Below are 54,847 nucleotides of genomic sequence, written 5' to 3'. Positions count from 1 at the left end.
AAGCGTCCAGGTCACCGGCTTGGATCCGCTGGGTCCAGATCGCACCCGCGTGCCCGCCCTCAGGCGGCACCCCGCGGAAGGTCTTGTAGACCACGGGGGCGTTGTCGACTGCGAAAGACTTGGCCTCGGCAGGCTCGTTGGTGATCAGTGTCGCCGGGACGGCGAAGCCGAGCTCAGCGGCGACCTGAAGCCGGGCAGGTTTGTACAAGGTGCGCCAGCAGCCCCGACAGGCCGGCCGGGCCTCGCGGATCGCGAATTCCCGCACCCGCGGCTCCAAAGAGTCGAACCGCCACGGTCCCGGCCGCCGGTGGTACACCGACCCGACCCTGCCGAGCCCCAGCGCCCGAGAGGTGGTGCGCAGGACACCGTCCCAGGCAGTAACGCCGCCGCCGATCCGGGCGGCGAACCCGAGCCCGGCCCCGATGTCGGCGGGGTCGGCACGCACGACCGGAACGCCGCGGCCGTCGAGCGCGGCGATGACCAGATCCGCGGTCACATCCTCAAGGCTGGTCACCACCAGGACGGTGTCGCGCCGGCGGTCGGTGGACACCAGGTCAGTCGGACTCGTAGTCGGTGGTGTTGTCGTCCTGAGTCTGCTCCGAGGGCGAACTCCCGTCACCTCCACCGGACAGGGACGCGGTGCCTCGAGTCTTGCTGGTCCCGTGCCGGCCCATCTCAATGACCTGCCCCGCACCGTCGTAGTACCGCGCGCACTGCGTCACCGGGTCCAGCTCCACCCTCACATACGACGGCGAGCCGAGGGGGAGTCGGTCGGTCATCCTGCCCCATCCCCAGGGCGTTCCTGTACTGGTGCTGGCTTGGTCCATGCCGGGCCCTCCCGCCGCCACACGCGCGTGTCGAGGCGAAGTCGTGAACGAGCGATCTGATCATCTGTGGCGCAGCGGGCGTCCGCCAGTGCCCAACGCGATAGACCAGTGAAGCCGACAGTGACCAGCACCAGACGCCGAGTGAGGAAAGGCGTAGGGCGGACCCCCGACTTAGCTTCCTGGGTGGGGGCTACTCGCGCTCAGGGGCAGCCCGTACGGACAGCCTCCCTGAGCCCGCCGGGCGACAGCCGGAGCCGGCGCCAGCCGTGGACCATGGGGGTCTTCTTTGCTGGTGCGGACTCCAACCACAGTCTCGGAGAGACGCGCGACCTCCACACGGTCGCCGTCGGCCGGGGCGTGACACCGGACGGGTCAGGTCCTGGCGCATCAGACGGACTTCTGTTCGGTTTGCCGTGCAAGCGAGCAGGCGCCACGTGCTCAAGAGGCCTAAACGTGGGGGAGTCGACGAGGGGACCGCGCCCGGCTGCGAATGCCGGTCATCTTGATCAAGCCGGGGAGCCGTGGCGCAGTGTGAGGGGAAGCCCAGACGAGGCGGCTCAGGCATTGCTGCGCCGCCGAGGACCCGCCTCACGTTTGTGCGCAGCGATGAAGCGCGGGTGCCGACTGCATGCCCCGGCTTGCTTCACGGTCGCGAATCTTCCTGAGGGCGCCTCCCACGAGCGCGGACGGAGCGGGCTCAAGGGAGGCGTCGAGATCTGGGGGTTGGGGAGGGTGTGGGGAGGGGCTCATCCGGCTTACTTGACATAATGTGCATTATCGACCAGGCGGACACAAGCGGATCAAGGTGTACATATGCACCCGGGCGCGTCCTGCGGTGAAGCTCTGCCGCCCGACGCGGCTCCGGGCAAGAGGCGAACGCGATCTTTCCGCGGACGTGGCCGCGCGGGGCGCCGCCTGCGGCTGGTGGACGTCAGCGGACGACGCGGAGCAGCATGCTCGTCCCGGCGTCCGTCGTCACCGTCCGTAGCGGCTCGAGCTGGACCGTCCGACCACCCGGATGCGAGAACAGCCTGACGCCGTCGCCGAGCAGCACCGGAACGACGCTCACGAAGATCTCGTCCAGCAGACCCGCCTCGAGGCACTGCGCGGCGACCTGCGCGCCCAGCACGCCCACGTTCTTCGGGCCGGCGGCCTCCGCCGCGGCCGCGGCGGCGCGCCGCAGGTCGTCCATGAACGTCACACCGGGAAACGTCCTGTCGGGGGCCTTGTGGGTCAGGACGAACTGAGGCCCGTCCCATCCTCCCCCGTACGGCTCGCCCTCGTTCTCGGTGCCCTTGTACGGATCGTCCCCGCCGAACGTCCGGCGCCCGACCAACAGGGCGCCGGTCTCGTTCATCAGCTCGTCCGTGGTCGGGTCGGGCGTCAGGTACTCCACCATCCAACCCATGTCACCCCCGGGCCCGGCGATGAACCCGTCCAGCGACATCGCGCACTGGTACTGCACGGCCATGACGTCCTCCTCGAGTCTGCTCCGAGCAGGATGACCACGCCGCGCGCCGATACTCATCGCCGGCCGCCGAACTCGCCCACCCAACTCCCCTGAAGTCACGCAAAACGGCACAAAGATTGCCTAACCGGACAGAAGGGGGATTCTGTCCGGTTAGAGGTTCTTTGTCCTGCTCGTCCCGGTTCGCATCAGGATTGCGCAGCGCCAAGACCTGGGCCTGGTTGGCGTAGGTCTGGATGGTCTCTCCCAGGGCGCGGACGGTGTCGGCGTGCCCGCGGCGCAGCTCCTTGACCTCCTGGCGCAGGGCGGCGATCCGCTCGCGCGCCCAGGGGAGTTCGGGTCGTTGCGCTCACCAGGCTGCACCCGGCAGTCCCCCGGTCTCAGCGGGGCGACCATCGTTGTGCGAACAGCTGCGCCCGGATCAGGGCAGCGATGGAACGCGACTGTTCGGCATCGGCGGCGCTGCCGGGATCCTCGAGGCTGTCGGACACGGCCGCCCAGCGGTCCAGCGTGAGCACAACGATGTCCCATTGGGCTCGGTTCAAGGTCATCGTTGAGGTCTGGCCAGGCGCTGGCCAGTGCTCGAACCCCTCCACCTCGTTCGGCCAGCCGGGGATCTGGTTCCAGCCGGCCTGACGAATGCTGGAGCCAAGGTCGACCACGTTCCTGGAGTCCCCGCTCCGGGCCTCCACGCTGACCTCATTGTCCAGCGTGGCATCGATGACCAGCCACTGGCGGGTCTCCATCCGCACTCGATATCTGATCTCTTCGAAGGGGTGGCTCATGCCGTCCGATCGTCGCGGTCCCCATGAAGGTCCGTCAACACTGCGGCAGGACGATCTGAAGGGCCTCGCGTTTTCCGGACAGCTGCTTGATGGGTGATCTATGCGGCCTGCTGTCGGTCCAGGTACGTGGACCCACCTCACCGGCGCCTACGACGGCATCGCCCACACCACCAAGCCCTACGTCAACGGCACCCTTCAAGCCACCGCCTGCCGTACAAAGCGGGCACCTTCACCAGCAGGTCACGGGAGTGGGAGGTGATCCGGAGCTTGTCGAGCTTGGCGGGCCGGGTCTTGCCTGATGAGGTCGGCTGGACATCGCCGATCCGGATGCGGCCCAGCTCACGGAATCGTTTCTGCAGGTCGATGATGGGCATCAGGCAGCAGCCGCCTTCCGCGGAAGGTGGGGAGGAGTGAGTGCCGTGCCGACGACGGCCTTGGACGCGCCGGTCTGGAACTCGGCGACGCGCTGAACGTGGGTGAACACCTCGAACTCGGCGTCGCCGCATCGGACGGGGTACAACCTGTACCCCTCGGGCCGCAGGTGCAGGACGACGCCGACGTCATGGGTGAGCAGCCGGGCCACCCGAGCGCCGGCGTAGCCCGCCTCGTCGTTGGCGACCACCATCTCCGAAGCGGTGAAGGTGATCTGCCAGTCGTCGACGAACGCGTGGAAGTGCTCGATGTAGGGCGCGAACTCCTCGTTGTTCAGCAGCTCTTCGGGGACGGGCTGGCCGAGGATGTGGGCCTCGATCAGGGCGTGGACCGCCGACCCGAGCTTGACGCGCTCGTTCTTCTTGCGGTCCGGTGCCCCGCTCAGCCACCGCTGGGCGCGCTTGCGGGGCTCGGGGTCGCGGGAGGCCCGCACCAGGGCGGTGAGCCTGATCCGCCGAACACATCGGCGGTCGGACAGGTGCCTGTGCAGGTCTCCGTTGGCTTCGCGGACAGCAACCGCCATCTCTGAGGTTCCCCCGGCACCCCGGACGGGCCCGAACGACTCACCCCGCGGGCAGTGGCTGGCGCGGCAGCCCCGGTGACGGCGTGGCGGCTGCCGGACCTGACCGGGGGCCGACATCCCGGACGCGGCACGGCCCTGGCCAGCCGAGGCGGCTCCGCACTGGCACCTGCGGGCCGAAGTGCTCAGCCACACCAGTGGCTCCGACTTGCCTTGTCCGAATTCCAGTCCGTACTGAGCCGGTGCCGGTGCTTTTCTCGGCGTTGCGTGGTGGAATCGTGCGCGATGCGAGTGACGTCAGCCTGCCGTGACAGCGTCGGCATGCTCGCTGGTTCGGGTGGCGCTGCGAGTGGTTCGGTGAGGAGATCGAGACCCATGACCCGCGGTAACCGGCCAAGGCCGAACCCCGATCACTCCGCCCGGTGGTTGCCCGGCCGCCAGATCACTCCCCCGCCAGGTGCTCTGGCCGCCCTGCTCATATGCGGTGTCGTCCTCGCCGCCCTCGGCTGGGTGCTGCTGGCCGCGCCCTTCGGCCCCGACATCCGCGCCCAGGAGCCGCTGCACACCGCTGTTCGGATGTGGGCCCTGACCGCCGGGTCTCTGTGGACGCTGGCCATGGTGGGCGTGGTGTCCCGCGCAGTGGTGACGACCCCGCGGAACATGCGGGCGGCGCAGGAACAAGCCGAACAGGATCCGCCCGGCGCGCCCTTGCCCGGGGAGCCCTCTGCCGGGGAGCAGAGGAGACAACCTGCCGGCTTCGCCAGAGACCTGGCCCTCCGCGCCACGGCGCTGGCAGCGGCGGCGCTACCCATGGCACTCTGCGGCTGGCTGCTACCCAGCGTCATCCTGAACCCCCGCCACCCGGCCCCACACTTCGCGGCACCGATGCTCACCCTGACCTTCGCCCTCGCAGCGTTCACCCACGCGACACTCTCGGTCGCCGTCCTGCTCCCCGCCGTCCGGCCAAGACGCGACGCGGACGCCGACCCTGCGGAGCGCACGATGGTCGCCCCGAGCAAGCGGGAAGAGTCATGAGTGCCGGAGCCGAGTGCGCCCTCTACTCCGGCTCCAGCCATTGAAAGACAACCCCAGAGTTCCCTGAGCACTCCCCCGCCTCGGCAGCCCCTGGACCGGGGTTTCCTCGGCGGTAGGGGATCTCGTTATGAGGACTTTCCCTGGGGGTAGGGGGCGATGCCGAACCGAGCCATGAAGTCCTGGTGGACCAGCATGCCGAGCCGGCCGCCCTTGATCCGTTTGGCGAACCCAAGTCGGCGCCCCGGCCCACGTCGCCGCAGCCGGGTCGGCGCTGCCGGCCAGCGCGGCGGCGTACCGCTCGGCCCAGCCGCGAACCTGCGCGCGGGCGGCGGCGCCGGGGCCGTCGTCGAGGGTGTCGATGAGCAGCCGCGTGATCGTCTCGTCCCGGGTCTCGCCGGGCAGCACCCGCCGGTTGAGCAATGTGGGCTGTCCCGAGCCCGTTTGGAGTGGTGATCGTGGCCCGAGCAACCTGCGTCGCCATGTCGTGCTCGGCGTGGGTTCACCGACGACGCCCAGACGCCCACGGGCGCCGCCCCCGTTGCGCTCGACTGATCGGAAGCCGAGGTGCTCGCCATACTTCGACGTGTCGCCTGGTTGGACGGCACGGTGCTGTGCGTTCGCGGTCTCTGGGGGACGCGGCGTTGTGACCTGGCCTGGGCGTCGGGCTTCGAGTGCGTGGCCCCGACTGGCGCCCCATGGCGGCCCGTCTCATCGTGAGCGCGGGCGACACACGCCCCCTCCGGGTCCCCCTGGTCGACCCCGCCGCCCACCGGCCCCTGTCACGGCTGCTGATCGCGTCCCTGACGGCCGCCATCGCGGGCGGCAAGCCTCTGCACGAACTGAACCCCGCCTTCCGTGCCACCGTCACAGCACTTCACGACCTCTACGTGACGGTCTGAGCCCTCCCCCGTAGCTCAGAACTGGTGGGGAGCCGCGGAGCCGGGCCTGGGAACCTGTTCGTGCAGGCCGGCCCTGCTCCCCTTACGGACCTCCGCGTGGCCGTCTGTGCACGAGGGTGCGCGGCTGGCGGCCAGGTGGTGCGGTCCCGCCGCATGCGCGGTTCCGTTCGTTTGTGCACGGGGCGCATGATCCTGAGGTGGCCCTGTGCGCGGCAGCCGTGCCAGCGCGTCTGTGCGAGGCGGCCCGGAGCGCGTGCACGGCCGCGCCTATAGTGAGGCCCATGACGGCCCCACACTTCGAGTCGCCCGCCGGGCCGGGCCGGCCCTACGGCAACGACGCGGCCCGGCGCCTCCACGACAGGCTCCCTGCCGACGACCGTGCCTTGTTCGAGGCCGAGTTCCGCGCGGCTCTGGAGGCGGCCAAGGAGACTTTCGACTTGACCGGTGTTCAGCGGGTCCTGGAGCGGTGGCGTCGTTATCTGGTCGTTCACGCGGACGCGCGCGCGGGCGAGGGCCTGGAGGCGGCCACGCGGGCTGCAGCAGGAGAGAGCGTTCCCGTGGTCCCGGTCGACTGGACGCTGTTCGCGTGAGCAGCCTGGGAGAGCCGTTCGAGGTCGTGTTCGCGGCGGTCGCGGCGGATTTGCCCGGTGTGCTGCCAGTGGAGGGCCGCAAGGCCTTGGGTGAGGCGCTCCGGCAGGTCGCGGCGGACCCTTGGGCGGTCACCGAGCGGTACCACCCGAGGATGCCCGCAGAGATGCGCACCGGGGTGTTCGGCGAGGATGGGGTGCTGGTCGTGGTGGTGTCGGGCCGGCATCACCGGGTGATCGTCACGCATGTGACGTGGATGGGCTGATCCCTCTGGGCCAGGGCCGGGCCCCGGCGATATCGCCAGGGCCCCGCCTTCCACCCGAAGCCAGGTGGCACCCGTGCGGGTGGACGGATCCGCGACCGCGGGAAGGACCACGCCGGCGTCCTGGACGTTGTGTCGTCACCGTTCGTGCGGGCCGCGAGGCCAGGGCCCTCGATGCGCCCGGCCGGTTTCCGGGGTGGGCGGCGTGCGATGCGCCTCGCCACCGGCACTGACAGGCAGCGCCGATCCCCCGGCCGACCTCGCGCAAGGGTGAATCTAGGACGACCGACGGCCAGGTGTGGCGACCGCCTTGGCGACCGTCGCCCTTGCGGGTACGGCCGCCACTGCGTCAGCCAGCACAGGTAGTCTCAGCGGCGTCGTCCAGCCGAACTGCGGCGGGCCGAATGGCGGCTGCACGTACTCCCGTTGGGGGCGCACTTCGACACCTTCGGCCAATGCCATGACGAGGGCGGCTTTCTGGAGTACCTCTATGGCTTTGCTGACTGCTATCGCGCACGGGACGACACCCCAGGGCTAGGGCCTTGTTCTATACCTATGACACGTAGCCAGTGAGCTCATCGGCGCCGATTCCGGCGAGGTCGTCTTCACCGGCAGCGCTGCGGCCGCCGAGCGCAGGGCGCTGCGGGGCGACGACTGGGCGCAGGCGGCTGTGCGACGCGGGCCACGGTGCCTGGTTCGGCGCTTCGTCGACGGCCGAGTGCGGGCGGGCCTCGGGCTGTTCGGCGACGGTGGTGGCCTTGCCTGCTTCCAGCACGTCGAGACCGGCGCCGACTCCTACCGCCTCGCCCAAACCCGCGCCCGAGAACACGCCGCCGGCCGACCCCTCACCGCAGCTCACGCAAGGGCGGGTCCGCACCGCGGCCCGCCCCTCAACCGATGGGTTGATACCTCCACGAGCAGACGTTCTCGCACAAGGCGGTAGCCGACCGCCCGGTTCACGGCGAGCATCGGCGCATTCTGCTGGTTGACCGTCACCGTGACCGATTCGACCGCCGGGAACAGCTCATGCAGGCGCAAGGTCTGCCGGGCCTTCATCCATCGGGCCAGCCCGCCACCTCGGTGCCCGGGCAGCACCGCGGTGTCGTGCTGCTCAGCCGCCCTGGCTTCCCAAGACGGAATCGTGGTGACTGTCGCACCGATGACATCGCCCGATGGTGAGTGCACTACCGCGCCGACGAGCAGATGCCGGCCGCGGCTCATCCCTGCCTCCCACGCACGGACCGCCGCAGTGTCCCAGGCTCGAGACGCCATCTGCAGCTCAGCGCCCGGCGCGTCCAGCACATGGCCCATCACCCGCCCGAACGAGGCCACCCATTGTGTAGGCGCCGCCCCCTGCCAGAACACCAGCCGGTGATCCGAGCGCGCAGCCATCCCCAGCTCATGGCAGCGCCGCAGAGTGTCCTGATCGAGTCGCTGCTCATGCAACTCCAGGCGCAGCACCACCCTCCATCCGCTGGCAAACGGCTCCCCAGGCGATCCCGTCAGCACGGTCGCCTGAATCCGCTCCACATCCGCATCCTCCGCGACCCGAGCAAGCAACCTGGACCCGACTCCCCTGCGCCGGGCGGACGGCGTTACGAACAGGCGAAGGAACCCGGCCGCGGGATCGTGCTGCTGGGGCCGCAACTCTGCCACGCCACAGATCGACCCGGCCCGGCGCGCCAGCCACCGTTGCACACGCTCCTCGGCCTCAACGCGCAACCGTTCCGCCAGCACTCCGGGATCGACCACCCCGCCGGACAGTTCCGCCTGCCCCTCTCCGAACACAAGGCACCAGGCATCCAGATCTCGTTTCACGGAGGCCTTCGCTTCGAACACCTCAATCGCCGGCAAGTCCGGGACCTCCCTGGGGCCGTGAGGCCGCCACGTCGCCACCGCCTGCCCCGGCCGGGCTCAGGACAGGTACTCGCCCGTCCATCGCGACCTCACCGTCGCTGAATCTCATCAACATCATCGTCCCCGCGGGCCCCTGGCCGTCGCTCAAACCGACGCATAGACGTTGCTGCTTCTCACGGCCGCAACCACTTTCAGTTCGCGCGTTTCCCGGGTGTGGCACCCAGTCGCCGCCGGGGGCGCCATGGCGCCCCCGGCTGCCTTCCGTGTTCCGCAGACCGGTGACGATGGACGCGAGCGTCCGCTGTGTCTCGGGTCGTGGGCTGTGGTGGGGCCGGTCCGGGGAGCGGGTTCCGGTCCGGGGGGCTCCTCCCCCCGCTGGGCGTCCCCGTCTGAGAGCATCCTTGCGTGAAGTATGCGTTTCTGCCCGTCTTGGTGCTGTTGTTGGCCTCTTGTTCGGCCGGCGGTGAAAGGCTCGCGGCCGACTGCGCCAAGATCAGCGCCCTGGTCAACAAGCCGGTCACGCGCGACTTCGACGAGGCCGCGTTCGCTGCCCAGGTGCGAGCGCTCCGGCCGGGAGTGGACGACGAGCGTCTGGTCAAGCAGCTGGGGATCGTGGCCGATCACTGGGGCCGTGAGGCGCGCGCCAGAGGCCCGATCAAGGATCTGCAGAAGGACGCCGAGGAGTCTGACCGCGCCATCGCGGCCAATGACGAGCTCACGCGGATCTGTGAGAAGACCGGCCGTTGGACGGCCGACCGCCCCACGTCCCCGTCGTCCTCCGGGTAGCTGCGACCGGCCTCGGGCGCGGTTCTCTCTGCGGAGGGTGAGACGGTCGGGATCGTCTGCCGCACCGCCCGGCGCTGCCTGGCCTTGTCCCGTCGCGCCGGGCTGGGATTCGGTTGTCGGGCGCGCCTCACCTTTGGCCCGTGACATGCGTTGATCTCCCTATCTTGGGCTCGGGCAGCTTCAGGGGAGCGTGGCGGAACGGCGACAATCCAGCGGATACAGCTCTGACCTCGGGTGATCAAGTGCTAGGTGGCTGCTGCGACGCGGGCGGCGTCGGCGATGCGGATGGCTTCGCCGACGGATGGCTTCGCCGACGGGTGGCCTCGTGCGGGAGTCGGGTGAAGCCCGGACGGTCCAGAGAGTTGTCGGCTGGAGGTGGCGGGGGCCTTGCAGGTGGGGGCACCGTCGGCCGGGAGCACGGCCAGGGCATGCCGTTGGTGGGCGCCGGTCTGCTGATCGGTGGGATGCCGAAGGTAGACGCGGCCGGCCATGCCCGATCGTGTCCCTTCCCGGCTCGCCCGGCGCCGAGGTCAGGAATCCTGTGCGGGCCCCTGAGGGGGCGCCTGCCGGAGGTCGGCGGGGATGCGGTCGACGGCGATGGCGATCGCTTCGGCCGGTGTGGTGACGTGGTGTAGGGCGGGGCCGTTCCACCACTCCCTGATGGTGTAGCCGCCGGTTCCCCATGGTGAGTCGATCGAGACGAAGGGCGGGGAGAACGGGTAGTCGGGTGTGTTGGAGAAGCTCAGTGCCCAGTGGCTGGTGAAGGGGTAGAGCCTGCGGAGGGTCGGTTGGGCGTGGGCGGTTTTGATGAGCGCCCGGTACTGCGGCCAGTCGGCGTCGACGGCGCCCTTCAGGAGCCACTGCCACTCGGAGGCGATGACGCCCACAGGGTTCTTGTCGGCGACCTCGAAACGTCCTGTCAGGAGATCGAAGGGCGCAGCCTGCCCGATCTCGTCGAGGCCGGCTCCCTCGGCCCAGTCGCGGATCACCCGAGGAAGGTCGCGCAGGTCCTTGGTGTTGCCGCAGATCATGAGCCTGTCGTTGGAGCAACCCAGGATGCTCCAGCTTCGTTCGTGGTGTCGCGCGGCGACGTAGGAGGAGTGGCGATGCGGGACGACACTGGTGAACGTGGCGTGCCGCAGCGGGTCGGACGGCGTGACGGCCACGGGAAGGACCAGGCCCTGGTCGGCGGCTGCGGCTTGGAGTGCTGCGGCAAGGCTGCCGCGGGCGGCCACCTCCGGGTAGAGGACGGCCGGGTCCGGTTCGCGGCTCATGATGTTCCGATCTTCTGCCCGTTCAGCGTGCAGTGACGGCCATCGTAGGGGCGGAAAAAGCGGAGGTGAAGACCGGAACCGACGGGTAGCTTCACGCCATGGTTGATGTTGCGACGCTACGTGATTTCCTCAGGTCGGAGGTTCCCGAAGTCCAGGCCCCGCTCGCCGCGTGGGAGCAGAGGGAGATCGCGTGGGCCGCCGAATACGAGACGGAGCCGTTTCTTGACAACGTGTACGGGCTGATCTCTGAGGTCTTCTGGTGGGAGGTGTTCGAGCCCGCCGTCTCCGCAGCGGACGTCCCGGTGCTCGAACGTTGTTACGCGGTGACGGAAGCGCTCCTCACCTGTACCGTCACCCCGTCGAACATGATCCGTGAATGTGTGTGCATCCGGGTCCTCAAGTACCTGCGCCCGGATTCTCCGGGGTACGCCTTCGCCGGGCCAGTGACCAGGCGACTTCTCGAGTCGCCGTGAGACCCGGCGATGCCCGACGAACACCCCGGCGAGCCTTCGCGACCTGCTTCCCGGCATGACGGTCGAGACACGCAAGATCCTGGAGATCAAACCGGGGCGCACCTGGCTGGTCGTCCTCGACGGACGATGGGCCTACGACGCGCCGCCCGACCATCACGCGGTCCCGCTCGACGTGGCTTCCGTTTGGTTGCTCCTCTGGTCGAACGGCCCCGTGACGAGGTCGAATCCGAAGCCCTCGCGCAGCTTCGCCCGAACGACCCGGACCTCGCCGAGCCGATGCGGTCCGTGATCGGCGCCGGGTTGGGAGCTTGGTCGGATCACTGGATCGCGCACGCGCTCCGCTGGGTGAGGCCCGACGAGGCCGAACTGTTCACCGACCAGCTCCACACGATCGCCGCAGCCCACACCGCTGCCTCCCAACGAACCCAGCACGCCGCGAAGAAGCTCCTGAAGGAACGGGGGCTCTGGGGACCCCTGCCCTGCAAGGAGAGCCGAGGCCGCAGCGAAGACCGGAACCGGGACTGGCTCGGGGATTGAGCTCGATGACGGTCTGTGCGGCGGGCGGGGGTGCGGCCCGTCCGTTCCATTGGCGCTGGCATCGGGCCGATGTGGCGCGCCGTCACCTCGTTCCCGGCCACGACCGTCCGTCTTACGACCTTCGCTCCTGGGGCCCAGGACTACTCTGCAGGACATCCTCGGCATCCTCACCGGCGCCGGATCACCGTCGACGACCAGTGACCGCGACTCCCGTCATGGGCACCGCGTGAGGTCGTCAGGGTGGGTGACTGGGAGCGGGGCAGGCGTGGGCGAGGGGTCGTGGCGGTCGGTGGTTGTGGAGGGTGGGGTGCGGGCGTGAGCACGTTGGGGTTCGTGGTCGATGTTGTCGTGCGGGGCTCGGTCCTGGGGGCTGACCACACCAGCAGTCCTGAGGACGTCGACCGGGTTCTCGGCGTCACCCCGGCGGAGAACCGGGGCGAGGGCCAGATGTGGCGGGATTACGGTCTGGTCGACTTCTTCTGGGAACGCGGCCCTGACGGGACGGAGTGGCGGGGCACGCACTTCACCGTGCAGCTGCATCGGCTGGGCTCGGCGGGAGTCGGTGTCGCGGACGGTCCGATCCAGGAGAGGCACGGCCCGTTGCAGGACTCGCTCCGCTTCGCGGATCTGCGGGCCGCGCTGGCGGACCTCGGCGTCGACATGGTCGAGCTGATGAGCCCGAACGAGGGCTATCGGGAGTACTGGCAGCCGGACACCGCGGTCCACATCCTCGCCGCCGACGGCGAAGTCGACCGCGTCATCGCGCCCTTGCCCGCCGAATCCGCCGCGCACATGGTCGCCGGCGTGCCCGCCGACCGGCAGCACATCGGGCATCTGCTCCAGACCTCCGATGAGCAGCGGCTGGCCTGGGTCGACCGCCACCGGCCCGAGGCGCGAGACGCGGCCAACTGGTGGCTGCGGTTGTTCCTCCAGATCGAGCACAGGATGCACGGTGGTGCCGATCAACGCGTTGCTGCCGCGCGGCTGTACCTGTGGGCCGTTCGTCGCTCTCACCTGGACGGTGCCTTCGGGGCCGGTGAGACGGCCATCAGGGTCTCCGCATTCAGCTCCTCGCTCGGCTTCCACGGATACGCCGCCGAGCTTGCCGGGGTTGTGCCGACTGCGGAACAGATCGTTCGGGACTGTCTCGACGCTCTCCCGATGCCCTTGGATCAGGCGCGGGTTCCCTGCGTCGTGAGCCCTGAAAATCTTCCGGCTATGCGCGCCTCGCGTCAGGCCAAGAATCTCATCGGCGCGGCCGCCCAGCATCTGCCTGACGTCCGCGACCATGACCTCGCCGAGCGACTGCGCGCGTGGATCGAAGTGAAACCTGGCCTCGTCTGATCAGAAGGTGCCGAAGAACCGGTGCCACCAGGTCGGCCGTTGGACATGTCCGGGCAGTCGGCTCGGCCCGTCGTAGTGACTTTCCAGCAGCTCTTCCGGCACGACCGTGTAGCCGAGGTCGGTCAACGCCCGGTGTGTCCGGGCGAGGTCGGCGGGGTCCAACTCCCCCATGTCCTGGGCTTCCTGGGTGCCGAGGAAGGCCCCGGGATTGTCGGCGCAGATGAGCGCCAGGGAACCGAACCTGCTGATGCAGATGACGATCCTGGTCCCGCATGCGGTTGCTGTCGCTGGTATGTGGACACGGCCGTACTCGCTGGAGTCTTGTGTGTCCTGCTCTGCCGCGCAGTCGGTTCCGAAGTCCGCCTCGATCCGGGCTGCCAGCTTGTCGAACTGCTGAGCCGGCGCATAGTGGTCGTCCCCGCGGGGGCGCTCCAGATGCCCAGGGTCGTCGAGCTCGCGTAGTAGCGCGAGGAGGTCTGCCTCTCCCCTGATCATCCGTCCACCCTGTCGTCGTGCTGCTTGAGTCCTGAGGACGTCACCGTGGCACCTTGGAGATGTGGTCGGCGCTGGGTGTCGGGTGCGCGTTTCTGGTGAGTTGGCCAGGACTACCGTGTCTGCGCGCTGGTCCCCCGTGTCGAACGTTCTGTGGGTCGCGAGCAGCATGTGCGGCGGGCTTTCGGCGGGTCAGCGGGCTCGGGGCAAGGCCGCTTGTCGGCCAGAGTCGTACCGGCGCAGAACCCCCCTTCGTCAGGTGGGGAAAGGGCTCGGCCCCTCCGTGGGGAGGCCGAGCCCGATGTCAGCGAGTGGGTGCCGTGCACCCGATCACGGCCTCTGCACCATGCCGTCCTTGCATGCCCTGGTCGCGCTCGTACGCCAACACGTTGGCTTCCGGGTGGAGGTGAGTGCGGCCCGGGTTGCGCAGGGCCGGATGTGCCCCCCGTGCGCCCCGGCTCGACAGGCGCGCCGCGCGCGATGCCGTACGTGGCCTTCCTTCTCCCGCCGCGTGAGCAGGCGGGCTTGTGCAGAGCTGTGCCGGGGCTGGTATGTCCGCTTTCCCTAAGAGGCTCCGCCGCGTCCGCCGACAGTAGGTGGGGTGGTCACTGGATGTTCTGAGTCTCGCGCCGCTCAATCTCCTCGAAGATGTCGCTGTCGGTTTCCTGCTGCCAGGTCGGCAGGTTGCTCCAGTCGGCAACGTAGGACGGCTTGGGGTTGGGGATCTGCTTGTAGATCTGAGCGATCCAGCACAGGGCTACGAACTGCCCCTTCTGCTGGCGGGACAGGTTGGCCGTCGCCCCGTCCGCCAAAGCCACGAAGTGGGCGACCTGGCTGTAGACCGCACTGGCAGCCTGCCGTTCCCAATCGGGCGTGGTGTCCCAGGGGGCTACGTATCCGGGCTTGGGGTCTCCAGGAAAGTGCTTCCGCACCCCGGCGATCCACGCCTCACGGAAGACGCGGCCGCCTTCGGTCTGGTGGTTCTTCTGGGCTGTCATACGGCCTCCTCAAGTTGGGAAATGCGGCTGCTGAGTTGCGCCGCCCGGTGGTCGGTCAGCAGTGGCCTCAGCTCTCCTTGGAGGGCGTGGAGTTTTCGGCCGACGTATCCCGATGATCGGGTCTTGTCGGCTAGATCTGCGGCTTGAACGCCGTACTCCAGGGCTTGGTCGAGCTCGCGGGTTCGGGCGCCGAGCACGGCCAGGTCCGTGAGGATGCTGCCCCTGCGGCGCAGCGACGTCGCGGATTCGAGAGCCTCGGTCAGTGCCACGGAGGCCAGGTCCGGACGGCCGAGCGCCGTGTAGCAGGTTCCCCGTCCTTCAGCGAGGCGGCTGCCGTCGAACCGTAGCCATCCACCCGGCATGACGGGTCCGGGCAGTCCCCTGACCCCCTCGGCAACGTCCAGTTCGCGCTTGCAGGCATCGAACTCCCCGAGCCCCGCGTATGCCTCTGCTCGAACGGCAGCCACCCAATAGCGCGTGGAAAGTCGGGAGTCGCCCCGCCTGGCAACACGGTCCGCCGAGTCCAGGAGCGAGAGCGCGGGGAGGACATCGCGCTCGTACAGGCTGACGTAGGCGTGACGGACCAGCGCGCACGCCCAACGGTCGAAGTTCCGCGCTTCTCTGCTCGCGTCGGCGGCCAGCGTGTAGCAGTGAGCTGCGTCCGTGTACATGTTCGCGTCGAACATGATCTCTCCGGCGAGCTGGAAGAGGTCACCGACCGACATGCACAGCCGCTCGTGGACGACTTGAGAGTGCGGTTGCCGCAGCGCGCCGGTCAGCACGTCGAGTTGCTGGTGGACCGCCGGGTACACGGCTCGTTTGGAGGACGCCAGGGCGAAGACCTGCCAGAGGTGGGAGTTCAGCAGGTCGAACTCGCTGATCGGCTCCATGTCTTCGGAGTGGGCAGATGCGGGGGCAGGAAGGGCGACCAGCGTTCCCGTGACGGTCAACAGGCGTAGCAGTTCCCTGCGGTTCATGTCGTCCAGTTCACCAGAGGACGGTCCCGATGGGGCTACCGCGAGGCCGATCACACGCTGAGGAAGTTGAGGGGAGGACACGGGAAGCGGCGTGGGCGAGGAGTCCCCTTCGGGATTGAACAGGTCGTCCAGGCCGTCGCGCGAGACCTGCAACAGGTCGCAGAGTCGGGCGCGATGGTGCGGCTGTGGAACGCAACGGCCCCGTTCCCAGCGGGCGATCGTGGAGCGATCAACGCCTAACTCGACCGCAAGGGACTCCTGGGTGAATCCGAGATGCCTGCGGCGCTTCGCCAGGCGCGGCCGCCTCCCTGCCGCCATCGTCCCTCCGAAGTGAGGCCGGTACCTCGCTGCCTGTTCACCGAGGTCAGCCTAGAACTCGCACCCAGGGCGCGCCGCGAATGCACCAGAGATGCACCACAGGTGCGCCGCTGATGCCCTGGGCTGCGTAGGTCGCTCCGGATTCCATGGTCCATACAGGGGCCGTACCTAGTGACTCTGGAGGAGCCATGACCATCGCGTTGGACAGCATCACTTCGACCGGCCGTGATCCCCGGGAGCTGATCCCGGGAGAGGCGTTCGCGCTGCTCGTCGACGACTTCCGCAAGGCCACGCACGCCACCCACGACTACTGTGCCCGCGCCGTCGGGCAGAACCTGGTGTTCCTTTCGGCGGTGGGCAGGATCCGCTGCGCCGAGCGGCAGGACCCGCGCGCCTACGTCCGCATCGTGCCGACGCCGCCCGTGGACCAGGCGTGGCACCTGAGCCTCCAGCGGACCGAGGTGTACCTTCCGATGAGCCTGGCGCTCGCCGGATCGTTCATCCACCACCGCCCCGTCATGGACGACGACATCAGGTCCGGGGCGGCGCTGGCCCGGACCATTCCGCAGCTTCACGCCACGGGATACTTCGTGGACCCGGAGTTCTGGGAGGGCGAGGCCGGATCGAGTTGCTGCCCGCCCGAGTGCAACAGCCCGGGTTTCCAGGACGCCGGGATCGACTGGCGGGACCTGTTGCCGACCGGCGCGAACACCATCCGGTTCTGACCGGGTGATCTAGGAAGGGCTTCACGTGCGTAGCGACTGGGCCGACCTGCCCGAGGATCTGCGGAACCAGATCGAGGCCGAGACCGGGCGGATCGGGCAGATCGTCCCCGCGTCCACGGGCAACCACGCCGACATCGCCTCGACCGTCCACACTGCGGCGGGGCGGGTGTTCGTCAAGGCCGCCCGCAAGCTGGCAGACCGGGACGGACCCGAGGTCATGTCGCTGCGCCGTGAGGCCGCCATCAACCCCGCGGTGCGCGAGTTCGCCCCCCGGCTTCGGTGGCAGACCGAAACCGGGGGGTGGCTCGCGCTGGGTTTCGACCACATCGAAGGCCGCCGCGCCGACTTCACCGCCGGGTCACCGGACCTGGAGACGCTGGCGAAGATCGTCCACGCCCTCCAGGACGCGTCATGTCCGCAAACCCCGATGCTGGCGGCCGAACGACGCTGGCAGAAGTACACCGACAGCCCCGCCGTGTTCGCCGGTGCCGCTCTGCTGCACACCGATCTGAACGAGGACAACCTGATCATCGCCGAGGACGGGAACGCCTACGTGGTGGACTGGGCGTTCGTCACACGCGGAGCGCCGTGGCTGGAGCTGATGATGCTGATGCCCTGGCTGATCGGGGCCGGACACCACCCTCGCGACGCCGACGCGTGGGCCTCTCAGTTCCCCGCATGGGCCGGAGCCCCACCCGAGGCCCTCAACGCATTCACCGCCGGATACGCCGCGCACTGGAGCAACGCCGCACAGGCCCGCCCGGACGAATGGGTGACCCGACACGCCGCCCTGATCGGCACGTGGGCGGCATACCGATTGGAGGAGTACCCGTGACCGACTGGCCCAGGTACACCCCACCCGGCTCCTCACCAGCCCGGACGGCGACATGGTGAGCATCGACGAGGAGCTGGTGCCGCTCATGACCCAGGTCTGGCGACTCGGGTTCGAAACGAAGGTGTCCTGCCAGGACGTCGGAGAAGCCGTCCGAGACGGCGGCACCCGCACCGCCCCCGCCGACCGCCCCACCGTCGCGGCCCGGCTGAGGGGACGCGCCTGGCTGGTGGTGAAACGCGAACACGGCCCCCTGCTCATGACGGCCGTGAGGTTGGCCGGAGCCTCGGAGGGATGGGCCCTGCATCCGGTCAAGCAGGACACGGACCCAAGTACCTGGCTGTCCATCACCCTCCCACGAACCCGGATCCGCCAGGCAGCCCAAGCACTCACCTCAAGGCCGTCACCGCGCCCCTGAGAGCCGATACCGGGAACAGGGCCGGGACGGACTGCGCGAGTGACGCGGCGGCCCCGCTCGGCTGTGGCATAGGGGTGGTTGACCGGCCCGTCCTTGCCGCTGGGGCGGGCCGGGAGGGTCAGGCGGCGGGGTCGCGGCGGTGGAGGACGGCGAAGGCGAGGGTGGTGGCCAGGGCGATGGTGATGAGCTGGCACAGGGCTCCGGTGGCGAGGGGGGCCGTTCCGGACGGGCTGAACAGGGCGGTCCAGCTCTGCCAGTAGTGGACGGGGAGGACGGCGGCGAGGCGGTGCAGTGAGGACTGCTGGTTGAGGATGGTGGCGATGACCACGAACGCGAGCGATGCGCCGAGGGCTTCGGCGCCGCGCGGGAGGAGCAGGCCGAACGCGAACGCGATGGTGGCGATGCTGAGCATGCACAGGAGGGTGTAGCCGGTGGCCTCGGTGACGCGGGTGAGGGTCTGCCCGGTGGTGAGGGTGGGGGCGTTCAGGATGTGGAAGGGGTGCCAGCCGAACAGGGCGATCCCGGTGAGCAGGCCGCCGATCAGGACGGCGAGGACGGCTCCGGTGGTCACGATCGTGACGGCGGCGAGTTTCCCGGTCAGCAGGCGGCGCCTGCCGACCGGGGCGACGTAGAGGTAGCGGAGGGTTCCCCAGTCGCGGTCGGCGGACCCGATGGCGGAGGCCAGGAGCGCGACGACGAGCGGCAGCAGCAGCGGGCCGATGAACATGAGGCACGCCATGGCGTGGTTGAGCGCCGAAAGGGTGGACGCGCCGAACAGTCCGCCCTGGGTGCCGTTGTGGCGTCCGGCGTGGGAGGCGGTGGCGAGTCCGGCGATGACGGGGACGGCGGCCAGGCACGCGAGGGCGACCAGGGTGCGGATCCGCAGGAGCTGGGTGGCGAGTTCAACGCGCAGCATGGTCGTCGTCCCCTCGGGTCATGGTCAGGAAGGCGTCTTCGAGGGACCGGTCGGCGCGGTTCACGGAGGTGACGCCGACACCTGCGGTGACCAGGGCCTGGACGAGGTCGCGGGACGGGACGCCGGGGGCGGTGACGGTGATCGCGTCGTCGTGGGCGGTGACCGTGGTGACGCCCGTGAGCGGGCGCAGGGCGTTCGCCGCCCCGGCGGTGTCGTCGACCTCGATCCGGTAGGCGTCGTCGGCCGCGCCGGTGAGGCGGTCGAGGGGCCCGGCATCGACGAGGTGGCCGTGGTTCATGACGACGACGTGGGTGGCGAGTTGCTGGACCTCGGCGAGCTGGTGGCTGGAGACCAGGACGGCGGCTCCGCCGGCGGCGCGGGTGGTGAGGTGTTCGCGGAGGGCGCGGACTTCGGCGGGGTCGAGGCCGTTGGCGGGTTCGTCGAGGATGAGGACGTCGGGGTCGCGCATGAGGGCCTGGGCGAGCATGAGGCGCTGTTTCATTCCCATGGAGTAGCTCTTGGCCCTGCGGTCGATCGCGGGGCCGAGTCCGGCGAGGTCCAGGGCGTCGTCGAGGGCGGGTGGGGGCCAGTGGTGGCCGGCGGCCGACCAGAGCAGGCGCAGGTTCCGCAGGCCGGACAGGTGCGGGACGAAGGCGGGGCCGTCGATGAGGACGCCGGCGCGGTGCAGGGCGGGGGCGCCGAGGGCGACCTTGTCCCCCAGGAGTTCGGCGGTGCCGGTGTCGGGGGTGGACAGGCCGACGAGCATCCGCATCGTGGAGGTCTTCCCGGCGCCGTTCGGGCCGAGGAGGGCGCAGACCTGGCCGGCTTCGACGGAGAAGGCGAGGTCGACGACGGCGGGGCGGCGTCCGTAGCGCTTGGACAGTCCCGCGGCGCGGATCATCGGCCTGGCGGGGGCGGTGGGTGGTGTCAAGGGGGGCCTCTCGTGGTGGGTGGGGGGGGGTCGTGTGTGTGGGGTGGGTGGCCCGTGGAGATGGGCGGGGTGGGCGCCCCGGCACGAATAGTACGCGCTTCGTACTACGCGGCAAGTAGTATCACGGGAAGGCGGGCGACCGGGACCGGGCGGGGCAGGGCGGGCGGGTGGACCGTGGCGCGGGTTCTGACGTCCGTCCGACCGAACCGCTGGCCCCGGGACGCGCCCGCGGGGACCATGAAGGGATGAGCGGCGACATCACCGGCACTCCCCCGGGCGGGACGCCGAACGACGCGACGGTGCCGTACTCGGCGCGGATCTGGAACCACTGGCTCGGCGGCAAGGAGAACCACCCCGTCGACCGCCGGGTCGGCGACCGCGTCGCCGAGCTGTACCCCGACATCGTCAACGCCGCCCGCGCGTCCCGGCACTTCCTGCGCCGCTCGATCCGGTACCTGGCCGCGGACGCCGGGATCCGCCAGTTCCTGGACGTCGGCACGGGCCTGCCGGCCGTCGACAACACCCACGAGATCGCCCAGCGCGTCGCCCCCGAGACCCGCGTGGTGTACGTGGACAACGACCCGCTGGTCCTCGCGCACGCCCGCGCCCTGCTGACCGGCAGCCCGCAGGGCGCGACGGCCTACGTCGACGCCGACCTGCGCGACCCCGACCGGGTCCTGGACGCCGCCGCGCGGACCCTGGACCTGACCCGGCCGGTCGCGCTCGTCCTGAACGGCGTCATGGGCCATATCGCCGACGACGACCGGGCGCGCGCGGTCGTCGGCCGGCTCCTCGAGCCGCTGCCCGCGGGCAGCCACCTGTCGCTGTCGGACGGCACCGACGGCGCGCACGTCGCCGGGCACGCCGAGGCGATGCGGTTGTACAAGGACAGCGGTGCCGTCCCGTACCACCTGCGCACGCCGGAGCGGGTCGCCGCGTTCTTCGACGGGCTGGACCTGGTCGAGCCGGGCGTGGTCCGGTACCACCTGTGGCGTCCCGACCCGGGGCCGTTCACCGGGCCCGACATCGACGGCCACTGCGGCGTCGCCCGCAAGCCTTGAGCCCCAGGGCAGCGGCCGTCCGGCGAGATCGCCGGGCAGTAGGGTGACGCGCGTGCAGAGACATATCGCGTTCGAGCGGCTTCACAACTTTCGTGACCTGGGTGGGTACCGCGGCGACGGCGGCCGCACCGTCCGCTGGGGACGTCTCTACCGAACCGACTCGCTCGGCAAGCTGAACCCCGGCGACGGCGCCGACTGGCAGAGGTTCCTCGGGCTCGGCGTCCGGACGGTCATCGACCTGCGCTACCCGTGGGAGATCGAGCGGCGCGGACGCGTCCCCGAGTTCGACGGGCTGGAGTTCCACAACCTCAGCATCGAGCACCGGCCCTACGACCAGGCCGCGATCGACCCCGGCGTCGACCCCTGGCGCTACCTCGCCGACCGGTTCGCCGAGGTCGCCGAGGACGGCGCCAAGGAGATCCGGACCGTCCTGGAGGTCATCGCCGCCGCCGACGCCCCCGTCGCGTTCCACTGCCACTCCGGCAAGGACCGCACCGGCATGATCGCCGCGCTCGTCCTGTCCCTCGTCGGCGTGGACGGCGACGAAATCCTCGCCGACTTCGCCCTCACCGAACTCGCCACCAGGCATTTCGTCGCGGACTGGCACGCCGAGAACCCTGGACGTGAACTGCGCTGGCCCGGATACGGACGCGCGCCCGCCGACGTCATGCGCCTGTTCCTCACCGACCTGACCGGACGGTACGGATCGGTCGGCGAGTACGTCCGGGGACGCCTTGAGGTCGGCGACGACGTCGTGGCCCGCCTCCGCGCGAACCTCCTCGAGCCGTGAGCGTCCGAGCTCAGGTGCAGGAGTCGCCGAAGTCGCCCACGGCCTTGCGGAACTCCGGGGAACGAGCCCGATCGGCCGCGTCCGGCAGATGTTGACCGCCGGACGCCTCGATCCGGATCCGGCGCCCGTCCGGACGCCCCCCGAGGCCGAGCAGGGCCACTCGCAACGACACGCCCATGTCCCCCTCCACGCAGAGGGCGGACGTCCAGGACCCGGCCCGCCGTCACGATCCCGCATCGGCCCACCGGCGACCCCAGCCCGTTCAGTTGGCAGCGGCGCCTCCAACTCGGAGGTTGAGGAACATCGGAACGGAAACCGGCGGTAAGCCTTTCGAGGGCCCCCGCTGATGCCGGTGTGGACGCACCCCGGGTGCGGCCGTCCCCGGATCTGGACGGCGCAGCAGGCCGACGCCGCCCGCCACGCGCGCGGCCTTCCCACCGGCGGCGCCGCGCCCGCCCCGTACTCCCCCGGGCCCTACGGTCAGGCGGACTGGTTCACCTTCAGCCGGGTCCGTCTCGGCAGGGCCGTTCACCCGCTGCTGGTGGTCCAGCCCGGCCAGCCCAACGCGCACGGGTCCGCCGGCCACTACGCCGACATGCTCTCCATGGGGCTGCGCCCGGTCGATCTGCACCGGGGCCGGGTGGAGGACGTCGAGGCGTGGACGGTGCACATGGACCGCGGCCGTATCGCCCGGATCACCCGGCGCGGTGCGGGGGCCTGGTGGGTCGCCGACGCGGGCACCGGAATCGTCGACGGGCAGTGGCGGGCGGTGGGCAGGTCCCGCCGGGTGGTGGTGCTGCTGGTCCTGCCGCCCGGGTGGCGCCATCTGGCACAACTGGCTCACCGACCAGCCCGTCAAACGATCCCTGATCGCCTACGACCACTAGCACCAACATTCCCATCAACGATCTAGCGGCCCCCGTTCAGGGACGGCGCGGTCTCGGCCTGCGGCTTTGGGCATATGGGGGGTTTGGTGTCGGCGCGCTCAGTAGGGTCCCTGAGCATGATCAACTTTGCTCCCGCTGATCCGCCGTCCGCCGATGACCTGCTGTGCGATCCGAAACACTTGGTCCGTGGCGATCCGGGCGAGATTCTGGCCCTGCTTCCACGAGCCGTGAGCGCCGAGGCGCGGTTGGCGGCGACGGTCTACCGGACGTCGTTCGAACGGCATCGGCGCGTGGACGCCGTCCGGCGTCGTCAGGCGCTGAGCCTGGACGCGTCCCGTTGGGGAGCCGACGACCTCGCCCGCCGGATCGCGGACGTGGCGGTGCCGCCGGGTGACGACCCCCGCTCCACCACGGTCTGGAGCACCGGACGCCTGCCGGACAACCGGCGGCTCCGGCGCTTCGCCGGACGGACCGAACGCATCGAGGCGCTGGCGACCGCTACCGTCGACGGCAGGGCCGTCGCGATCGGCGCGAAGTACATCAACGACACCGTGCGCGTCTGGGACATGGCGACCGGCGACGAGACGGGCGTCCTCGACCAGCGGGCCACGGCCCTGGCCACCGCGACCGTCGACGGCCGTCCGATGCTCGTCGCCGGTTACGACAGGGGCGTCCAGCGGTGGGACCTGACGACCGGAACGAAGGTCGGGGACGCGCTGCGCGCCGGCAAGAACAGCCTGATCAGGATCACGACGGGCGTCCTGGACGGGCGGCCTGTCGCGCTCTGCTGCGGCTACGATCCCGACCCGATCCAGATCTGGGACCTCCAGAACGGCACGCGGATCGGCGGACCGTTCGAAGGCCACGCAGGGCTGGTGCAAGACGCGGACGCCGTGGAGGTCGACGGCCGGACGGTGCTGGTGACCCTGGGCGGGGACCACACGATGCGGTTCTGGGATCCGTTCGACGGGCGCGGCCTGGGCGAGCCGCTGAAGGCTTACGGAACCACCCTGGCCGTCACGGTCCTGAACGGGCGTCCCGTGGCCGTGACCGACGGCGGGCCGTCCAAGTCCCTGCAGGTCACGGACCTTGCCGCCCGCAAGGTGGTCGGAGAGCCGTTCCGGGGCCACGACACGGGCGCCTTCCGCGGGATCGCCACCACGATGGTGGACGGGCGGCCGATCGTGATCGTCGACTGCACCGACCGCGCGCTCCGCATGTGGGACCTGGCCGAGGACCGCCCCGTCGGAGATCCTCTGGAGTCCCACGCCCATTGGATGACCGCCCTCGCGGTCGGCGAGCTGGACGGCCGTCCGGTCGCCGTGACCGCCGGACGGGACAACGCGATGCTGCTCTGGGACACCTCGATCGAGGGCCCGGATCGTCCGACGGGCGTGAGCCGTTCCCGCTTGTCGTGGCGCGTGGACTGGGCGACGGGAGCCGCCCTGACCGACCGCGCGGCGCTGTCCCTCCCCGGGAGCACCTGCCGGGCGCTCGCCACGGGAACGGTCGAGGGACGCGCCGTCGTCGTCTCCGCGGGGTGGAACCAGAAGCTCCGCGTCCTCGACCCGATCACCGGCGACCAGATCGGCGGCGATCTGAAGGGCCACCAGGGAGCGGTGAACGCCGTCGTGCTCACCACCATCGAGGGCCGTGACGTCGTGCTGAGCGGCGGCAACGACGGCACGGTCAGGACCTGGGATCTGGCGCTCGGCAAGCAGGTCGGAACGCCCCTGACCACACCGGACGCCGAGGTCCGGGCCCTCGCCGTCACGAAGGTGGACGGCCGTCTCGTGGCCTTGTCCGGCGGACGCGGCGGCGCGGAGAACGAGGTCCGCGTCTGGGATCTGGCCGAGGGCCGCGAGTCGGGGGAGCCGCTCGCCGGGCTCGCGGCCGAGGTGCACGCCATCGCGGTCACCGACCTGGACGGCCGTCCGGTCGCCCTCGTGGCGAGCGGCGCCTACCCGAACGACTGCACGGTCTCCCTCTGGGACCTGACCACGCGTCGGCGACTCGGCGACCCGCTGGTCGGGCACGGGCGGGAGATCGTGGGGGTGGCCACCGCCACGGTCGACGGCCGCCAGGTGGCCGTCACCACCTCTCGTGACCACACCGCGAGGGTCTGGGACCTGGCCACGCGGACCGAGGTGCGGCGGTTGCCCATCGCCGGACGCGGGTCCCACCCCCTTGCGATCGGCGACGTCGGTGGGCGACCCGTCGCGATCATCGGAGGCACCAGGCGGACGGACGCCGAGATCCAGATGTGGGACCTGGCCGCCGGCGAGGCCGTGGGCGACCCCTGGACCGGCCACAAGTCGGGGCCCGCCGCGTTCGCGCTCGCCGAACTCCACGGCCGTCCCACGCTGGTGTCCGGCGACGACGACTCGATCTTCCTTTGGGAACTGCGTTCCCCCGCCGAGGACGACCCGGACGCCCCTCGTCCCCGCCCCGGTGGCGGGGCCGCCAGGGCGGCCGTCTCGGAGATCGACGGTCGCGGGGTCGTGGTCACGGCCGGCGGCGGCCGCCTGCGAACCTGGGACCTGTCCGACGGCACGCCCGTCGCCGAGCCGATCTCCACCGGCCCGATCTCGGCGTTCGCGGTGACCGAACTGGACGGCCGTCCGGTCGCCGTCGCGACCCCGAACGAGAAGATCGTCGTGTGGGACCTCGCCGACGGCCGCGAACAGGCGCGCTTCGCCACCGACCACCACGTCGAGATCATCTCCGTCGCGCTCGGCAAGGAGGGCGAGCGGGAGGTCGTGGTCACCGGGACCTACGACAACGCCGTCTCCGTCCACGAGCTGCGGACGGGCAGGCGCGTCGGCAGGCGCCTGCGGTCCCTGCACTACGCCCCGGTGCGCGCCGCCGCCGTCACCGAGGACGACAGGGGCCGCGCGGTCGTCGTCACGGCCGGTGGCGACGCGTCCGCCGAGACCGTGGTGTGGCAGGCGCGGAACGGCCGGAGGGTCCACGACCCGCGGCTCGGCGACACCGACGACCTGTGCGCGGTCGCGGTGACCAGGCTCGACGGCCGCTCGATCGCCCTCACCGCGGGCAGGGACCAGGTCGTCCGCGTCTGGGACGCGTCCAACGGCTCGGTGGTGTGGCCCGCGCTGGCGGGCCACACCGGCACGATCACGGCCCTGGCGACGGCCGTCCTCGACGGTCGTCCGATCGCCTTCTCCGGGAGCGAGGACCGCACCGTCCGCGTATGGGACCTCGCCGCGGACGAACCGGCCGCGGACGAACTGGTCTTCCCGCACCCGGTCACCGCGCTCGCCACGACCTCCCAAGGACGGCTCGTCGTCTGCTTCGGCGGCGACATCGCCGTTCTGAGCCGGGAGGAATGACGCGAGGTGCAGCGCGAGGAGTGACGTGACCCGCGCGTGTCACCAGGTCTCGTGGTCGATTCCGGTGGTGACGATGCGCAGCGCGCTGAACGCCGCGAACGGACGGTCGTGCGAGGACATGCCAGCGTAGGTCGGCATGGGCAGCTTCGGGAGGAGCGCGAGCACCGCGTCGAGCCGGTGCTGGCGCGCCGCCTGGATGAGCAGGTCGGCGGTCGGGACCTGGCGCTTCGCGGGCGGGATCTGGGTGATCTCGGCGTACCGGCGGGCGAGGTCCTCGTCCGCCGGAACGCCCGGTTCGTCGGCCGCGAGGTTGTTGCGCTCGGCCCAATCGCGCAGCAGGTCGTCCTGGCCGTGCTTCCGGAGGAGCGCCACCACCGTCCAGTCGTGGAACCAGTCCTCGGCGTCGCGCAGAATGCGTTCGGCGAGGTCGACCCGGCCCTTGCGCAGCGCGTGGGCGACGAACGGAACACCGGCGGTGCCGCCGGGATCGCCGGTGGCCTCGGCCAGGAGGGCCCGCGCCTCGTCCTCCCGGCCGCACTCCAGCAGGGCCCAGACGACCGGGAGGCGATGGTCCCAGCCGTCGCGAAGCTCGCGCAGCGCTTCGCGCGCCGACCGGAACCACCGGTCCGCGCGCTCGGTGTCGCCCGCGTGCGCCGGGCCTTGCATGACGCCGTGGCCGTCCGCGCGCACGGCAGGACGTCGCTCAGCGCGGACCTGTCCGGAGGGATGGACTCCACGAGCGTGTGCTTCCTGGCGGCCGGAAAGGTCGAGCGCCTGCTCACCGTCCGGGCCGAGTCCGGTGACCCGGGCGACGAGGACGGGCAATGGGCCGGGCTCGCCGCCGCCGCGCTTCCCCATGCCGATCTAGGCCCGTGTCGACGCTGGGTTTTGTGTCTGGACGCAGGGCGGAGTGCCGGGAGGTGATGATGATGACCGCCACAGCGACGATGAAGGACCCGACGCCGCACTCGAAGGAGTCACCCTGGTGCCGAGCAACAAGACCGAGGACTACGGCTACAACCGCGCGACCGACACGTGCGGGTGAACCGTCACGACCTGGCGCGGCTGCAGCTGGAGTTCCGGTCGCTGACCAGACAGCAGGAACCGGGAAGCTGGTCGCACATGTACGACTACGACCTTTCGTTCGAGCGGCTGGCCGATGCCGTCGACGCGGGCAGCAGGGTGTTCTACGGACGCCGGGAGAAGGGGCCGGACCACCGGATGCGGTGTGACCTGTCCCCGGCCTACCGGTGGCCCGAGGGCGCACCCTACGACGGGAGTAAGGCGACCACCGTGCGCGTCACCGGTCACGGCTCGCACTATGTCGCCGATCCCGCCGACGACTGGCCCAGGGCGCTGTGCGGCTTCTGGTGGGCACCGGAAGAGGGCAGGGTGGTCACCGGGGAGCCGAGCTGCCCCGAATGCCAGCGCGAGCCCGGCCTGGTCGAACACCTGCGTTCACCGCAGAACTGACCGCGTCCGCGCAGGGCTGACCTCCTCGGCCTTAGCTGGCGGGACGACCCCAGAAACCGGCACCGTCGTTGACGGCCATGGACCTATCGAAGCGGTCGGGCCTCCGGCGTCGGCGCGGCCGTCCCGGCAGCGTCCCGGGACATGACCGCACCCACACCGCCCGCCGGGGCCGCCCCCGGCGTACGTCCGCGTCCGCCAGCCCTCGGGCGATCCCATCCCCCCGAGCAGTACGCCGAGTCCCTGGCGCGCAGGTTGGACGCCCACCGGGGCGGGGAACGGCACCCCCTGCTGAACGCCGGTGAGGCCGAGGTGGTCGCCGCGCTGCTGGATGAGCCGGCCGCGCTGTACCCGGGGCCGCTTGGGAACCTGGCGCGCGGCCTGGCCGTGACGCTGTACGACCGGTGCGGGTTGTAGGCGCCTTGGGGCCTGGTGCGGGGCGGGTCGACGTCGAGCGCGAGACCGAGTGATCGGATAAGGGGGACGCGGCGTCGGGGTGCGGGAGTAGCGTCGCGGCGTGAGCAAATCCCCCCACGTCACTGAGCCGCCGGGGCCGCTCCCGGCCGGGCCGTTCACCGATCGAGACCATGTTCTCCGGGACTCTCCGGTCTGCCAGGATCTCTCGGCCACGGTCCAGGGCCTGGAGGACGGCGGGCTCAGCCCTGCGGATCGCGGCCAGATGGCCGAGGATCTGGCCGCCGAGCTGCGCGTGCTCAACCTGGTCGACACGCTGAACAAGTGCGGCGTGAGCTTTCTGGAGGATGCGAGCGTCTCGGTGTACGAGCGGGGCGCGCTGAGGCGGGTGTTCTCCGCGATGCCGATCGCTGACGTCGCGGTGCTCCTGGACGTGCTCAGGCGTGTGCACGCGGCCGGGCGGGCCGCGTGGCGTCCGGTGCTCGCGCAGGCGTTCGCCAATGGCGACCAGGAGGAGACGCCGGATGGGGGGACGGGCAGCGAGGCGGACGCCGAGCGGTGGGCGGGCCCCCGCGAGAGTCGGCACCTTCAGCACCTTCGCCAGCGCGGGCACGAGCTTGAACCGGGCGGTGTGGTACTGGACGGCCACCCGGTTCTTGGTCGTCCGGAACGGGGAACCGGCCGGGACGCCGCACGTCGACATCGGGCAGGTGAAGGCCTCCACACGCAGGAAGGCGTCCTCAGGGTCGCTAACCCGGAAATCGTTTCATGAGTCGATTTGAAACACGCCCATCCCGAACCGCATCGGAACGAAGAGTCACGCCACCGTCAGGCCGAGCCAACGCCTAACGCGGATTCTCGTTCCGATGCTGCTCAACCCCCGGGGTGTGGGCGTGGCGGTGCGCGGTCAGCCCGCGGCGGCCGCGGCCAGCATCGCCGACGTGATCGCGGCGAGGTCCTCGTCCGACGTCACGTACGGCGGCATCGTGTAGATCAGGTCCCGGAACGGCCTGAGCCAGACGCCGTGTCCGACGGCCGCGCGGGTGGCGGCGGCCATGTCCACCTCGTGGTCCAGCTGGACGACGCCGATCGCGCCGAGCACGCGGACGTCCCGCACTCCGGTGATCGCCCGGCCCGGTGCGAGACCGGCGGCGAGGGCCGTCTCGATCCGCCGGACGTCGGCACGCCAGTCCTGTTCGAGTAGCAGCCCCAGCGCCGCGTTGGCGGCGGCCGCGGCCAGCGGATTGCCCATGAACGTCGGCCCGTGGGCGAGCGCCGGGGAGTCGCCGGCGCTGATCCCGGCCGCGACCTCCGCCGTGCACAACGTCGCGGCCATGCTCAGGTAACCGCCGGTCAGCGCCTTGCCGACGCACATCACGTCGGGGCTCACCCCGGCGTGGTCGGCGGCGAACAGCTCGCCCGTGCGTCCGAAGCCGGTGGCGATCTCGTCGAAGACCAGCAGCACATCGTGCGCCGTGCACAGCTCGCGCAGCGCGCGCAGGTATCGCGGCGAGTGGAACCGCATCCCGCCGGCGTTCTGCACGATCGGCTCGACGATGACCGCCGCGACCTCGTCCCGGTGCCGGGTCAGCAGCGCGTCCAGGTGCTCGACGTAGGCCGGGTCGAACTCGCGCGGCGGCGCGTCGGCGAACACCTGGTCGGCCAGGGCGCCCTGCCACATGTGGTGCATGCCGCCCTCGGGATCGCACACCGACATCGGATGCCAGGTGTCGCCGTGGTAGCCGCCGCGCCACGTCAGCAGGCGGCGCTTGCCGCCCCGGCCCCGGGCCCGCCAGTACTGCAGGCACATCTTCATCGCGACCTCGACCGAGATCGACCCCGAGTCGGCGAGGAACACGTGCCGCAGCGGCTCCGGCGTGATCTCCACCAGTGTGTGCGCGAGCCGGATCGCCGGCTCGTGGGTCAGCCCGGCGAACATGACGTGGCTCATCCGCCCCATCTGGTCGCGGACGGCCGCGTCGATCACCGGGTGCGCGTAGCCGTGCACCGCCGCCCACCACGACGACATCCCGTCGACCAGTTCCGTGACGCCGTCGACGGGTTCGGCCAGGCGTAGACGTACACCGGAGGCCGACTCGACCAGGAGCGGCCGGGACGTCCCGGGCATCGGCGCGTACGGATGCCACACGTGCTCGCGGTCCAGGTCGAGCAGCTCGGCGGCCCTCACGCGTTGGCCGGCAGGTCGCTGCCCGCACCCCGGCGCCGGATCGCGACCAGGTCGTGGCGGGCGTCGGGCAGGGTCCGCTCATCGGTGCCCTCGATCACGAAGCCCGCGTCGGCGATCATCTGCCGGTCGTCCGCGCCCGGCTGGCCCTCGCTGGTCAGGTAGTCGCCGAGGAACATCGAGTTGGCCAGGTGCAGCGCGAGCGACTGCAGGCCGCGCAGGTGGATCTCCCGTCCGCCGGCCAGCCGCACCTCGACGTCGGGGAAGACGAAGCGGAACAACGCCAGGATCCGCAGGCAACGCTCCGGTGTCAGTTCCCAGGTGTCCGCGAGCGGTGTGCCCTTGAACGGGATGAGGAAGTTGACCGGCACCGAGTCCGGGTCCAGTTCCTTGAGCGCGAAGGCCAGATCGACGATGTCGTCGTCGCTCTCCCCCATTCCGAGGATCGCCCCGGAACACGGGGAGAGGCCGGCGTGCCCGGCACGGCGGAGGGTGCCGGTGCGGTCGGCGAAGGTGTGTGTCGAGCAGATCTCCGAGTAGCGGGCCTCGCTGGTGTTGAGGTTGTGGCTGTAGGCGTGCGCCCCCGCCGCCGCCAGTCGCTCCGCCTGGCCGTCGGCCAGCAGGCCCAGGCACACGCAGACCTCGACGTCCGGGCTGTCGGCCTTCACGGCCGCGATGGTGTCCTCGATCCGGGTGATGTCCCGGTCGCCCGGGCCGCGTCCGCTGGCCACCAGGCACACCCGCTTGGCGCCCGCCCGCACCGCCTGACCGGCGGTCTCGGCGGCCTTCTCCGGGGTGATCCACGAGTACTTGAGGATCTCGGCCGACGAGCCGAGGCGCTGCGAACAGTAGGAGCAGTCCTCCGGGCACAGCCCGCTCTTCATGTTGATGATCGTGTTGAGCTTCACCCGCCGGCCGAAGAAGTGCCGCCGTACCCGGGCCCCGGCGGCCACCACGTCGAGGAGTTCGTCCGGGCCGGCGAGCACGGCCAGCGCCTCCTCGCGGGAGGGGGTCTCGCCGCGCAGTGCCTTCTCTGCCAGGTCGTCCAACGAAGTCGTCATGCGTGCCAGCCTCACCGAGCACCGACGGTCCCGACAATGAAGCGGTCCGACAAGATCACCACCCGGACTCTGTCCGGCTCCACCACGCCCCCCGCGAGGGGACTCTCCTGCGCCGCTTCCCCGCCAGCGACCGGATCCGGCTCCTCATCAGGGCCGTCCCCCTTCGGCGGACGCCGAGAGACAAGGGCCGGACCACCGGATGCGGTGCAACCTGTCCCCGACCTGTCCCCGGCCTGCCGGCGGCCCGAGGACGCACCCTGCGACGGCGGCGAGGCGACCACCGTGCGCGTCACCGGCCACGGCTCGCACACTCGGCGGACCCACCGACGACTGGCCCAGGGCTCTGCGCGGCTTCGGATGGGCGCCGCACGAGGACAAGGTGATCACCGGCGAGCCGGGCCGCCCCGAATGTCGACGCGGGAGGCGGCTTCGGCATCGGCCAGGCGGCACCGTGTGCCGTGCGCGAGCGGCTGGGGGTGTCGGACGAGGCGGCCCGGGGCCGGCAACTGGACCCTCCACCTCACCCCACCCGCCCAAGCCCCCGTGACCCGGCCCGACCTGGAGCCCGCGTGCTGTTCGGCGCACCGCGCACCTGAACCGGACCGGATCAGGGAACCCGCCGGCAGGCTTGCGTCTCTTCCACGACCCTTCTTGAGGTTCGTGGTCGGGTCAGCTGCCTTCTGGCCCGGTCGGCGCCGGCTGGGGCGTGGAGTTCAGCCTGGTGAAGATGCGGGTGAGGGCGGCCAGGTCATCGGCGTCCAGTACGGCGAGCACCGGAGGCGGGGCGGTGAGGATCCTCCGGGCCGTTTCGGCCGCTTGCAGTCCGGCGTCGGCGAGGTGGACGAGCTTGCGGCGGTTGTCGTCGGGGTGCGGGTCCCGGCGGACGAGGCCGCGTCGCTGGAACTGGTTGACGGCGATGGTGGCGGCAGGAGGATCGACGTCGGCGGTTTCTGCGATCTCGCGCAGTGTCATCGGGCCTTCGGTGAGTTTGATCAGTACCCCTGCCCTTTTGGGGCCGAGGTCCAGCTCGGCGCGCAGGGCGCGACGGCGGTCCGCGCCAGTGACGAACGCCTGCATTTCCGTCCAGGCCCGTGTCGCCAGGGCGGGTGCGCTTGAGACGCCGTCGGCGGTGGTCCTGTCGGGGCCCGCCGGGCCGGGACTCATCCGGTCAGGGTTCATCGGGTCGCCTCCAAAGCGTGCGTGCTCAGCCGCCGGGCGCTGCGTTCGGCCCGGGCTCGGGCCCAGCGCCCGGTCGAGATCAGGCCGAGCAGCGCGGTTGCGATGCCGCAGCCGGTCAGGACGGTCCAGGCGGTATGACTCGACGCGAGGAACCCGGCCGAGCCGCCCGCGACGATCGAACCGCACACCGCGACGCCGACCGCGCCGCCGGTCTGGCGGCATGTCGAGGCGATCGCTCCGGCCACCCCGGCCCGATCGCGCGGCATCCCTGACAGTGCGGTGTTGGTCAAGGGGGTGCCGACCAGGCCGAAGCCGGCACCGAACAGCAGGTAGGCGAGAACGAGGTACCAGGTCCCGGTCCCGTGCCCGGTCCCGACGAGCAGGCCGGTCCCCGCCGCCAGCAGCAGCCCGGCCAGCACGAACGCCGGCCTGGACCCCCGGGCGGCCACGATGCGCCCGGAGATCATCGCGCATGCCGCCAGCGCGGCCGCCATCGGGAAGGTGAGCAGACCCGCGTGCAGCGCGCTGTAGCCGCGGACGTCCTGCAGGTAGAGGGTGTTGAGGAACAAGAACCCGCCCAGCGCCATCAAGGCGACCACCGAGATGATCGCCGCTCCCGAGAACGCAGGACTGCGGAAGACCCGGATGTCCACCAGCGGGTCGGCACGTCGCGACTCCACCACGATCAACCCGGCCACAGCGCCGGCGGCCAGGACCAAGAGCCCGATGATGAACGGCGAACCCCAGCCGTGTTGGGGCACTTCGATGACGGCCGCGGTGACCGAGCCGAGGAAGGCGACGACGAGCAGCTGGCCGAGGGCGTCGAACCGCATGCCGTGCGCCGCCCGGGACTCGGGGACGAACCGCTGGGCCAGGCAGATGGCCAGGGCACCGACCGGCACGTTGACCCAGAAGATGGACCGCCACCCCAGGCCGCTGACCAGCAGGCCGCCGAGCACCGGGCCGGCGGCTCCGCTCAGACCCGCCGCCGCTCCCCACGCGCCCACCGCGCGAGCGCGTTCCTTGGAGTCGGTGAAGGTGGTGGCGATGATCGACATCGCGACGGGGTTCAGCATCGAGCCGCCCACCGCCTGCAGGGCGCGGCAGGCGACCAGAGCCTCCAGAGACGACGCCAGGCCGCACAGCAGGGAACCGAGAGAGAAGAGTCCCAGCCCGATCTGGAACACCCGGCGCCGACCGAACCGGTCGGCCAGTGAACCCGAGAACATCAACAGGCACGCCATGACCAGCGTGTAGGCGTCGACCACCCACTGCAGGCCACTGACCGGCGCGTGCAGTTCCCTCTGGATCGAGGGCAGCGCCACATTGGAGATCGTCGTGTCCAGCCCCGCCACGACCACGCTCAAGAAGCAGGTCAGCAGCACGATGGTCCGTCCGCGGGACGACAGCGCGCGAGAAGGCTCGACCGGAATACCCACGAGAGTCGTTGTACAGCGATGATTGTTGTGCCACAACAACTACATCCCCGGACCAACATGGTCTTGCGGCGGTGTTCCGATGGGGAATCTCCGCCGGAACACCCACCGATCGTGACGAACGTCCTTCAGGCATGGCGGCGTTCGTGCCAGAAGGCGTAAAGGGCGAGGCTAAGTCCGGTGATCTCGATGCCGGCGCCGACCGGTAGCCACATCGTCGGGAAGAGCGACACCAGTACTGCGGTCGTCAGGCCCAGCAGGAGGCAGATCGTCGTGGCGATCACGTGTTGCGGGACGAAGACGCCTGGGCCGTTCCCCGAGGGCTGGGGTGGGTGGTGGTCGCGGGCGGTGCTGTTCGCCACCGTGGTGTCCTTCCTGGTGGAGGGGCCGGTGACAGCACGATCGCGCCGAGGGGTGTTCGGGTTCGAGATGGTTCAGCGATATCGATCGATCCTGGCGGGATGGCCTGGTCAGGGTTGTGGGTGTAGGTGTGGAACCGAACGTTTCCGAACAGTTGGGTGGTGTGGATGGCTGCGATCGACCCGGCCCGGATCAGGACCAGCCAGGACCTGGCCGAACAGTTGGCTGTGCTGTCCGCCCGGTATCCGCACGGCGTGCACCACCTGGCCGCGGCCGCCGATTTGAGTCCGGCGACCGTCCACGCGCTCATCACCGGTCGCACCGCGGTCCCTCGGGCGGGAACGCTGGAGAGCTTCGTGGAGACGTGCGGTCAGGACCCGGTGCCTTGGCTGGCGGCACGGGCACGCCTGGTCGAGGGTGCGCGGTCGAAGAGAGCGGAGGTTTCGCCTGATCCGGACCGCCCCTCGGAAGGGCCGCTGGGTCGGGTGATCGGTGAGTTGGATGAGCGGGATGCGCTGGCGTTGGGGGTTCACCAGGCTTTCGCCGCCACGGGCATGGCGTCCGGGGCGGCGCCGATGCCGGTGTTGCCGCCGTACCTGGACCGGGCGGGGTTCGACGACCGGCTGAGGGAGGCAGTGACGGCGGCCGGGGAGGGCAGTCGGCTGGTGATGGTGATCGGGGACTCCTCAACCGGCAAGACGCGGGCGTGCTGGGAAGCGATCCGGGCCGAGCTGCCGGACTGGCGGGTCTGGCATCCGCTGACCCCGGAGCGGCTACTGGCGGTGGTGGAGGCGCTGCGAACCAGGCGGGTGGCGGCGCGGTCGGTGATCTGGTTGAACGAGGCCCAGTTCTATCTGCAGCCCCAGCAGGTCGGTGAGCTGGTCGCGGCCGAGTTGCAGGCGCTGCTGGCCGACGACTCCCGGGGACCGGTGCTGGTGCTGGGCTCAATGTGGCCGGAGTTTCGGCGGTTACTGACCACCACACCCCAAGAGGCGTCGGCCCCGGACCCGCACCGGGCTGCCCGCGCCCTGCTCGACCGGGGCGAGGAGGTCACCGCCCCGGCCTGCTTCACGCCCGGCCAGCTCACCAAGCTGGCCACGGCTGTTGCCGCCGATCCCCGGCTGGCCACCGCCGCCAAGCGCGCGCGGGGTGGGCAGATCAATCAGGAGTTGGCTGGGGCGCCGGAATTGCTGCGCCGCTACCAGCAGGGCGGTCCGGCGGTCCGAGCGGTGCTGTGGGCCGCGATGGACGCCCGCCGGCTGGGCCACGGCCCCTACCTGCCCGAACCACTGCTGCAAGAGGCGGCCCCCGGATATCTCGACGACCACATCTGGGACCAGGTCGCCGGTGACCCCGACTGGTTCATCGCCGCCCTGGACGAACTCACCGCCACCCACCGGCGACTCCCCGGCCCCCTGATCGAACACCGACCCCGCCCCGGCCAAACACCCCCACCCACCCCGCAGTACCGCCTGGCCGACTACCTGGAACAACACGGCCGCACAGAACGCATCTTCCTCTGCCCACCGGCCACCTTCTGGAACGCTGCCGCCCACCACGCCCGGACCCCCGAAGACCAGGCTGCCCTTGGCGAGGCCGCCGAGGACCGGTGGCGCCTCCGCCATGCCGATCACCTGTACCGACACGCCGCCGATACCGGAGACCCTCACGCGTTGAGCTACCTGGCGAAGCGGTGCTATAAGGTCGGTGACCATGCGGGCGCCGAACGGCTTGCCCGGCAGGCCGCCGACGCAGGGAACCCCCATGAGCTGATCTACCTGGCGAGCCAGCGCGAGGGGGCCTGTGACCGTGCGGGCGCCGAACGGCTTGCCCGGCAGGTCACCGACGCCGGGAACCCAGAGGTGCTGAGGTACCGGGCGGGCCTGCATGAGCGGGCCGGAAATCCAGCAGGCGCCGAACGGCTTGCCTGGCAGGCTGCCGACGCAGGGAGCCCAGAGGCGCTGTTGTATCTGGCGGACATGCGCGAGCAGGCCGGGGACCCTGCGAGCGCCGAACAACTTGCCCACCACGCCGCCGGGGCCGGACACCCCGGGGTGCTGATGCACTTGGCGCGCCGACGTGAGCGGGCCGGGGACCGTGCGAAAGCCGAACAGCTGTGTCAGCACGCCGTCGACGCCGGACATCCTGCCGCGCTGATGTACCTGGCACACCTGCGCGAGCAGGCCGGGGACCCTGCGAGCGCCGAACAACTTGCCCAGCACGCCGCCGACGCCAGGAACACCGGCGATCTGATGTACCTGGCGGACCTGCGCGAGAGGGCCGGTGACCGGGCCGGCGCCGAACAACTTGCCCAGCACGCCGCCGGGGCCGGACACCCTGGGGTGCTGATGCACCTGGCAATCCTGCGCACGCGAGCCGGGGATCCTGCGAGCGCTGAGCAGCTGTGTCAGCACGCCGTCGACGCCGGACATCCTGCCGCGCTGATGTACCTGGCACACCTGCGCGAGCAGGCCGGGGACCCCGCGAGCGCCGAACAGCTGTACCGGCAAGCCATCGACGCCGGACATCCTGCCGCGCTGATGTACCTGGCACACCTGCGCGAGCAGGCCGGGGACCCCGCGAGCGCCGAACAGCTGTACCGGCAAGCCATCGATGCTGGGAACCCCAACGCGCTGTGGTCCCTGGCGGGCTTGCGTCATCGGCACGGTGACGCCGAAAGTTCCGGTCGGCTCCACTGGTTCGGTCTGGATGCTGATGGGGAAGTCGAAGATCCTTGGGAGTGAGCAGCCGCAGCGCGTGTGTCGGGAAGTCGTCTACTCGCTTTGCGGTTGATCGCTGGCCGTCAGGTAGCGGTGCAGCGAGGTCTTGGGGATGCCGGTCTTGGTCGCGATGACGCCGAGGGAGTCACCCTGGGCCTTCAGGAGCCGTGCGTACTCGATCTTGTCGTCGGGGTGGGCGACGGGGCGGCCGATGTGGCGACCAGAGGCTTCGGCGACGGCGCGGGCGTGAGCGGCGCGTTCGGCGGTGAAGGTGCGCTCCATCTCGGCGAACAACGCCAGCAGGAGGAACGCAATCCGGGCCATGCCCTCGTCGGCGGTGTTGATGGGCAGCGGGTCGGCAAGTGACCGGACCCCGATCCCGCGCTCGGCCAGGTCATGGACGAGGTTAAGGACCTCACGCAGGTTGCGGCCGATCCGGTCAAGAGTGTGCACCACGATCGTGTCGCCGGGGCGGGCATAGGTCAGCAGCCGGTTCAGTCCGTCGCGGTCGACGGTGGTCCCGGTCTTCTTGTCGACGTACATCCGTTCGTCGCCGATCCCGGCGGCGGTCAGGGCGTCGGCGCGGCCGCGTCGGTGGGGATCCCGGCCTGGGCGTGGAACGCGTCCACCAGCGGCTGGCACTCCTGCCAGGACATCAGCTGGTCGCGCAGGTTGGCGTAGGAGTCCGGCCCGTCCACCGCGATGTCGCCCGAGCGCAGCTCGGCCGCCAGGTAGGAGAACACGCAGACGTCCAGGTGGCGGCGCGCCGGCATCCCAGGTCGCGCCGGGGCCCGGACGGTCTTGCGCCATTGCAGCGACGCGAACGCCTCCAGGTCGATCGACAGCCTCACCTGCATCGCCTGCCCGCCCGGTCCCGCTCGTTCCACCACCATCTGCTCGGGTACCGGCACGGCCTTGGCCCCGCGCAGCGCGATCAGGAACTCCGCCAGGGGGGTGCGCTCGACGCCCTGCTCGTGCAGGACCCTGGCCGCGGCGGCGGTCAGGCTTCGGCGCCTCGCGAACCCTTTGAGTTAGTCACCCAACTAACTATAGACAACCGGCCCGTGGTCGATGCTAGGGTCCTTTCAAGTCAGCCGACTAACTAACTAGCAAGGGAGCCGACAATGATCGTGGTGACGGGTGCGACCGGGAACGTCGGGCGGGCACTGGTGGCGATGCTGGACCAGGCGGGCGAACGGGTGACCGCGGTGGCCCGGCGGATCGGCGAGGCCGACGTCCCGGCGGGGGTCCGGGCCGTGCCGGCCGACCTGGCCGACCCGGCCGGCCTGCGGCCCGCCCTGGCCGGTGCCGACGCGCTGTTCCTGCTGGTCGCCGGGGACGCCCCTCACGGCCTGATGGCCGAGGCGCGCGCCGCCGGGGTCGGCAAGGTCGTCCTGCTGTCCACCCAGGGCGTCGCCACCCGCCCGGAGGCCTACCGCCATCCGGCCAGCTTCGAGGCCGCCGTCGCCGACAGCGGGCTGGACTGGACCGTCCTGCGGTCGGGCGGGCTGGCCTCCAACGCGTTCGCCTGGGCCGAGCCGATCCGGGCCCACCGCACGGCCGCGGCGCCGTTCGGCGATGTCGCCCTTCCGTTCGTCGACCCCGCCGACATCGCCGCCGCGGCCGCGGCCGTGCTCCTTCAGGACGGCCACAACGGCGCGACCTACGTACTGACCGGTCCGGAAGCGCTCACCCCCCGGCAGCGGGCGGCCGCGATCGCCGAGGCGCTCGGCGAACCCGTCCGGTTCGTCGAGCAGACCCGGGAGGAGGCGCACGCCCAGATGTCGCGGTTCATGCCGGAGCCCGTGGTCGAGGGCACCCTGGCGATCCTGGGCGAGCCCACCACCGCCGAGCGGTCCGTCGGCCCGGACCTCACCGGCCTCCTGGGCCGCCCCGCGACCCCGTTCGCCGTCTGGGCCCAGCACAACGCCCCCGCCTTCCGCTGACCGTTCCGACCTCACCGGCCTCATCGGCCTCATCGGCCAGGGCCGGCCCGCTCAGGGCCGGCCCGGTGGGCACCGGCACGGGCGCGCAGACCCGCGCCCCACCCCAGCAATCCCGCATACCCGAAGGAAACGCCATGTCCACCCGAGAAGCGCCGCCCGTCCCCCGCCTGGAGACGGCGACCGCGTCGCCGTCCGCACCCGCCCGCAGGCCCGGGCTGATCCTGGCCTTCCTGTGCGTGGCCGGGTTCATGACCTTCCTCGACGTGTCGATCGTCAACGTCGCGCTGCCCACCATCGAGCGCCAGCTGGGAATCTCGCAGACCTCGCTGGAGTACGTCGTCACCACCTACGGGATGCTGCTGGGCGGTTTCCTTGTTCTGGCCGGCCGCCTCGCCGACACCTTCGGCCGCCGCCGGATGCTGCGGACGGGCCTGGTCCTGTTCGCCGTCGCCTCGCTGCTCGCCGGTCTCGCCCAGGACGCGACGCTGCTGATCGCCACCCGCGGCGCGCAGGGCCTGGGCGCCGCGTTCATCGCGACCGCGGCACTGTCGCTGCTGACCGCGAACTTCCCCGAGGGGCCCGAGCGCAACCGGGCGCTGGGGGCGTGGGGCGCGCTGAGCGGCATCGCCGCGGTCGCCGGTGTCACCCTGGGCGGCCTGCTCACCGACGGGCCGGGCTGGCGGTGGATCTTCTTCGTCAACGTGCCGATCGGCCTGGCCGGCGCGATCGCCGCGCCTCGGATCGTCGGCGAGAGCCGCGCCGAGCAGCGCCACCGCTCCTTCGACATCGCGGGCGCGGTGACGCTCACCGCCGGCCTGGTCGCCCTGATCTTCAGCCTCGGCCAGACCGTCGACGACTCCCACGTCCCGGCCGCCCGCCTCTACGGCGGGTTCGCCCTCGCCGCGGTCCTGCTCGGTGCGTTCCTGCTCATCGAACGGACCACCGCCGCCCCGCTGATCCCGCTCGGCGTGTTCAGGCGCAAGTCCCTGCGCGCCGCGAACCTCATCGCCGTGCTGCTCCTGGGCACCTGCGTCACCCTGTTCTTCTTCGCCAGCCTGTTCATGCAGCAGGTCCTCGGATACTCCGCCCTCCAGACCGGACTGGCCTACGTTCCCCTGGCCGTGGTCGTCGCGGCCGGCGCGGGCGTCTCCTCCCAGCTGGTCACCAAGGTCGCCGCCAAGCCGGTCCTGCTGGCGGGGCTGGCACTGACCGCCACCGGCATGTTCCTGCTCTGGAGCGCCCCGGCTCACGCGTCCTACCTCACCGACCTACTGCCCGCCTTCCTCGTCGCGGGCCTCGGCCTCGGCACGTCCTTCGTTCCGGTCCAGATCTCCGCCTTCGCCGGAGCCCGGCCCGAGGAGTCCGGCCTCTCCGCAGGCCTGATCAACACCGCCCAAGAGGTCGGCGGCGCGCTCGGACTCGCCGTCGCCGCCACCTTCGCCTTCCGCCGGGTCGCCGACCTCACCACCTGGGCCCAGGGCGCCCCCGCCCGGGTCGCCGAAGCCCGCTCCATGGTGTTCCACGACGCCTTCCTCGCCGGAGCGTGCTTCGCCGCCGCGGCCCTCGCCGTCACCCTCGTCCTCCTCCCCCTCACCAGGACGGCCGACCAGCCCGCCGGCGCATGACCGACGCGGCACACCGAAAGGCGGGACCGGGACTCCCGGTCCCGCCTTTCGGCCGTGACCCGGCGGCAACCCCTGGAGGGGTCCGCCGTCCGCCGCGTCCGGCGCTCGCGAGCACGCAGACCGGCTCCCGCATGCGACCGGGCGACCGCCCGCCCACGCCACACCCAACACGCGCCCCACGCCCCCGCGACCACCGGCGCCCGAACGGCGGGCCGACACGCGACCGTCATGCCGCAGGGCCTGCCTCGGGAAGGAACCAGGCCCGGCCGCATCTCTTCCGGAGTCAGGCGCCGCAGTGTCGGTCGCGGGAGGTAACGTCCACCGGGTGCGACCCACGGATGTTCAGCGGCTGACGGTGGCGGAGGCGGTCGACCGCTACGCCGAGATGGTGCGGGCCAAATGCTCCACGGGGGCGCTCGCCCCCGCGACGGCCGAGGTGTACGCGCGGGACGTCCACACCTTCGCCGACCTCGCGGGGCCCGACCTGGTTCTGGACGACCTGGCCGGCGAGGACGTCGACGAGGTGCTGCTGCGGTTCGCCCGCAAACCCGACGGGCGGCGCACCGCCACCGCCGGAACGCCCCCTGCGGCGAAGAGCGGGGCGGCGCGGGCCGCGGACGGGGCCTCGCAGAGCGCCGCGTCGCAGGCACGGTTCCGGCGGTCGGTGTCGGCGCTGTTCCGGTACGCCACGGTCGCCGGATGGGTGCACCTCAACCCCATGGGAGCCGCGACCGTCCGCCCCAAACACCGCGGTGGGCTCCGCGCCGAACGCCGGGCCCTGACGGCCGAGCAGGCCGGCGGGCTCGTCGGCGCCGCCCGCGACCTCGCCGACGACCCCGACAGCACCGCCGCGTCCGGCGGAACGGCCACCGGACGCGGACGACACGACCAGCGGACCGAACTGCGCGATGCCCTCATCGTCCTGCTGCTCGCCGCCGTCGGCCCGCGCGTGTCGGAGCTGACCCGCGCGAACTCCGAGGACTTCTTCGTCAACGCCGGCGTCCGCTACTGGCGGATCTTCGGCAAGGGCGGCCGGACCCGCGACGTCCCGCTCCCCCGCCCCGTCGCGGACGTCCTGGACGCCTACCTCACCGGCGGCCGCCGCCTCCTGGACCGCGGCCACGAACCCAAGGCCCTGCTGCTGTCCTGGCGCGGACGACGGCTCGCGCGCGGCGACGTCCAGGCCGTCATCGACCGCGTCCAGGCACGCGTCGACCCCGAACACCGCCGCTCGGTCACCCCCCACGGCCTCCGGCACACCACCGCCACGCACCTGCTCGCCGCCGCGACCGACATGGACGCCGTCCGCCGCGTCCTCGGCCACGCCGACCTGTCCACCCTCGGCCGCTACCGCGACGAACTCCCCGGCGAACTCGAGGCCGCCATGCGCGTCCACCCCCTCCTCGGCCGCGTCGACACCGCCGGCTGACCAAGGCGGGACGCGGCCTCACGCGGGACACACGGGGCCGAGGAACCTGCGGGCGGCCGTCGGCGCTAGAAACGCTCATGCTTCAGGGGCGCTCTGTCCGCGACGATCTCATCGCACGCATCGCGGAGGCCGAACGTGACGGCTGGACCGGCGACGCCGAGGGGACTTCAGGTCAGCCCCGCCGCCAACGCCGAACTCGCCCAGGTCGGCCCGCGAGGAAGCTGAGTGCAGGAATCAGGGGTAGCGGGCTGGTTCGGTAGCGGGCTCGCTCGGGTCGGCTGGTCGGGCAGGAGGCCGGTCACGGTTCGTACGGCGGCCCGGCTGACCCCATGGGTGCGCGCAAGAGCCGCGATGGAGGTTCCTTCGTCTCGGAACGCCGCCCGCACGTCCTCGTGTTGGGTGCCCTCCAGCGCAGGCGGCCGACCGCGGAAGCGGCCCTTGGCCTCGGCGGCCGCGACGCCCTCGTCGGTCAGCTCCTTGCAGGTCGCGGTGGAAGCCGCGGGTGCCGGGATCGCGGTGGACGACCTGGGCGTGGATGCCCAGGGTGGCGGCGTGGTCGGCGGACTGCCTCTTGAAGCCGGTATCTCATCCGCGTCGTTTCGACGGCCCGTCGGAGTCGTGTGATGACGCGGTGGGCCTCCGGTCACCGCGGGGTCAAAAGCTGTCAGACATGAGTGTTTGTCTGTCATGCTTCTGGCGTGGTCGAGATGATCGGGCGGTACCGCGTTGTTCGCCGGCTGGGCCGCGGCGGGATGGGGACCGTGTGGCTCGCCGAGGACGGTGACGGACGGCGCGTCGCGGTGAAGGTCATCAACGCCGAACTCGCGCGTGAGCCCGAGTTCCGCGAGCGGTTCCGGCAGGAGGTCGAGGCGGCGCAGCGGGTGCGGCGGTTCTGCACCGCGCCGGTCCTGGACGCTGGTCTCGACCAGGATCCGCTGTGGGTGGCCACCGACTTCATCGACGGCCCGACCGTGCGGGAGGCGGTGTCCGCGCATGGTCCGCTGCGCGGAGCCGATCTCGACGCGCTCGCGGTCGGCATCGCGACGGCCCTGACCGCCATCCATCAGGCCCGGTTGATCCACCGGGACCTCAAGCCCTCCAACGTGATGCTGTCACCGGTCGGTCCGCGGGTCATCGATTTCGGCATCGCCCGGGCCCTGGACGCCACCGGACAACTGACACGTTCGGGGGCGGTCATCGGCACCCCCGGATACATCGCGCCTGAACTGTTGGCCGGTGGTCGACCGCTCCCCGCCGCCGACGTGTTCTGCTGGGGCGCGGTCGTCGCCTACGCGGGCACGGGCCGTCATCCCTTCACCGGAGCCGACGGCGCCGAGATCAACGACCGGGTCCAGCGCGCCGAGCCTGATCTGGACGGCCTCGAGACGCACCTTCGCGAACTCGTCGCCCGTGCCCTCGCCAAGGATCCCGCCGCCCGACCGTCGGTTCCCCAGTTGCTCTCCGAGCTCACCGGCTCGCCGTCCGCTCCACCCCTGGCCGGGGAATTTCGCACCCGCCAGTTGACAAAGCGGTTCGACTCTCACGGTGCCCGGCGACTCGTCCCGTACGCGGGTCTGGGCGCGGTCGCACTCGTCGCGGCCGGTTTCGTCGCGCTGGCCTTGGCCGCATCCAGCGGAAACGCCGGAGCAAGGAACAGCGGCCAGGCCTCGACCGCGACCTCGCCTGCCGTCAGCGACACGCCCTCGGAATCCCCGACGAGCGCTGAGCCGTCCGACTCGGCCTCGCCTACGAGCCCTCCGTCGGCTTCCTCGTCTGCGCCCGACCCGCAGCCCAGCACGCCATCACCCCTTCCGGACCGGGGCCCGATCACCAACACCGCCAGCGGGCTGTGCATCGACACGGACGGCCCGCAGGGTTCCGGTGTCCGAGTGCAGGTCCGTGACTGCGGGAACTTCAGCGGCCAGAACTGGAACTACGACCAGGCCACGAATCACCTCGTCAACCCGCCCAGCGGCCTGTGCCTCGACACGAACGGGGCGCCCGCCCGAGGCGTCAACGCCGTCCTGAACCCCTGCGGGAACTTCACCGGCCAGCAGTGGCGCTACAACTCCGGCACCGGCCGGTTCACCAACCTCACCAGCGGTCTGTGCCTGGACACGGACGGGCCTCCCGCCAACTATGTCGCCTTGGTGACCAACCCCTGCGGCACCTACACCGGCCAACGCTGGCAACGGTGACCCCTCGCCCGAGGTTCATTCATCCGGGTGAGGAACCGGCGTCCGCGTGGGTGGTGGGCCTGTCCTGAGGACTCCTGCCCCAAGCGCCGGCGCGGCCAAGCCCTCGTGCGCTAGACCTCACGCCGCAGGGCGGCCAACGATGCCTCGGTGGCGAGGTCAACACGGCGGTGACCTTCAGTCCTCGGAGGCGAATCCGGTGACGGCGGCGGTGATTGCTCCGTGCGGGGACGGGCCGAGCGGCAGCTCGGCCAGCTCGGCGAGCACGTCGACCGGCCGGCCGTAGTCGGCGAGCTGCTCGACGGTCAGCACGCGCGTGCGGCCGCCGGGCGGGGCCCTGCCCGGCCTGCCACGGCAGAGTGGCGATGTAGGCGTGCGGCGGCAGGCGATGGAACGCACAGTGCGGGTCGTCGCCGCCACCCAAGTTCTGCAAGCTCGACTACCGCGAACGCCACGCGGTCGAGTGCGGCATCAACCGGCTCAAGCGCCACCGCGCCGTCGCCACCCGATACGACAAACTCGCCGTCCACTACGAAGCCACCGTCCAGGTCGCCGCCCTCAACGACTGGCTGACCTGCTTTTAAAACAGGCCCTAGCGCCCCAGCGGCATCGGGTTCGCGTAGGGTCCGGGCACGCCCACGTGCCTGACCCGTGATCTGGACCCGCACCGCAGGAGTGACATATGACGGCCGCGACAGGCAACTCCACGACCACGTCGGCGGCGCCCGTCGCCGCGCCCGGCGACCGTGGCCAGGGCGCAATGACGCTGGCGGAGCTCGGCCGGTGGGCCGGCCGGCAGAGTACGCGGCTGGCGGCGAAGTTCGACCTCGGAGACTCCGAGCAGGACCGTGCGTTCATCCTGCTCGCCCAGGCCGCCAAGCTCGGCGAGGAGGCCGGGGAACTGCAGCGTGAAGTGCTGGGATTCGTCCGCTACCAGCGAGCCGAGAAACTGGACGGCTTCACCCAGCAGTCCGCGGCCGACGAGATCGCCGACGTGATCATCTGCGCGGCGATCCTCGCGGCGCGGATGGGGGTCGACGTGGAGGACGCCGTCCGCCAGAAGGTCGCGCGCGTGTCTTTGTGAATCGAGTGCCGTGACCGGCAGGCCCCCAGGATGTGAGTGACTCATCCGGCACTCTCCTTCCCGCGGAATCCGAGAAGGGGCGATGGCCGGTGCTCACGACAGCGGCGTGGGAGGTCCGATGGGGCCCGATCCCGTCCTCCCGTCACCCTCTCGATCCCAGGTCGACGGCTCACACGCACCGGGCCTCATCCGGCCGACCGGGGAAGCCCCGTGGTGTTTGGACGCCGAGGTCATACCGGCTGGGTCCAGCAGGCGGTTCAGGAGGCGGTCGGCGTCGTCGGCGTGCAGGTCGAGCAGCGATACGCGGGTGCCGTAGCGGGCGTCGGCCCAGTTTCCGGCATGGCGAGGGCTGACGGTCTAAGGCGTGTCTCGAGAGTCGGCGTCTGTGGCGTGGGGCGGGTGGCTTGAGGTGCACCCTGGCCCCGGTGTCGGCGCGCCCAGTGCGTATCGGCCTGGCGTCTCAGGGGGCGATCCGGTCCAGGTAGGTGTCGAGGGCCGCCTCGAGCTCGGCCGGGGCGAGTGTTCCCGGCGCCGTGACGGCGTCGAACATGAGGCCGTCGACCACGGCGAGCAGCAGGCGGGCCTCGGTTTCCAGGGTCGCCCGCCCGTGGTCGGCCCCGGCCGTGCCGGCGAGCGCCTGCCGCAGGTCGGCGCGGATCGCGGTCAGGGTCTCCTCCTGGACGGCGGCGAGTCCTGGGCTGGTGGCGGCGCGCGCGGCGAAGGCGAGGTAGACGCGGCACTCGGCCGTCCTCTCCGCGTCGAGGGGCAGCAGTTCACGGAGTGCCAGGCCCAGCCGCCGCCGGGGCGGGAGCCGCGGGTCGATCCGGGCGACGCGGGCGCGCGTCCGCCGGACGACGTGCCGGAAGGCGAAGACGAGCATCGCGTCCTTGGTGCCGAAGTAGTGCTGCACCGTTCCGATCGACACGCCCGCCGCGGCGGCGACCTCCCGCACGCTGACCTGGTCCAGCCCGCGGGTGGCCGCGATGCCCAGCAGGGCGTCGGCGAGCTCCTGTTGTTTTGCCGAGTGTTGGCGTCCGACCTCGCTCACAGCGACTACCATACAGACGTATGAACCAATACACCCGTATGAACGAGCGCCGGACGCGTGGACTGCTCACCGCGACACTGGCCTTGATCGGCCTGGTCTGGGTGTGGTGGTCCATCGATCCCACGGCGCAGGAAACGACGACACCGATCATCCTCACCGCGGTCCTCGCGGTGAACGTGCCGCTCACCCTGAGCGGTGCACGGCTCAAGCGCGCGATCGTGGCGCGGACCCAGCGATACCTCATCAACCCGCCCATACGCCTGCTCCTGCGGCTCGGCCTGATGCCTCTGGGCTACGCGCTCCTGGAGACCAGGGGCCGGGCCAGCGGACGGCCCCGCGCCACACCGGTCGGCAACGGCCGGCAGGGCGACACCTTCTGGATCATCGCCGAACACGGCCGGCAGGCCGGCTACGTCCGCAACATCCAGCGATGCCCGCGGGTCCGGCTCCGGCTGCGCCAGGGCCTGCGCTTCACCTGGGTGGGCGGAACCGCCCACATCCTGGCCGACGACGACCCGTACGCGCGGCAGCGGCAGGTGTGCAGATGGCATCCGCTGCGCGCGCTCAACGCGGCGATCGTTCGCGTCATGGGCACGCACCTGCTCACCGTCCGCGTCGACCTCGACCGGGATCGACCGCCGCACGCCGGCCGGAACTCCGCGCACCCCGGCCCGACCGAGGTGCTCACCCCACGGTGACGGCACAGCGCGCTGTGACGGCCCGACGTGAGGGCCCGGCACGGTGGCCCGGCATGAGCCGGGCCACCGTGGGTGTGGTGCTGCCCGCCGATCTCTACCGCAACCCGCCGCCGCTGCCGATGCGGAGGCGGTCCTGGCGGTGGGTCGGCGTGGGGCGCTGAGTTCGCCGTCGCCGGGCGGGGTGTCAGTGCCAGTGGGGTGGGCGGGTGAGGTCGTCGGGGAGGCGCGTGGCGGCGTCGCCGCGTGCCGCGTTCAGCTGCGGCTGCGTCAGGAACAGCGCGGTCGACAGGTCCGCGCCGGACAGTACGGCGGCGCGCAGGTCCGCGCCGAGCAGGTCGGCGTGGGTCAGGGTGGCGCCGGTGAGGTCGGCGCCGATGAGGAGCGCGCCGCGCAGGTCCGCGGCCCGCAGGTCGGCGTTCCGCATGTCCCGTCCGGTGAGGTCGGCGCGGGCGTGGTCACGTGCCCGCGGGTTGGCGTGGCGGCGGGTGAGGCGGCTGGCGGTGCGGAGCAGTTCGGCGGCCTGTGCGTGCAGGGCGGGAAGGTCGGCGGCCAGGAGTGTGTCGGAGTCCTGGTGGGTGAGGTCGTCCAGCGTCGCGATCATGCCGGTGACGCGGTCACGGACGGGTGCGGCGGGCGGTAGCGCCGCCGCGTGGTGCAGGTGCCACAGCAGCTCGTGCAGGTGCCGCATCACCGGATAGGCGGCGGTCATCACCGGGAGCAGTTCGGGGTGGGCGCGCCAGTCCCGCCCGCCGAACGTGTGGCGCGACAGCTTCTGTCCCGCGCCCAGGCACTCGTACACCGTGCAGCCGGTGAAACCGCGCTCCCGCAGCCCGGAGTGGATCCCGCAGCGGTGATCGTCCGCGAGGTTCAGGCACGGCCGCCCCGCCGGTTTGGTCAAGGCGAAGTCGCTGGACCGCGTGAACGGCAGGGTGACGCAGCACAGCCCGAAACACGCGGCGCAGTCGGCGCGGAGGTCATCGGGCTGGGTGCGGGGCGAGGTGGTCACGGCGGGCCGATCTTGCGGAGGATCCGGGGGACGCTCGCCACCGGCGGACGGGTGAGACGAAGGGACGGCGCGGGGCCGCCCCCTTCATTGTGCCTGGTCGGCGGGGGTGAGGAGGGTGCGTGCCAGGCCGTAGGCGCGGGCCAGGTCCCCGCCGCGGTAGTCCAGGGCCGCCAGGTCGGCCAGGTGGTGGTCGGCGTTGATCGCGACGGTGTGCCGCAGATGCCGGAACAGCGGGGCGTCCGACATCGAGTCGCCGTAGGCCACGCACCGGTCCCGGGGCACGCCGTGGCGGGCCCGGACGCGGTCGGTGATGGTGACCTTGTCGGCGGGGGTGAGGATGTCGCCGGGCTTGGGCGGCCCGGCCAGCGGCAGCGGCGGGAACCGGGACGCGGCGACCTCGTCGAAGCCCAGCCCGAGCAGGTGCCGCGCGAAGAAGTCCGGCGACATCGTGATCACCAGCGAGTGCTCGCCGCGGGCGCGGATGTCCGCGCAGACCTCGGCGATGCCGTCCAGCCAGGGGCTCGCGGCGTAGGCGGCGGCGACGGTGTCGGGGGTGAGGCGGTCCCGCCAGATGCCGTACAGGGCCGTGGAGAACGTCGTGGTGGTGATGGTCCCGGACGCGAACCGGGCCTCCAGGTCCGCCAGCTCCGCCTCGGTCCCGGTGTGGCGGGCGATCTGGAGGCTGGCGGTGGACCCGGTGAGCAGCGTGCCGTCCATGTCGAAGATGTGCAGGATTCCCACAAAACGATCATTGTGGCACCTGCGGCGGCGGGTTCCGCCCCCCGTTTTCCCGGCGGCCCCTCGTGTGGGCCCGGTGTCAGACTCTCGGGCCCCGGCCGGGCCGGTCGCGGTCCCTCTTGTCGCGTTCGGGCCAGAAGACGTACGACAGGAGGATCGCGGCCCAGATGCCGAGCGGCCATGCCGGCCAGTAGGTGTCCAGGTGGCCCTTGCTGATCGATCCGGCCACCCAGATCACGTTCATGATCACGGCGCCGCCGATCCAGTACAGGATCTCCTTGCGCCAGCGCAGCAGGTCGGCGCGGCGGCGGGCGGTCTCGGCGCGGGCCGCCGCGCGGGCGCCCGCGGTTCCGGACGCGGGCAGGTCGGCGGTGAGGGCGGCGAGCTCGTCCTGGGTGACCGCGCCCAGGGCCCGGTCCAGGCGCGCCTGGTACTCGGCGGCGCCGAGGGCGCCGTCGGACAGGGCGTCGCCGAGGCGCTCGGCGACGGCGTCGCGGTCCCGGTCACCGGCGCGCAGACCCGGCCGGGCGGGCGGCTGTGCGGACGGGAAGCTCATATCGATCTCTCCTGCGTGGGCGTCTGCTTCCAGTGTCACGCCGCCGGGGTCGCGCGGGCATCGTCGGTGGTGACGAACCCCGCGTACCACTTTCGATGTAGGACGAGACCTCCCAGGAGGAATCCGGCTCTAGACGACAAATGTCGCATTGCGGTGAACCGTGCGTGAACCCTCCAGGTCTGGTAGATGATCTGAATCTGTCCCGGGACGCGTCCGCTCCCGGGACCGCGCCGTCCCGGCCCCGGGACGGCGCCGGCCATGGAGGGGGAGCATGCAAGCACCGGGTTTCAGCGCCGACTGGTACCGGAGCGTCACCGAGTTCGCGCACGGGACGCCAGGCTGGGTGCACACCGGCGCGGACATCGGCACGGACGCGGGCCTGCTGGTGTTCGCCGCGCTGTTCGCCGCCGCCTGGTGGCGGGCCCGGACGCGGGACGGCCGGGCGATGACGCTGGCGCTCCTGGGCCCGGTCGCGATGGTCTGCGCCTTCCTGGTCAACTCCAACATCAAGGACGTCCTGAAAGAGGAACGCCCCTGCCGCGCCCTCCCCCACGCGATGAACATCGCCACGTGCCCCGGGCCCACCGACTGGTCGTTCCCCAGCAACCACGCCACGATCGCCGCCGGAGCCGCCGCGGGCCTGCTCGTCGCCTGGCGCGCCCTGACCCCCTGGGTCCTGTCCCTGGCGGTCCTCGAGGCGTTCTCCCGGGTGTTCGTCGGCGTCCACTACCCGCACGACGTCGCCGCCGGTCTCCTGGTCGGCCTGGCCGTCGCCTCGGTGGTGTCGCTGCTCGCGGCCCGGCTCCTGACGCCGCTGGTCGAGCGGATCCGCGCCTGGGACCCGGTCGGCCCCCTTCTCCTCGGCACCCCCGCCCCCGCGGACGGCACCGGGCCCGGCGCGCAGGGCGGTCCGGGCGGGTACGGGCCGGGCGGATACGGGAACAGCGGATACGGGCAGGACATGCCGGTCGCGGGACAGTCCCACCCCGCCGGAGCCTACGGAGCCGCGCCGATGCGGAACGACGCCGCGATCACCGTCCCGGACCTGCCGGTGCTGGACGCCCAGGGCCGCCCCGTGCCCGGACGCCACCGCCGCTCCTGACACCCCGGCCGGACCGCCTCACCACGGCGGGACCGGCCCACTCCCGGTCCCCGTCCCCTGACGGCCCCGCACCCGCGCGGCTACGAGGTGACGGGGACCTCGCTATGACCGGTCCCGACCGTGCGCAGGCGCGCCTGCCCGGCGGTGACCTCCGCGGCCCACGCGGTGAACTCCTCCAGCCCGTCCGCCGGGACCGAAACCTCGGCGTGGACGGCGTCGCCGTACCGGACATCGGCCGGGTGCGGGCCGCGGGCGTGCAGATCGCCGAGGAACCGTCCCGCCAGCGCGTGGTCCACCGTCACCTCCACATGCACCACCGGGCGCAGCTCGACCACGCCGACCGCGTCGACCGCCTCCGACACCGACTGCGAATAGGCGCGGACCAGCCCGCCCGCGCCGAGCTTCACGCCCCCGAAGTACCGCGTGACGACGGCGGCCGTCCCGGTCAGGCCGCGCCGGACCAGCACCTCCAGCATCGGGATCCCCGCCGTCCCTGCGGGCTCCCCGTCGTCGCTGCTCTTGGTCAGCTCACCGAACTCGCCCACCACGTACGCCGAGCAGTTGTGCGTGGCGTCGCGGTGCGCGCGTTTCTGCTCGTTGACGAACGCCGCGGCCTCGTGCTCGTCGGCGACCCGCGCGAGCGTGCACAGGAACCGGGAACGGCGGATCTCCAGTTCGTGCGAACCGGACACGGCGATCATGCGCATGACGGCGGCCCCGGGGCGGTCGGAGACGGCGCGGTCAGGAACCCGAGCCCGAGACGGGCTCGGGGGCGGCGGCGGGGGCGACCATGTCGACGACGTCGGCGATCGACGGCACCACGTGCGAGGGACGGAACGGGAATCGGTCCACCTCGTCCTTCCGCGTCACCCCCGACAGCACCAGGATCGTCTCCAGCCCCGCCTCCACGCCCGCGCGGACGTCGGTGTCCATCCGGTCGCCGATCATCACCGTGGACTCGCTGTGCCCGCCGACCCGGTTCAGCGCCGTCCGCATCATCAGCGGGTTCGGCTTCCCGACGAAGTACGGCTCCACCCCCGTCGCCCGCGTGATCATCGCCGCGACGGCGCCCGTCGCCGGAAGCGACCCCTCCGTGGACGGCCCGATCGGGTCGGGGTTGGTCGCGATGAACCGCGCGCCGCGCTCGATCAGCCGGATCGCCCGGGTGATCGAGGAGAAGCTGTAGGTGCGGGTCTCCCCCAGCACCACGTAGTCGGGGTTCAGGTCCGTCAGCACGTACCCGGCCTCGTGCAGCGCCGTCGTCAGGCCCGCCTCGCCGATCACGTACGCCGACCCGTTGGGCCGCTGGTCCGACAGGAACTGCGCGGTCGCCAGCGCCGACGTCCAGATCGCGTCCTCGGCGACCGGCAGCCCCAGCGCGTGCAGCCGCGCCGACAGGTCCCGCGGCGTGTAGATCGAGTTGTTCGTCAGCACCAGGAACCGCTTCCCGGACGCCGTCAGGCGCCGGAGGAACTCGTCCGCGCCGGGGATCGGGTGGCCCTCGTGCACCAGGACCCCGTCCATGTCCGTCAGCCACGACTCGATCGGCCTGCGCTCACTCATACCGATCATTGTCGCAGCCCAACGGCGTGCCCCGCGCAACGCCCCACCCGGCCCCCGCGCCCGGCCCCCGCGCCCGGGGCCCGTCCGGCCGGGGCGCGGCGCGGCGGGGCTACCGTGGACGGGTGAGCGATCATGAACTGCGCGCCGGTACCGACATCCGCCAGATCGACCCGCCCGGCCTGCCCGCCGGCCCCGGATACAGCCACGGCGTCTCCGTCGAGGTGCCCGGACGGCTCGTCCTGGTCAGCGGACAGGTCCCCGTGGACGAGACCGGCGCCCTCGTCGGCCCCGGCGACCTCGCCGCCCAGACCCGCCAGGTGTTCCGCAACATCCAGACCGTCCTCACCGACGCGGGCGCGACCTGGGAACACGTCGTGAGACTCGGCTACTACCTGCGGGACGCCACCGGCGTCGGCGCCGTCCGGGAGGCCCGCGCCGAGTTCGTCCCCGAGCACGTCACACCCGCCGCGACCCTCGTGGAGGTGTCGCGGCTGGTGCGCGAGGAGTTCCTCGTCGAGATCGACGCGATGGCGGTCGTCCCGATCCGCTGACCGGGACGACCGCCGCGCCGGCCGCCGGGCGGCCGGTGGCCGGCGCAGATGTCACGGTGTGGCCGGTTCCCTCGGTGTCGTCGGCGCGGCGACCGGGGTGGGGGTGTCGAGCGCGGCGGCCAGGTCGGTGACGCGTCCGGCGAGAAGGTCGCAGACCTCGCGCCGTCCCGCCCACACCCGCTCCAGCAGGCCCGGCCCGGCGACGCCGTGCTCCAGCAGCAGCGCGGCGCGGCGCTCGATCCAGTCGAGCCCGAACATGCGCAGCAGCGGTTCCAGCAGCGGCGCCGCGTCCGCCGGGACCGACCCGGACGACTCGTCCACGATCCGCAGGACGATCCCGTCGGCGGCGACCCGCGCGGTCGCCGCCGCGAGCGTCAGGTTGTCGTTCCACGCCGTGAACCCCGCGTCCGGAGCGTCCGCAGCGTCCTCGGCGGACGCGGTGCGGGTGGCGAGGACGGCGGTCAGCGCGCGTTCCAGGCGGGCGGCCAGGTTCCGGCACATCGCCGGGGAACCGAACTCCCCGGCGTCCCCCGCGACCGGATCACCGGACGGGGCGGGCGGGTCGGCGGCCAGCGCCCGCGCCGTGTCGAACAGGATCAGCTCGTTGTCACCGCCCGCGTTCTGGTAGGCGTGCGCCAGCCCCCGGTAGCCGTTCAGCCGGTGGGACGCCGCGAACCCCGGCGCGCCCGCGTGCACCCGGCACGCGCCCACCACGTCCTGCGTGTGCTCGGTCACCGCCGCCTTCAGCAACGCCAGGTCCCGGTCCACCGCCGACCACGGCGCCCACGCCGCGCCCCCCGTTCCCGCGCTCGACGGCGGCACGGCCGGGGCCCGGCCCAGCGGACGCGGCCCCTTCACCCGGTCGGCGACCAGTGTCAGCGCGTACGCCGACGCGAGCGCCCCCAGCATCGCCTCCTGCTGGTTGCGGTAGTCCCCCAGCGGACGGCGCGGAGCCAGCCGTCCCAGCGTCGCGCGCCCCGCGGTGTGCGCGGCGAGCGTCACCGCCGACGCGCGCGCCAGCGCCGCGCACGCCGACACCACCGCCCGCCACACCGGCGGCGCGATCCCCATCGACCGCACCAGCCGCTCCCCCGGCCCGCCCACCGGATCGTGGAAACCGCCGCCCGGGTCCAGCCGCGCGCCGTCGCTCAGCCACGACCCGAACGGCACCCGCACGTCCGACAGGGTCACCGCGCCGTAGTCCACCATCAGCCCGAACGTGTCGGGCGCCGCGGTGATCCGCACCCCGGGCGGCGTCGAGCCGTCCGCGCCGCGCAGCGGGACCGTGAACACGAACACGCCGCGCTCCTGGCCGCCGTGCACGAGCGTGGCGTACACGGCGGCGACCTTCGGGACGTCCCTGTGCGCGGTGTTGGTCGGGAACTTCGCCGCGGCCGCGTCCGGTGTCGTCAGGACGAAACCGCCCGTCTCCGGGTCGTGGCGGGCCAGTGTCCGTGGCGACAGGTGGCTGTTGCTGCGGCCGATCTCGGTCATCAGCAGCGTCCCCGCCGCGTCCATCGACTCCAGCGCCTCCCGGTCCGGGCGCGGCCCGCCCCCGTCGTTCGCGCCGAACTTCACGATCGGGCCGAGCGCGAGCGTGTAGTGCAGCATCAGCGTGTGGAACAGCGCCGGATCGGCGACCGCGCAGCGCTCCAGCAGCCCGCACAGCAGCGGCGGATCGTCCAGCAGGTCCGGGGCGGGCGGCGCGGCCAGGCCCGCCGCCCGCATCCGCCGGTAGGTCAGGCCCTGCCGCTCGGCCAGCGTCAGCCCGTCGGGATAGCCGAAGAACTCCTCCGGGACCGCCTCGGCGATCATCAGGCGTTCCTTGGCCTCGAGCCGCCCCTCCGGGACGGTGCCGCGCATCCAGCCACGCAGGACGGACGCGTCGGCCGGCATCGCCGCCGGGGCCGCGCCCGGTTCGAACGCCACCCCGAACGGATCAGCCGAACCGGACGGCGAGGCGGAGGGGCCGGGTGAGGCGGAGGGGGTGGGCGAGGCGGGTGGTCGGGTCATGGCGATGCTCCTGTCGCTACACGAAACCGAACGGAACCCGCGGACGACGGGCGGGCGGGGTCGACTGCGGGCGGGTGGGGCGGGGCGGGTGAATCCCGGGATCAGGTGGTGTCGGCGTCGTCGTCCGCCCGGGGGGCGGGACGCGTCGGCAGCGACACCGGCGGCTCCTCGGCCCGCACCTCCGGGGCGGACTTGCCGACCGGCGGCCTGCCCCCCGGACGCGGACGCTCCCGCATCGGCGCGACCGTCGCCGCGTCCGGGACCGTCAGCCGCACGCACCGGCACAGCGCGTCGCCCGCGCCCGCCTCCACGAACACCGTCGCGCCCGCCTTGGCGACCTCCACCAGCGTCTCGGGCAGCCGGACGGGCCGCACGATGCAGTCCGCCAGCGCCCGGTGCAGATCGTCGTCGTCACGGTAGGCGCGGCCCCGCACCGGCGAGTGCACGGCCGTCTCCAGCGGACGCCGCGGGAACCGCCGGATCGTCTCGTACCACTCGTGGTCGGCGCCCACCATCGCCGGATGATGCGACAGGTACGGGACGGCGAGCCGGACCGCCTTCACACCCCGCTCGCGCGCCGCGTCCAGCACCGCGTCCAGCTCGGCGTCCGGGCCGGACACGACCGTGGCCGACGGCGCGTTCAGGCACGCCACCACCACCTCGCCCGACGCCGCCGACCGCGCGCC

General features: G+C 71.6%; 59 protein-coding genes and 1 pseudogene (1 of these 60 cut by a window edge). 28 read left to right on the top strand and 32 right to left on the bottom strand.

Translation table 11 applies throughout. The features are described 5' to 3' along the window. The 6 genes from EBO15_RS16700 to EBO15_RS16665 form a co-directional block, all read right to left on the bottom strand. A protein-coding gene (locus EBO15_RS16700; RefSeq protein ID WP_122195317.1) for an MvdC/MvdD family ATP grasp protein crosses the window boundary here: on the bottom strand, positions 1-550 show its 5' portion. 371 nt of this gene lie to the left of the window's left edge; the window shows 550 of its 921 coding nt (coding positions 1-550); its start codon is at positions 548-550; its stop codon lies off the left edge, out of view. Positions 551-554: 4 nt separating this feature from the next. After that, entirely contained in the window at positions 555-827 is a 273-nt protein-coding gene (gene tgmA / locus EBO15_RS16695) for a putative ATP-grasp-modified RiPP (RefSeq protein ID WP_122195316.1), read from the bottom strand. A 931-nt stretch (positions 828-1,758) separates the two neighbouring features. Then, positions 1,759-2,298 (bottom strand): dihydrofolate reductase family protein, encoded by a 540-nt coding sequence (locus EBO15_RS16685; protein WP_122195314.1) that lies wholly within the window; start codon positions 2,296-2,298, stop codon positions 1,759-1,761. A gap of 377 nt (positions 2,299-2,675) precedes the next feature. Next, positions 2,676-3,080, bottom strand: coding sequence for a hypothetical protein (locus EBO15_RS16680; RefSeq protein WP_122195313.1), 405 nt, complete (start codon positions 3,078-3,080; stop codon positions 2,676-2,678). Positions 3,081-3,262: 182 nt separating this feature from the next. Next, complete coding sequence (locus tag EBO15_RS16670) at positions 3,263-3,454, bottom strand: recombination directionality factor (protein WP_122195311.1); 192 nt, start codon at positions 3,452-3,454, stop codon at positions 3,263-3,265. Beyond that, the gene (locus tag EBO15_RS16665; RefSeq protein ID WP_147481524.1) at positions 3,454-4,035 is read right to left on the bottom strand and encodes a hypothetical protein; all 582 of its coding nucleotides are present in this window, start codon (positions 4,033-4,035) and stop codon (positions 3,454-3,456) included. The genes EBO15_RS16670 and EBO15_RS16665 overlap by 1 nt, the downstream gene beginning before the upstream one ends. 372 nt (positions 4,036-4,407) lie before the next feature. Between EBO15_RS16665 and EBO15_RS16660 the strand changes: the two genes are divergently transcribed. From EBO15_RS16660 to EBO15_RS16645, 4 genes are all read left to right on the top strand, one after another. Then, positions 4,408-5,067: a hypothetical protein gene (locus EBO15_RS16660; protein ID WP_122195309.1), complete on the top strand. Its 660-nt coding sequence runs from the start codon at positions 4,408-4,410 to the stop codon at positions 5,065-5,067. A 695-nt stretch (positions 5,068-5,762) separates the two neighbouring features. Next, the gene (locus tag EBO15_RS16655; protein ID WP_122195308.1) at positions 5,763-5,966 is read left to right on the top strand and encodes a hypothetical protein; all 204 of its coding nucleotides are present in this window, start codon (positions 5,763-5,765) and stop codon (positions 5,964-5,966) included. 281 nt (positions 5,967-6,247) lie between these two features. After that, entirely contained in the window at positions 6,248-6,556 is a 309-nt protein-coding gene (locus EBO15_RS16650) for a DUF6247 family protein (RefSeq protein ID WP_122195307.1), read from the top strand. Next, positions 6,553-6,819 (top strand): hypothetical protein, encoded by a 267-nt coding sequence (locus tag EBO15_RS16645; RefSeq protein WP_122195306.1) that lies wholly within the window; start codon positions 6,553-6,555, stop codon positions 6,817-6,819. The genes EBO15_RS16650 and EBO15_RS16645 overlap by 4 nt, the downstream gene beginning before the upstream one ends. A 550-nt stretch (positions 6,820-7,369) precedes the next feature. Here the strand turns inward: EBO15_RS16645 and EBO15_RS44215 are convergent. Both EBO15_RS44215 and EBO15_RS16635 read right to left on the bottom strand, forming a co-directional pair. Beyond that, positions 7,370-7,675 (bottom strand): hypothetical protein, encoded by a 306-nt coding sequence (locus tag EBO15_RS44215; RefSeq protein ID WP_158628254.1) that lies wholly within the window; start codon positions 7,673-7,675, stop codon positions 7,370-7,372. After that, positions 7,672-8,670 (bottom strand): GNAT family N-acetyltransferase, encoded by a 999-nt coding sequence (locus EBO15_RS16635; protein ID WP_122195305.1) that lies wholly within the window; start codon positions 8,668-8,670, stop codon positions 7,672-7,674. Before EBO15_RS16635 ends, EBO15_RS44215 begins: the two co-directional genes overlap by 4 nt. 432 nt (positions 8,671-9,102) lie before the next feature. Here EBO15_RS16635 and EBO15_RS16630 point away from each other — a divergent pair, with 432 nt between their 5' ends. After that, positions 9,103-9,459, top strand: a complete 357-nt coding sequence (locus EBO15_RS16630) for a hypothetical protein (protein ID WP_158628253.1) — start codon at positions 9,103-9,105, stop codon at positions 9,457-9,459. 530 nt (positions 9,460-9,989) lie between these two features. On the opposite strand, the gene EBO15_RS16625 is transcribed toward EBO15_RS16630, so the two are convergent. Beyond that, a complete protein-coding gene (locus EBO15_RS16625) occupies positions 9,990-10,733 on the bottom strand; it encodes a DUF6193 family natural product biosynthesis protein (protein WP_122195303.1) in 744 nt (247 codons plus the stop codon). A 98-nt stretch (positions 10,734-10,831) separates the two neighbouring features. Here EBO15_RS16625 and EBO15_RS16620 point away from each other — a divergent pair, with 98 nt between their 5' ends. The 3 genes from EBO15_RS16620 (at position 10,832) to EBO15_RS16605 (ending at position 13,087) form a co-directional block, all read left to right on the top strand. Further along, positions 10,832-11,206, top strand: a complete 375-nt coding sequence (locus EBO15_RS16620; protein ID WP_122195302.1) for a hypothetical protein — start codon at positions 10,832-10,834, stop codon at positions 11,204-11,206. 183 nt (positions 11,207-11,389) lie between these two features. Beyond that, the gene (locus tag EBO15_RS16610; protein ID WP_147481523.1) at positions 11,390-11,743 is read left to right on the top strand and encodes a hypothetical protein; all 354 of its coding nucleotides are present in this window, start codon (positions 11,390-11,392) and stop codon (positions 11,741-11,743) included. A 315-nt stretch (positions 11,744-12,058) separates the two neighbouring features. Beyond that, a complete protein-coding gene (locus EBO15_RS16605; protein WP_122195299.1) occupies positions 12,059-13,087 on the top strand; it encodes a hypothetical protein in 1,029 nt (342 codons plus the stop codon). On the opposite strand, the gene EBO15_RS16600 is transcribed toward EBO15_RS16605, so the two are convergent. From EBO15_RS16600 to EBO15_RS16590, 3 genes are all read right to left on the bottom strand, one after another. Then, positions 13,088-13,582, bottom strand: coding sequence for a hypothetical protein (locus EBO15_RS16600; RefSeq protein ID WP_122195298.1), 495 nt, complete (start codon positions 13,580-13,582; stop codon positions 13,088-13,090). It lies immediately after the preceding gene. A 602-nt stretch (positions 13,583-14,184) separates the two neighbouring features. Beyond that, entirely contained in the window at positions 14,185-14,577 is a 393-nt protein-coding gene (locus EBO15_RS16595; RefSeq protein WP_122195297.1) for a hypothetical protein, read from the bottom strand. Next, positions 14,574-15,872 carry a helix-turn-helix domain-containing protein gene (locus tag EBO15_RS16590; RefSeq protein WP_122195296.1) on the bottom strand — a complete coding sequence of 433 codons (1,299 nt, stop codon included), beginning with the start codon at positions 15,870-15,872 and terminating at the stop codon, positions 14,574-14,576. Before EBO15_RS16590 ends, EBO15_RS16595 begins: the two co-directional genes overlap by 4 nt. Before the next feature lie 188 nt (positions 15,873-16,060). Here EBO15_RS16590 and EBO15_RS16585 point away from each other — a divergent pair, with 188 nt between their 5' ends. Genes EBO15_RS16585 through EBO15_RS16575 form a run of 3 tightly spaced genes read left to right on the top strand, consistent with a single transcriptional unit; the run spans position 16,061 to position 17,847 of the window. Continuing rightward, a complete protein-coding gene (locus EBO15_RS16585) occupies positions 16,061-16,597 on the top strand; it encodes a glycine-rich domain-containing protein (protein WP_122195295.1) in 537 nt (178 codons plus the stop codon). 25 nt (positions 16,598-16,622) lie between these two features. Beyond that, on the top strand, positions 16,623-17,432 hold the full coding sequence (locus EBO15_RS16580; protein WP_122195294.1) for a phosphotransferase: 810 nt from the start codon (positions 16,623-16,625) through the stop codon (positions 17,430-17,432). A 52-nt stretch (positions 17,433-17,484) separates the two neighbouring features. After that, positions 17,485-17,847: a hypothetical protein gene (locus tag EBO15_RS16575; RefSeq protein WP_122195293.1), complete on the top strand. Its 363-nt coding sequence runs from the start codon at positions 17,485-17,487 to the stop codon at positions 17,845-17,847. 118 nt (positions 17,848-17,965) lie between these two features. Here EBO15_RS16575 and EBO15_RS16570 read toward each other — a convergent pair whose 3' ends face one another. After that, positions 17,966-18,763: an ABC transporter permease gene (locus tag EBO15_RS16570; RefSeq protein WP_122195292.1), complete on the bottom strand. Its 798-nt coding sequence runs from the start codon at positions 18,761-18,763 to the stop codon at positions 17,966-17,968. After that, a complete protein-coding gene (locus tag EBO15_RS46815) occupies positions 18,750-19,694 on the bottom strand; it encodes an ABC transporter ATP-binding protein (RefSeq protein ID WP_147481522.1) in 945 nt (314 codons plus the stop codon). Before EBO15_RS46815 ends, EBO15_RS16570 begins: the two co-directional genes overlap by 14 nt. A gap of 245 nt (positions 19,695-19,939) precedes the next feature. On the opposite strand from EBO15_RS46815, the gene EBO15_RS16560 reads away from it, so the two are divergent. Both EBO15_RS16560 and EBO15_RS16555 read left to right on the top strand, forming a co-directional pair. Continuing rightward, entirely contained in the window at positions 19,940-20,755 is an 816-nt protein-coding gene (locus tag EBO15_RS16560; protein WP_122195290.1) for an SAM-dependent methyltransferase, read from the top strand. Between the two features lie 52 nt (positions 20,756-20,807). After that, positions 20,808-21,545 (top strand): tyrosine-protein phosphatase, encoded by a 738-nt coding sequence (locus EBO15_RS16555; RefSeq protein WP_122195357.1) that lies wholly within the window; start codon positions 20,808-20,810, stop codon positions 21,543-21,545. A gap of 10 nt (positions 21,546-21,555) precedes the next feature. Here EBO15_RS16555 and EBO15_RS44210 read toward each other — a convergent pair whose 3' ends face one another. Then, positions 21,556-21,723: a hypothetical protein gene (locus EBO15_RS44210; protein WP_158628252.1), complete on the bottom strand. Its 168-nt coding sequence runs from the start codon at positions 21,721-21,723 to the stop codon at positions 21,556-21,558. Positions 21,724-22,330: 607 nt separating this feature from the next. Here EBO15_RS44210 and EBO15_RS47495 point away from each other — a divergent pair. Further along, positions 22,331-22,432 (top strand): annotated as a pseudogene (locus tag EBO15_RS47495) (IS982 family transposase); the annotation flags it as partial. A gap of 116 nt (positions 22,433-22,548) precedes the next feature. Further along, entirely contained in the window at positions 22,549-25,782 is a 3,234-nt protein-coding gene (locus tag EBO15_RS16545; RefSeq protein ID WP_158628251.1) for a WD40 repeat domain-containing protein, read from the top strand. A gap of 39 nt (positions 25,783-25,821) precedes the next feature. Here the strand turns inward: EBO15_RS16545 and EBO15_RS47310 are convergent, their stop codons facing one another. Beyond that, positions 25,822-26,157, bottom strand: a complete 336-nt coding sequence (locus EBO15_RS47310) for a hypothetical protein (protein ID WP_147481521.1) — start codon at positions 26,155-26,157, stop codon at positions 25,822-25,824. 192 nt (positions 26,158-26,349) lie between these two features. Between EBO15_RS47310 and EBO15_RS47305 the strand changes: the two genes are divergently transcribed. The 4 genes from EBO15_RS47305 (at position 26,350) to EBO15_RS44200 (ending at position 28,438) form a co-directional block, all read left to right on the top strand. After that, complete coding sequence (locus EBO15_RS47305) at positions 26,350-26,706, top strand: asparagine synthase-related protein (protein ID WP_122195356.1); 357 nt, start codon at positions 26,350-26,352, stop codon at positions 26,704-26,706. A gap of 117 nt (positions 26,707-26,823) precedes the next feature. Continuing rightward, positions 26,824-27,255: a hypothetical protein gene (locus EBO15_RS16530; protein WP_199744586.1), complete on the top strand. Its 432-nt coding sequence runs from the start codon at positions 26,824-26,826 to the stop codon at positions 27,253-27,255. 141 nt (positions 27,256-27,396) lie between these two features. Continuing rightward, on the top strand, positions 27,397-27,669 hold the full coding sequence (locus tag EBO15_RS44205) for a hypothetical protein (protein WP_158628250.1): 273 nt from the start codon (positions 27,397-27,399) through the stop codon (positions 27,667-27,669). A gap of 100 nt (positions 27,670-27,769) precedes the next feature. Continuing rightward, positions 27,770-28,438, top strand: a complete 669-nt coding sequence (locus EBO15_RS44200; protein ID WP_158628249.1) for a hypothetical protein — start codon at positions 27,770-27,772, stop codon at positions 28,436-28,438. A gap of 135 nt (positions 28,439-28,573) precedes the next feature. On the opposite strand, the gene EBO15_RS16520 is transcribed toward EBO15_RS44200, so the two are convergent. From EBO15_RS16520 to EBO15_RS16500, 5 genes are all read right to left on the bottom strand, one after another. Next, a complete protein-coding gene (locus EBO15_RS16520) occupies positions 28,574-29,854 on the bottom strand; it encodes an adenosylmethionine--8-amino-7-oxononanoate transaminase (protein WP_122195286.1) in 1,281 nt (426 codons plus the stop codon). Then, positions 29,851-30,912, bottom strand: coding sequence for a biotin synthase BioB (bioB, locus tag EBO15_RS16515; RefSeq protein ID WP_122195285.1), 1,062 nt, complete (start codon positions 30,910-30,912; stop codon positions 29,851-29,853). Before bioB ends, EBO15_RS16520 begins: the two co-directional genes overlap by 4 nt. 669 nt (positions 30,913-31,581) lie before the next feature. Further along, entirely contained in the window at positions 31,582-31,989 is a 408-nt protein-coding gene (locus tag EBO15_RS16510; protein ID WP_158628248.1) for a MarR family winged helix-turn-helix transcriptional regulator, read from the bottom strand. Positions 31,990-32,087: 98 nt separating this feature from the next. Continuing rightward, complete coding sequence (locus EBO15_RS16505; protein ID WP_233616240.1) at positions 32,088-33,530, bottom strand: DHA2 family efflux MFS transporter permease subunit; 1,443 nt, start codon at positions 33,528-33,530, stop codon at positions 32,088-32,090. Between the two features lie 125 nt (positions 33,531-33,655). Then, the gene (locus tag EBO15_RS16500; protein ID WP_026416367.1) at positions 33,656-33,889 is read right to left on the bottom strand and encodes a hypothetical protein; all 234 of its coding nucleotides are present in this window, start codon (positions 33,887-33,889) and stop codon (positions 33,656-33,658) included. Positions 33,890-34,054: 165 nt separating this feature from the next. Between EBO15_RS16500 and EBO15_RS16495 the strand changes: the two genes are divergently transcribed. Further along, entirely contained in the window at positions 34,055-36,631 is a 2,577-nt protein-coding gene (locus EBO15_RS16495; RefSeq protein ID WP_147481520.1) for a tetratricopeptide repeat protein, read from the top strand. A gap of 30 nt (positions 36,632-36,661) precedes the next feature. On the opposite strand, the gene EBO15_RS16490 is transcribed toward EBO15_RS16495, so the two are convergent. Further along, a complete protein-coding gene (locus tag EBO15_RS16490; protein ID WP_122195282.1) occupies positions 36,662-37,150 on the bottom strand; it encodes a recombinase family protein in 489 nt (162 codons plus the stop codon). Positions 37,151-37,176: 26 nt separating this feature from the next. Further along, positions 37,177-37,494 carry a hypothetical protein gene (locus EBO15_RS47300; protein WP_147481519.1) on the bottom strand — a complete coding sequence of 106 codons (318 nt, stop codon included), beginning with the start codon at positions 37,492-37,494 and terminating at the stop codon, positions 37,177-37,179. Between the two features lie 237 nt (positions 37,495-37,731). Between EBO15_RS47300 and EBO15_RS16480 the strand changes: the two genes are divergently transcribed. The 4 genes from EBO15_RS16480 (at position 37,732) to EBO15_RS16465 (ending at position 43,805) form a co-directional block, all read left to right on the top strand. Beyond that, positions 37,732-38,553, top strand: coding sequence for an SDR family oxidoreductase (locus EBO15_RS16480; protein WP_122195280.1), 822 nt, complete (start codon positions 37,732-37,734; stop codon positions 38,551-38,553). A gap of 134 nt (positions 38,554-38,687) precedes the next feature. Further along, a complete protein-coding gene (locus EBO15_RS16475) occupies positions 38,688-40,178 on the top strand; it encodes an MFS transporter (RefSeq protein ID WP_122195279.1) in 1,491 nt (496 codons plus the stop codon). A gap of 325 nt (positions 40,179-40,503) precedes the next feature. Continuing rightward, positions 40,504-41,607, top strand: coding sequence for a tyrosine-type recombinase/integrase (locus EBO15_RS16470; RefSeq protein ID WP_122195278.1), 1,104 nt, complete (start codon positions 40,504-40,506; stop codon positions 41,605-41,607). Positions 41,608-42,314: 707 nt separating this feature from the next. Next, positions 42,315-43,805 carry a serine/threonine protein kinase gene (locus EBO15_RS16465; protein WP_233616248.1) on the top strand — a complete coding sequence of 497 codons (1,491 nt, stop codon included), beginning with the start codon at positions 42,315-42,317 and terminating at the stop codon, positions 43,803-43,805. A gap of 174 nt (positions 43,806-43,979) precedes the next feature. On the opposite strand, the gene EBO15_RS46810 is transcribed toward EBO15_RS16465, so the two are convergent. Then, positions 43,980-44,114: a hypothetical protein gene (locus EBO15_RS46810; protein WP_267898410.1), complete on the bottom strand. Its 135-nt coding sequence runs from the start codon at positions 44,112-44,114 to the stop codon at positions 43,980-43,982. 370 nt (positions 44,115-44,484) lie between these two features. Here EBO15_RS46810 and EBO15_RS16455 point away from each other — a divergent pair, with 370 nt between their 5' ends. After that, positions 44,485-44,886: a MazG-like family protein gene (locus EBO15_RS16455; protein WP_122195276.1), complete on the top strand. Its 402-nt coding sequence runs from the start codon at positions 44,485-44,487 to the stop codon at positions 44,884-44,886. Between the two features lie 460 nt (positions 44,887-45,346). On the opposite strand, the gene EBO15_RS16450 is transcribed toward EBO15_RS16455, so the two are convergent. After that, on the bottom strand, positions 45,347-45,934 hold the full coding sequence (locus EBO15_RS16450) for a TetR/AcrR family transcriptional regulator (RefSeq protein WP_158628247.1): 588 nt from the start codon (positions 45,932-45,934) through the stop codon (positions 45,347-45,349). A 20-nt stretch (positions 45,935-45,954) separates the two neighbouring features. On the opposite strand from EBO15_RS16450, the gene EBO15_RS45325 reads away from it, so the two are divergent. After that, the gene (locus tag EBO15_RS45325) at positions 45,955-46,632 is read left to right on the top strand and encodes a nitroreductase/quinone reductase family protein (protein ID WP_199744585.1); all 678 of its coding nucleotides are present in this window, start codon (positions 45,955-45,957) and stop codon (positions 46,630-46,632) included. Between the two features lie 184 nt (positions 46,633-46,816). Here the strand turns inward: EBO15_RS45325 and EBO15_RS16440 are convergent, their stop codons facing one another. From EBO15_RS16440 to EBO15_RS16430, 3 genes are all read right to left on the bottom strand, one after another. After that, entirely contained in the window at positions 46,817-47,638 is an 822-nt protein-coding gene (locus tag EBO15_RS16440) for a pentapeptide repeat-containing protein (RefSeq protein WP_122195274.1), read from the bottom strand. An 84-nt stretch (positions 47,639-47,722) separates the two neighbouring features. After that, a complete protein-coding gene (locus EBO15_RS16435; protein ID WP_122195273.1) occupies positions 47,723-48,379 on the bottom strand; it encodes an HAD family hydrolase in 657 nt (218 codons plus the stop codon). Positions 48,380-48,455: 76 nt separating this feature from the next. Next, positions 48,456-48,932, bottom strand: coding sequence for a DUF1707 SHOCT-like domain-containing protein (locus tag EBO15_RS16430; protein ID WP_233616239.1), 477 nt, complete (start codon positions 48,930-48,932; stop codon positions 48,456-48,458). Positions 48,933-49,203: 271 nt separating this feature from the next. Between EBO15_RS16430 and EBO15_RS16425 the strand changes: the two genes are divergently transcribed. Next, positions 49,204-50,034, top strand: coding sequence for a phosphatase PAP2 family protein (locus EBO15_RS16425; protein ID WP_122195272.1), 831 nt, complete (start codon positions 49,204-49,206; stop codon positions 50,032-50,034). A gap of 80 nt (positions 50,035-50,114) precedes the next feature. On the opposite strand, the gene EBO15_RS16420 is transcribed toward EBO15_RS16425, so the two are convergent. After that, positions 50,115-50,741 (bottom strand): IMPACT family protein, encoded by a 627-nt coding sequence (locus EBO15_RS16420; protein ID WP_122195271.1) that lies wholly within the window; start codon positions 50,739-50,741, stop codon positions 50,115-50,117. Positions 50,742-50,775: 34 nt separating this feature from the next. Next, entirely contained in the window at positions 50,776-51,597 is an 822-nt protein-coding gene (locus EBO15_RS16415; RefSeq protein WP_122195270.1) for an HAD-IIA family hydrolase, read from the bottom strand. A gap of 122 nt (positions 51,598-51,719) precedes the next feature. Between EBO15_RS16415 and EBO15_RS16410 the strand changes: the two genes are divergently transcribed. After that, positions 51,720-52,148, top strand: coding sequence for a RidA family protein (locus EBO15_RS16410; protein WP_233616238.1), 429 nt, complete (start codon positions 51,720-51,722; stop codon positions 52,146-52,148). A 51-nt stretch (positions 52,149-52,199) separates the two neighbouring features. Here the strand turns inward: EBO15_RS16410 and EBO15_RS16405 are convergent, their stop codons facing one another. Then, complete coding sequence (locus EBO15_RS16405; RefSeq protein WP_233616237.1) at positions 52,200-54,161, bottom strand: acyl-CoA dehydrogenase family protein; 1,962 nt, start codon at positions 54,159-54,161, stop codon at positions 52,200-52,202. A gap of 101 nt (positions 54,162-54,262) precedes the next feature. Further along, positions 54,263-54,847: acyltransferase domain-containing protein (locus EBO15_RS16400; protein ID WP_122195269.1), on the bottom strand; the 585-nt coding region annotated here is incomplete at its 5' end.

The sequence above is a fragment of the Actinomadura harenae genome (genome assembly GCF_003696215.1).
GTDB classification, from domain to species: domain Bacteria; phylum Actinomycetota; class Actinomycetes; order Streptosporangiales; family Streptosporangiaceae; genus Spirillospora; species Spirillospora harenae.
This window is presented reverse-complemented; position numbering and strand designations above follow the sequence as displayed.

Bases quoted from the DNA above. Each gene is read 5' to 3' on its own strand.
- tgmA (WP_122195316.1), bottom strand. From the start codon at position 827: ATGGACCAAGCCAGCACCAGTACAGGAACGCCCTGGGGATGGGGCAGG.
- EBO15_RS16685 (WP_122195314.1), bottom strand. From the start codon at position 2,298: ATGGCCGTGCAGTACCAGTGCGCGATGTCGCTGGACGGGTTCATCGCC.
- EBO15_RS16680 (WP_122195313.1), bottom strand. From the start codon at position 3,080: ATGAGCCACCCCTTCGAAGAGATCAGATATCGAGTGCGGATGGAGACC.
- EBO15_RS16670 (WP_122195311.1), bottom strand. From the start codon at position 3,454: ATGCCCATCATCGACCTGCAGAAACGATTCCGTGAGCTGGGCCGCATC.
- EBO15_RS16665 (WP_147481524.1), bottom strand. From the start codon at position 4,035: ATGGCGGTTGCTGTCCGCGAAGCCAACGGAGACCTGCACAGGCACCTG.
- EBO15_RS16660 (WP_122195309.1), top strand. From the start codon at position 4,408: ATGACCCGCGGTAACCGGCCAAGGCCGAACCCCGATCACTCCGCCCGG.
- EBO15_RS16655 (WP_122195308.1), top strand. From the start codon at position 5,763: ATGGCGGCCCGTCTCATCGTGAGCGCGGGCGACACACGCCCCCTCCGG.
- EBO15_RS16650 (WP_122195307.1), top strand. From the start codon at position 6,248: ATGACGGCCCCACACTTCGAGTCGCCCGCCGGGCCGGGCCGGCCCTAC.
- EBO15_RS16625 (WP_122195303.1), bottom strand. From the start codon at position 10,733: ATGAGCCGCGAACCGGACCCGGCCGTCCTCTACCCGGAGGTGGCCGCC.
- EBO15_RS16620 (WP_122195302.1), top strand. From the start codon at position 10,832: ATGGTTGATGTTGCGACGCTACGTGATTTCCTCAGGTCGGAGGTTCCC.
- EBO15_RS16600 (WP_122195298.1), bottom strand. From the start codon at position 13,582: ATGATCAGGGGAGAGGCAGACCTCCTCGCGCTACTACGCGAGCTCGAC.
- EBO15_RS16595 (WP_122195297.1), bottom strand. From the start codon at position 14,577: ATGACAGCCCAGAAGAACCACCAGACCGAAGGCGGCCGCGTCTTCCGT.
- EBO15_RS16590 (WP_122195296.1), bottom strand. From the start codon at position 15,872: ATGGCGGCAGGGAGGCGGCCGCGCCTGGCGAAGCGCCGCAGGCATCTC.
- EBO15_RS16585 (WP_122195295.1), top strand. From the start codon at position 16,061: ATGACCATCGCGTTGGACAGCATCACTTCGACCGGCCGTGATCCCCGG.
- EBO15_RS16575 (WP_122195293.1), top strand. From the start codon at position 17,485: ATGGTGAGCATCGACGAGGAGCTGGTGCCGCTCATGACCCAGGTCTGG.
- EBO15_RS16570 (WP_122195292.1), bottom strand. From the start codon at position 18,763: ATGCTGCGCGTTGAACTCGCCACCCAGCTCCTGCGGATCCGCACCCTG.
- EBO15_RS16560 (WP_122195290.1), top strand. From the start codon at position 19,940: ATGAGCGGCGACATCACCGGCACTCCCCCGGGCGGGACGCCGAACGAC.
- EBO15_RS44210 (WP_158628252.1), bottom strand. From the start codon at position 21,723: ATGGGCGTGTCGTTGCGAGTGGCCCTGCTCGGCCTCGGGGGGCGTCCG.
- EBO15_RS16545 (WP_158628251.1), top strand. From the start codon at position 22,549: ATGATCAACTTTGCTCCCGCTGATCCGCCGTCCGCCGATGACCTGCTG.
- EBO15_RS47305 (WP_122195356.1), top strand. From the start codon at position 26,350: ATGGTCCCAGCCGTCGCGAAGCTCGCGCAGCGCTTCGCGCGCCGACCG.
- EBO15_RS44205 (WP_158628250.1), top strand. From the start codon at position 27,397: ATGACCGCACCCACACCGCCCGCCGGGGCCGCCCCCGGCGTACGTCCG.
- bioB (WP_122195285.1), bottom strand. From the start codon at position 30,912: ATGACGACTTCGTTGGACGACCTGGCAGAGAAGGCACTGCGCGGCGAG.
- EBO15_RS16510 (WP_158628248.1), bottom strand. From the start codon at position 31,989: ATGCAGGCGTTCGTCACTGGCGCGGACCGCCGTCGCGCCCTGCGCGCC.
- EBO15_RS16495 (WP_147481520.1), top strand. From the start codon at position 34,055: ATGGCTGCGATCGACCCGGCCCGGATCAGGACCAGCCAGGACCTGGCC.
- EBO15_RS16490 (WP_122195282.1), bottom strand. From the start codon at position 37,150: ATGTACGTCGACAAGAAGACCGGGACCACCGTCGACCGCGACGGACTG.
- EBO15_RS16480 (WP_122195280.1), top strand. From the start codon at position 37,732: ATGATCGTGGTGACGGGTGCGACCGGGAACGTCGGGCGGGCACTGGTG.
- EBO15_RS16475 (WP_122195279.1), top strand. From the start codon at position 38,688: ATGTCCACCCGAGAAGCGCCGCCCGTCCCCCGCCTGGAGACGGCGACC.
- EBO15_RS16465 (WP_233616248.1), top strand. From the start codon at position 42,315: ATGATCGGGCGGTACCGCGTTGTTCGCCGGCTGGGCCGCGGCGGGATG.
- EBO15_RS16455 (WP_122195276.1), top strand. From the start codon at position 44,485: ATGACGGCCGCGACAGGCAACTCCACGACCACGTCGGCGGCGCCCGTC.
- EBO15_RS45325 (WP_199744585.1), top strand. From the start codon at position 45,955: ATGAACCAATACACCCGTATGAACGAGCGCCGGACGCGTGGACTGCTC.
- EBO15_RS16430 (WP_233616239.1), bottom strand. From the start codon at position 48,932: ATGAGCTTCCCGTCCGCACAGCCGCCCGCCCGGCCGGGTCTGCGCGCC.
- EBO15_RS16425 (WP_122195272.1), top strand. From the start codon at position 49,204: ATGCAAGCACCGGGTTTCAGCGCCGACTGGTACCGGAGCGTCACCGAG.
- EBO15_RS16420 (WP_122195271.1), bottom strand. From the start codon at position 50,741: ATGCGCATGATCGCCGTGTCCGGTTCGCACGAACTGGAGATCCGCCGT.
- EBO15_RS16415 (WP_122195270.1), bottom strand. From the start codon at position 51,597: ATGAGTGAGCGCAGGCCGATCGAGTCGTGGCTGACGGACATGGACGGG.
- EBO15_RS16405 (WP_233616237.1), bottom strand. From the start codon at position 54,161: ATGACCCGACCACCCGCCTCGCCCACCCCCTCCGCCTCACCCGGCCCC.